Origin of the sequence: Demequina sp. (genome assembly GCF_016278775.1) — a bacterium.
Taxonomy (GTDB): domain Bacteria; phylum Actinomycetota; class Actinomycetes; order Actinomycetales; family Demequinaceae; genus Demequina.
In genome coordinates, this window is sequence record NZ_JADQBF010000004.1 from 1 (window position 1) to 55,684 (window position 55,684).

Here is a 55,684-nt window from a genome sequence, read left to right on the forward strand (position 1 = left end):
CTACGAGGCGCTCGAGCCCTATGCCGACGCCGGCATCGAGGCGCGCTTCGTCTCAAACATCGACCCCACCGACATGGGCCAGAAACTCAAGGGCCTGGACCCCGAGACCACCCTGTTCATCGTCGCCTCCAAGACGTTCACCACGCTTGAGACCCTCACCAACGCGCGCCTGGCCCGCCAGTGGCTGTGGGACACGCTGGGCGCCGCCGGGGTCGCCGTACGGTCGGATGAGGAGAAGGCCGACGCCGTTGCCCACCACTTTGTCGCGGTGTCGACCGCGCTGGACAAGGTCGCGGCTTTCGGCATCGACACCGACAACGCGTTCGGTTTCTGGGACTGGGTGGGCGGCCGCTACTCGGTGGACTCGGCCATCGGCCTGTCGCTGTGCATCGCGCTGGGCCCTGACGTGTTCCGCGAGCTGCTAGACGGCTTCCATTCGGTGGACGAGCACGTGCGCACCACTCCCCTGGCCCAGAACGTGCCGGTCCTCATGGGCCTGCTCAACGTCTGGTACGTCAACTTCTTGGGCTCGCAGTCGCACGCCGTGCTGCCCTACGCGCAGCAGCTGCACCGCTTCCCCGCGTACCTGCAGCAGCTCACCATGGAGTCCAATGGCAAGTCGGTGCGCTGGGACGGCACGCCCGTCACGTGCGACACCGGGGAGATCTTCTGGGGCGAGCCAGGCACCAACGGCCAGCACGCGTTCTACCAGCTGATCCACCAGGGCACTCGCCTCATCCCGGCGGACTTCATCGCGGTGGCCAACCCCGCCTACCCGCTGTCCGATGGTGACCAGGACGTGCACAACCTGTTCCTGGCCAACTACCTGGCGCAGACCAAGGCGCTGGCGTTCGGCAAGACGGCCGACGAGGTTCGCGCCGAGGGCACGACCGGCGCCCTGGTGGCCGCGCGCACGTTCGCGGGCAACCGGCCCACCACCTCGATCTTCGCGCCCGCTCTGACACCTGCCGTGGTCGGTCAGCTGATCGCGCTGTACGAGCACATCACGTTCACGCAGGGCATCGTGTGGGGCCTCAACTCCTTTGACCAGTGGGGCGTGGAACTGGGCAAGCAGCTGGCCCTGCAGATCGCTCCCGCCGTGGAGGGCGACTCTGAGGCATTGGCTGCCCAGGATGCGTCCACGCAAGCGCTGATCGCGTACTACAAGGCGAACCGCACCTAGGTTTCAGCGGCCGACGCTGGCGCTGGGTCTTGCTACCCGGTCGCCTTGGGGGTGCGCCACTCAGCGCCCGGCGGAACGTACGCGTCGAACCCGGCCCCTTCGTCGGCCGTGGGGCGCTCGTAGCCCTCGGGCGCGAACTCGGTGACGATGGTGACCAACTGCTCCGCCCCGTCACCGCCGCGCGACCGCAAGCGCCGCACGCATTCGTCGGGTGGGGCGTCGAGCCAATGCAGTTCCGTGCGGGCACCCGACGCGTCGGCGTAGGAGCGCAGCCGCTCACGTTCCTCACGGGTCCACGAGCCGAACTCGGCCACCACGTCGCGCCCGGCAGCGAGGAGCGGCCCGATGGTCGCCTCGATCTCCGGCTGCACGGCAAAGCGGGCCTCGTAGTCCACGATGCTCACGCCGCGCTCACGCAGGGCCGTGTCCATGTCCACGTGCACCGCGCCGGTGGCGGCCATGATCGCTGCGGCCCTAACGGACTTGCCCGCGCCAGGCAGGCCGGTGAGGACGTAGAGCGTCGGCATGGGGCGAGTGTATCGAGGCCCCCGCGCCCAAGGGCGGCTCGCGTCTGCGGTAGTTGCTGCTGCTGTTGCTGGGAGGGCTGTGGGCGGGTGTGCGCGCCGTCAGGCGTAGCAGAATCGTGGGAAGCGTGCCAGCCTGAACGGATGCGACCCCTGCGGTATTCGATCAACGTCTCGCTCGACGGCTGCGTCGACCACATGGCTGGGAACCCTGATGAGGAGACGCACCACCACGCGGCGCAAACCATCGCCAGCGCCGACGCCATTATCCTCGGCTGCACCACCTACGAGTTGATGGAGTTCTGGCGCACAGCGGAAGACCTGCCGCCGTGGATGCGGCCCTTTCAAGAGACGATGAACGCAGCCAAGAAGTACCTGGTGTCGAGCACACGCGAACCCGATGGGTGGAACACCGAAGCGCTGACCGGCGACCCCGTCGAGGCCGTCAGGCGGCTCAAGGAGCAACCGGGCGGCGCGCTGTACGTGGGCGGTGTGACACTACCCCGTGCCCTGGCCGATGCCGGGCTCATCGATGAGTACGAGTTTGTCGTCTACCCGACGCTCGTAGGCCACGGGCCTTGGCTGTTCGAAGGCCTGGCGGAACCTCTCAACCTGCGGCATGTGGGAACCACCGAGTTCGCCTCGGGGGCCCGCGCCGAGCGCTACGTGCCAGTGATCAAGAACTCGGGATCGCATTCTGTTTGACCTGGAGCGCGCTCGAAGGTGTTTCCTGCCTGTATGAACACCACTCACAAGGGACAGATCGCGCTGGGCGCAATGTACTTCGGCACTCGGCAGGACCGCGACGAGTCGTTCGCGATCCTCGACCGCTTCGTGGAGCTCGGCGGACGCTGGCTCGACACCGCAGACAACTACAGCTTCTGGGAGTCCGAGACGGGTCGCGGCGGCGCGAGCGAGCGCATGCTGGGCGAGTGGTTCGCCGCGAACCCCGGCATCCGCGAGCAGGTATGGGTCTCGACCAAGCTGGGCGCCGAGCCGCTGGTCGCAGGCAAGTGGCCCGAGTCGATGGAGGGCCTGTCCCCTGCCGCGATCGAGGCCGCGCTGGGCGGGTCGCTGGACCGGCTGGGCACCGATCACGTGGAACTGCTGTGGGCTCACGTCGAGGACCGCACGGTACCGCTCGAGGACCAGGTGGCCGCGATGGGCGCCACGGTCGCCGATGGTCGGGTCCGGCAGTTGGGTGCCTCCAACCACGCCCTCTGGCGCCTAGAGCGGGCGCGAGCCACGGCGTCGGCGACGGGCGTGGAGCCGTACTCCGCAATCCAACTGCGCCACACCTACCTGCAACCCATCCCGTTTGCCGAGTTGCCCGACGGCGGGCACGTGGTCGCCACGCCCGATGCCTTGGACTACGCGCGCACCGAGGACCTAGCGTTCTGGGCGTACAACACCCTGCTCGCGGGCTCGTACGCACGGCCGGACCGCCCGCTCCAGGCCCCCTATCTGCACGCCGACACCGAGCGTCGGCTGGCGGCGCTCGACCGGGTCGCGACGTCCACGGGTGCGACGCGCAACCAGGTGGTGCTCGCGTGGCTGATGGGCGGCTCCCCCGCCGTGACGCCGATCGTCGGGGTCTCGTCGGTCGCGCAACTCGAGGAGGTCATGGCCGCGCGTGAACTGACCCTGGACGCCGATGCTCTGGCCGTGCTGAACTCGGTGTCATGACGGTGACATAGGGCATCAGCATCGGCGAGGCGGCGACCGCCACCGGGCTGAGCGAGGACACGCTGCGTTACTACGAGCGCGAGGGCCTGGTGGGGCCCATCGATCGCGACGCGTCCGGCCACCGGAGCTACGGCGACAACGACGTGGCGTGGATCGGCGTGGTCACGTGCCTGCGGGACGCGGGCTGGGTATCGCGGACCTGCGCCGGTTCACTCACTTGCTGAGGGCCGACGGTGAGGCTGGTGAGCGCGTGGAGTTTCTGACCGGGCGGCGCGATGAGTTGGTCCGGCAGGCCGGTGCGCTGGCTGCCGCGATCAAAGTGCTTGACGACAAGATTGCGTACTACGGGAGTCGCTAGGAGCGGGCACCACTGCGCCCGTTGTCGCTCCTGCATGCGGCCGATGCTGGGGCTAGGTCTTGCGGTCAGGTCGCCTTGGGTGTGCGCCAAGAAGTCGCTCCCTCACGGCGGTCAGGCTTGATCCCCTCGGAAGCGCCTTCTCGGCGCACTGCGGGTTAGGTGGGGACACGAAGGTCGGGTTGGCCGGGTGCGGTGGCCCCGAGTGGTTACCAGCGCGATAATCCATCGCGTTGAGAGGCAACGGGCCGGGTCGGGCGGGTTGGTCTCTACGGCGGGAAGCGGATTGCACACGTTCTGCCTCAAGGGCACCAAACGCTAGTAAGCCCTCTGACGGCAGGAATCCCCAAGTGGGTGTGATGTGATGCCAAGATGAATGCCGTGGACACCACTGCAATCCGTGCGGCATTCGAGGACGTTTTCGATCAGGCGCTTGTTTTTCACGCGTTCTCTGACTACATGCGCGACTACGACCTGTTCATCTACGCGACGGCTGACCCGAGCACCGGGATTCAACCTGATCACTTGCGCTATCGGTTCACCCACTGTGTGAGAGCCGATATCCACACTGCTGTCTCCGAAGAGACCTGGGCACGCTCACTCGACGAGCGACTGGTCACCTGCGACGAGGGCGTCAACCTGGATGGGTACGTCTGGGGCGTAGCGTGGCAAGTGCTCTACCCCGGGATTTCGCTCGTCGAGCGATCACCGGAGACTGCGCGTTGGTCGGCTGCGCTGGGCATCCCGTTCCACCACGCTGAGGTCCGCACAAACGGGCACAATCTCGACCTGGTCTTCTCAGATTTGCGTGTGGACAGATTGGGACCGGGCTTCTCGCCATTCGCAGTCCCCGAGGGTGGGCCAGATTTCAAGATCCCCCTGAGTTAGTCGCTAAGTGTTACCCATGTCGGCGCGGCTTGTTGACTTGAATATGCAAGAGAACTCGTGGGCATTTCGGGGCCGCCGCCGGTGCGTCCTCGCAGGCCTTCTAGGTGTCGCTCGCGGCTGGTACGGGCAGCGCCCGACTTCCGCCGCGCACCCCAAGTCGGCCTTGTCTCAGGAGGCCTTGCGCCTGGGTGGTTTGGCGACAGGCGGGTAAGGGCGTGCCAATGTGCACCAGACGGGGTGGATTGACGGCAGGCCGCGTTGCCTGAGTGCGTGGCCGCTTCGGGCGCCCACGGTGCCCTCGTGCACTACGGGTGCCTAGCGACAGTGAGCCATTCGCGCCCATTCCAACCCACGTGCACCGCACCTACAGGATCGAGGGTGATATCCGGATCGTCGGACTGAATCAGGAACAGAAACCTGCGCCCGAAACTCATAGCGACCCGTGCCTGCCCGGTGACGATTTCGAGGACCGTGTGGGCAGTCGCGCGGTCGTCACGCACGAACCTGTCGAAGCCCGTCAGCGCGAGCACCAGTCCCGTAGCTGACGGAGAGCTCCCGTAATCACCGACCGCGACGTCGCTCATGCAGTCATTCAGGGCATCGAGATTCCTTCCATAGTAGGAAGGGAAGTTGAGCGCCCGCGACACGTCGTCGTGCATCCGACTGGCGTCGCCCCAATCAGACACCGGAAGTGTTACCACGTCATAGCCGTGGGCGCTCAGCCACTCCGTTGACTCCTGCAGGACCTCGAGGCTCCAGAACAGCACGGGGCCGCCCGAGAGTCGATAGTCGAGCGGATGGGTAGTGAGCGCTTCCAGGTCAAATGCCGCCATACATCTCATTATGGCCACTGCCTGGGGCCGAACCGGACTACCACGGTGCAACTGGCGAGCAGTGGTGTTACCTACCTCTGTCCCCTCTCTAGAGATCGACGCTCCCAGCCACCATCACCAATTCACGCCTACGGAACCACAGCTCGCGTTCAGCCTCAGTCGACCTTTGACCTGAGAGACTGACAGTCATGACCAGCCTTCACGACCCCGCCTTACGCGGCTTTGCCTCCGACAACTACTCCGGCATCCACCCGGACGTGCTCGCGGCGATCGCCGCCGCCAACGGAGGCCACCAAAGCGCGTACGGCGGCGATGCCTACACCGCGCGCCTGGCCGAGGTGATGGTCCACCACTTCGGCGAGGGCGTCGAGGTTTATCCGATGTTCAACGGCACCGGCGCGAACGTTGTCGCCCTGCAGTCGATGTTGCCGCGTTGGGGTGCAGTGGTCACGGCCACCACCGCTCACATCAACGCCGACGAGGGCGGCGCTCCCGAGCAGGTGGCTGGCATCAAGCTGCTGACCGTTGAGACGGACAACGGCAAACTCACCCCCGAACTCATCGACCGCGAAGCCTGGGGGTGGGGCAACGAGCATCGCGCGCAGCCGCTAGTCGTGTCGATCACGCAATCGACCGAACTCGGCACCGTCTATGCCGCCGGCGAGATCGCGGCAATCGCCGACCACGCCCACCGCCTGGGGATGCGCGTCCACATGGACGGTGCGCGCATCTCCAACGCCGCGGCGTCGCTGGGCGTGCCGCTTCGCGCCTTCACGCGCGACGCGGGCGTGGATGTGCTGAGCTACGGCGGCACCAAGAACGGTGCGATGCTCGGCGAGGCCATCGTGGTGCTCAACCCCGAGGCATCGGAGGGCCTGAAGTACCTGCGAAAGTCGCACATGCAACTGGCCTCAAAGATGCGCTTTGTCTCCGCCCAGTTGCTCGCCCTGCTCGACGGCGATCTGTGGCTGCGCAACGCCACGCACTCCAACGCGATGGCCCAGCGCTTGCGCGCCGGCATCGAAGCGGGGCTTGCGGACGGTTCCATCAAAGGTGTCACCCTCACCCAGCCGACGCAGGCCAACGGCGTCTTCGCCACCCTGCCCGACGGCGTGGCGGATCGCCTGCGCGCCGTGTTCGCGTTCTACGACTGGGATGCCGCCAAGAACGAGGTGCGCTGGATGTGCAGCTTCGACACCTCAGAGGACGACATCGACGCGTTCGTCGCCGCCACAGCGCGCGAGACTTCGGCCGCGTAGCCCAGCCGGGCGCGCCGTCTAGGCCCGCTCAGACCCTGTCGAACGTGTTCGGGTTCGGCCCTTGGCGGCCAGCCTCGCCCTTGTCGAGCGCGTCGATGCGTGCCACTTGATCGTCCGTCAGCTCGAAGTCGAAGACGGCCAAGTTCTCGATCATGCGCTCGCGGTGGTTGGACTTGGGGAAGACGATGTCGCCGCGCTGAATGTGCCAGCGCAACACCACTTGCGACGGCGCGCGGTTGATCTCGGCGGCGATGTCACGCACCACCGGGTCTCCCAGCGCCTCGCCCTTCGCAAGCGGGCCCCACGCCTCGACCGCGATGCCGTGTGAGCGGGACGCACGCCTGGCGTCGTCGTTGTGGAAGTACGGGTGCGCCTCGATCTGGTTCACGGCTGGCGAGATGCCGGTCGCGTCGATGATCCGCGTCAGGTGCTCCGGCTCAAAGTTGGACACCCCTGCGGACGTCAGCCTGCCGTCCTCGATCAACTCGAGCATCACCTTCCATGTCGATACAAAGTCGCCGTTGTAGCGCGTGGGCAGGGGCCAGTGGATGAGGAACAGGTCAAGCCTGTCGAGGCGCAGCTTGGTGAGCGTCTCGTCGAAGGACCGCAGCGCGTCGTCGCGAGCGTGCATGCTGTTGGTGAGCTTGCTGGTGACGTAGACCTCCTCGCGCGCGAGCCCTGAATTCGCGATCGCCTCCCCCACCTCCTCCTCGTTGCCGTAACCCTGCGCCGTGTCGATGTGCCGGAAGCCGACGTCGAGCGCGGTGCCCACCGTCTCGACCGCATCGTCCGCAAAAACCTGGAACGTCCCGAAGCCGAGTTGCGGAATGATCGTGCCGTTGTTGAGTGTGATCGTCGGAGTCGTCATATGGACCACATTACGGGCTGGCCCGAGGGTCGGCAGAGAATTGTTGGCTAGTGCGCGTCCTACCCGCCCGCACCGGCCCTGAGCGCCTCGACCAGCTGAGCCGTAGTCGGCGCACCACCCAAGCCTTCCGGCGTGGAGTAGACCCGACACACGAGCCCGACGCCCGCATCGGGCTGCCAGAAGAGGTCGCGACCATCCACTATCACCGACGGCGAGCCGCGGAAGCCAAGCCGTTCCGCTTGCTCCTGCGTAGTCACCTCGACGAGTTCCACAACATCAACGGCGCCCACCGCGACGAGCGCGTCCCGCAGGCGCGCCTGTGCCACCTGCCAGTTAGGACAGCCGTCGAAGTACAGGAGTTGAACGTGCACGCTCCTATTGTGCGGCGAGACGGCTGAATCAGCGCGCGAGCGCCCCCAGCGCCACCCCCACCATCGCGGCAAACGTGGTCTCGCGTTCCTCTGAGGGCAGCGAGTCGCCCCGCACCACGTGGTCGGAGATCGTCGCAACCATGAGCGCCTCGACCCCCTCGGCCGCCGCCACCGCATAGAGTCCAGCGGCCTCCATCTCGACCGCGAGTGTCCCGTAGGCCGCAAGGCGCGGCACGAGCGTCGCGTCGGGGTGGTAGAAGGCGTCCGACGTCAAGACGGGGCCGACGCGCAAAGTCACCCCGGCGTCGTCCGCGTAGTCGGCGGCCGCGCGCAGCAGCGCGAACGACGGCGCGTGCGAGTAGTGCACGCCCGGCAGGCGATGCGCTGTCATGTCAGAGTCGGTATGCGCGGCCGACGCTGCCACGACGTCTCCCAGCGCCAGGTCCGGATGGATTCCGCCTGCGGTGCCGACGCGCACGAGGCGCTTGACGCCATAGTGGCGAATCAGCTCGGTCGCGTAGATGGTCGCGGACGGCATTCCCATGCCGGTCGCCATCACGGACATCGGCCGCCCCTTGTGGGTGCCGGTATAGCCGACGATGCCGCGCACCTCGGTGACCAGGCGGGCATCGTCAAGGAAGGTCTCCGCAATGCGGGTGGCGCGGCGGGGATCGCCGGGAAGCAGGATGTCGGGCGCGAAGTCGCCCTCGGCGGCAGAAATGTGTGGCGTAGGCATGGCACCGAGCCTAGTGCCGCGGCCTCACGCTGGCGTGGGCACCTACGATCGACAAGAACAGGAGGGGGACGACGTGCATGGAACGTGGGGTTTGAGCGTCACGCGCGTGCTGGTCACGGTCGCAGCGGCGGGCTTCCTGGCGCTGCTGCCCACGGGCGCCACGGCCCTGAAGATCGCGTCGGCCGACGGGCACACACCCCTCGTCTGCGACATCTACGCGGAGGGTCCCGATGCGGAAGCGCTTGACGGAAGGATTCCCGAGGAGGCGTTCCAGAACATCGACGCCGACGCCCGGCCGTTGCTGGGACAGGTGGACTGCACGTGGCGCGAGGCCGAAGGCGGCGTCTACTGGGAGCACACCGTTCACGCGCTGCACCCCGTCGCCGTCGCAGGAAGCTACGGACTCGCGCTGGTGATTGTCGCGGCGTCGTGGCTGACGCGACCGAGGCCATGGGCTCCGTCGTGACAGGACAATTGCAGTCGATCACGGCCTTTGGGACGATGGCGGCATGAACGACGCCGTCTCTGCCATTCTTCTCACCGCGGCGCTCGCGTCCGCCGGGTTCTACATGTTGTACGTCGTGGTGCGCCGCGCCGTTCGCGATGGCATACAGGACGCCTCCACCGGGCCCGGACCCACTGGCGACGAGGCAACGTAGCCATCGACCTCATCATCTGACTGAAGGCGTCCCGACACCAAGGCTTGACTGCCTCTCGATCGTCGACGTTGTGGAAAGGGGAGATCGACATGGCCACGAAGACTCAACTGAGGGCTTTCGGTATCGCGGGAGCGGCAGCGCTCGGTCTGGCGGGGTGCGCCACGTCTGGTTCGGACGACGCGCAGCGAACCATCGCGACCGACGGCGCTTACGTCGAGATTGACGGTCCATGGGAGCCGGACTTTGCCACGACCGTCGCCGCGTCGGACGTGACGGTGGTGATGGAGCCCGTCAGCGTCGGCGAACCCGTGCTGGACTACGGAACCGAGCCAGAGACGGGCGAGATCATCGAGGACGAGGGTGCCCAGGGCCTCCCCGTGACGATCAACACCTTCCGTGTGACCGACGTGGTCGACGGCGAGGCGCTGGAGCCGGGCGATGAGATCGTGGTGGTGCTCACCGCGTGGGACTACGGCGCACTCAGCGAGGCGGGGCTGAGCGGTCTCACAGACGAGACCGTGCTGTTGGCCGCGCTCACGCACGAAGACGCTGGCGGAACCTACCTTCTCGACGGCGACTACTACACCCCCACCGGGATGTTCAACGGAGTCATCGAGATCAGCGGTGATGCGCTAGTGCCGTGGGACTCCAAGCTAGCGACCATCGCAGGTACACCCGTTGACGAGCTGTCCACGTCACAGGCGGTGGACCTGCTGCGATCGGGGGCTGGCTCCGAGTAGTGCCGTCGGGAACAGGGGCCGTCGGGAACAGGGCGCCGCCCCGCCGTGTTGGAGCAATCAGTACTCCACTTCACCGCTCAACGACGAGGGACCCCATGGACACCGCTCTTGCCAAGCTCCGCCCGTTCAACCTGGTAGCAGGGCTGCTTCACCTCGCGTCGTTCGTCGCGATCCTGTTGCTCGCAAACGACGCCTCGCTGCCAGTGCGCGCCACATACCTCAACGGCCCGCCAGGTTCGGATGCGTTCGGCGAACCCGTGTCGCTGTTCTCCATCAACATCGCTCACGCGGTCGCTGGCTTCCTGGTGATCTCCGCGCTGTTCCACTTCCTGGTGATCTCCCCCGCTTTCTTCCCGCGCTACACGGCGGGGCTACGGGAGAACCGCAACACGTTCAGGTGGGTGGAGTACTCGCTCTCCTCGTCCATCATGATCGTGCTGATTCTGCAGCTCAACGGCATCTCGGAGTTCGCCGCGCTCGCCGGGCTGTTCACCGTCAACGCCAGCATGATCCTGTTCGGCTGGCTCCAGGAGCGCTACACCACCCCCGGCGACGGCGACCTGTTGCCCTTCATCTTCGGCTCCATGGTCGGCATCGTCCCGTGGCTCATCATCGCCATCAACCTGATCGGGCCAGGCAACACGAGCGACGCCGCGGCGCCCGGCTTTGTGTACGGCATCATCGTGTCGCTGTTCGTGTTCTTCAACGCGTTCGCCGTGGTGCAGTGGCTGCAGTACCGAGCCAAGGGCAAGTGGGCCGACTACCTGCGCGGGGAGCGCACCTACATCGTGCTCAGCCTGGTCGCCAAGTCGGCGCTCGCATGGCAGGTCTTCGCGGGGGCGCTCGCCACTTAGCGGGCAGCGCGCCGCAGGGCCTCTTCGAACGTCTGGACCGGCTGCGCGCCGGAGACGGCGAACGTGCGGTCGAACACGAAGAACGGCACGCCAGTCGCGCCCAGCGCGGCCGCCTCGTTGATGTCAGCCTGGACCGCGTCGTCGTACTGGTTGGTCACGAGCATGGCCCGCACCTCGTCGGCGTTAAGGCCAACCTCGGCGGCGAAGCCAGCCAGCGCGTCGGCGTCGTCCACGATGGCTCCCTCGGTGAACTGCGCCCTCATGAGGCGGTCCTTCATCTGGTTGCCGAGCCCGCGCTCCTGTGCGAAGTGGATGACGCGGTGGGCATCACGCGTGTTCGCCTGGATGTAGAGGTCAAAGCGATACTCGAGACCCTCCGCGGCGCCCAGGTCGATGAGCCGCTGGTTCATCTGCTGAATCTGCTCCGGCGGGGCGTTGAACTTCTTGCCAAGCGCCTCGGCGTGAGGCGTGTGCTGGCCGTGCGGGATCGTGGGGTCCAGTTGGAAACTGTGCCACGTGACGGCCACATCCTCGCCGGACGCCGCTATCGCAGTCTCCAAGCGGTGCTTTCCCAGGTAGCACCACGGGCACGCCACATCCGACCAGACGTCGACGGAAATCACGGGGCTCCTCGCGCTGACGGACCGAAAAGAGTGGAGGTCCGCCGGGGACATGGCGCACCTTCTGCCAGCCTCAACCGTGGTGCGGGGCGGGGTATTCCCGCCAGGCACCTCTTACACTCTGAGAATGGACCGTTCGCAGACGCCCATCGCGCCCTTCACCCCTCCGGTCGACGCCGACGCCGTTGCCGACCTGCGCTCCCGGCTTGCCGCGACCAGGTGGCCAGACGTCCCCGCCGGCATCGGTTGGGATGCAGGCGCAGACGTCACATATCTGCGCGAACTCGCCGACTACTGGCTCCACGAGTTCGACTGGCGCGCCGCGCTTGAGCGCTTCACCCGCTTTCCCCAACTTCGCGTCGAGTTGGAGGGGCTGGGGATCCACGCGATCCACGCGCGCGGTGTGACCGAGGGCGAGGCGGCTCCCGCGCCGATGCCCCTGCTCCTCAACCACGGCTGGCCGGACTCGTCGTGGCGCTACACCAAAGTCATCCCCCTGCTGACGGACCCTGGCGCGCACGGCGCGGACCCCGCCGACGCCTTCGACGTCGTGGTCCCCGAGATGCCTGGATATGGGTGGTCGGACGTGCCGGAGGACGGCCCGCTCAACTCGATCGAGGTCGCTGGGCTGTGGGCGCGGCTCATGACTGCCTTGGGGTATCAGGAGTTCGCCACCGCAGGCGGGGACATCGGCAGCCACGTGAGCCGCTACCTCAGCCTCGACTTCCCCGAGCGCGTGATCGCGTCGCATCGCACGGACGCCGGAATGCCCCGTTACTGGGGAGATGTCGCCGACCTCACGCAGGAAGAGCGCGACTGGCTCGCCGACGGGGCGGCTTGGTTCGCCGCCGAGGGCGCCTACGCGAACATGCACCGCACCAAGCCGCAAACCATCGCCGCCGCGCTCACCGACTCACCCATGGGCCTGGCCGCGTGGATCGTGGAGAAACTGCGCTCGTGGAGCGACTGTCACGGCAACATCGAGTCGGTGTACACCAAGGACGAGATCCTCACCCTGGTGACTCAGTACTGGATGACGGGCACCATCGGCTCGTCGATGCGGATGTATCGGGCCAACGCCGCGATCGACCCTGCTCAGCTGTCTCGCCGAGTCGAGATACCGTCGGGCTTCTCGCTGTTCCCCGCTGACATCGCCACGCCCCCGCGCGCGTGGCTGGACCGCACGGCGAACACCACATGGGCGTCCTACCCTGAACGGGGCGGCCACTTCGCTCCGTTCGAGCAGCCCGAGATCTACGCCCAGGAGCTACGCGAGTTCTTCAAGCCGTACCGCTAGCGAATGAGGCCGATGGCGTCGGGCGACACCTACTGGTCGAACTGCTCCTTGTACGCGGCACGCAGCCTCACCAGCGCGATGCCACGCAACTGGTCGGCAGTCTCGGCAAGCTCGGCCACGTCGTCGTGCGTCAGGCGCCGTTCGAGTTCCGCCACAATCTCTTCGCTCGCGCGCCCCGCAGCATTGATCACGAAGACGCGCCCAAAGCGCTCTTGGTAAGCGACTGCTCCAGCTGCCATGCGGCGAGCCAAGCCAGCGTCGTCCGCCCCACCGTCGGCCGCTTGCTCGCCGATGGGCGGGTGGGCGGCGAGCGCCTCGTCAATCTCGGCGGTGGTGAGCGGAGTGGCCGCTGCCACTGCCGTGCGCTCGAGCTCAAGCATGGTGCCGTAGGACTGCCCGGACAGGTCCTCTGCCCAGCGCTCAATGCGCAAGCATTCGAGCAGTTCCTCGTGGCGTGGTGTGACGGTCATATGCCCTCCCTAGACAGACCAGTATGACGGCTGTCGGCCGGTCGGGACGAACCGCTACTCGACGGAGTTCAGCGTGAGGGTGCTGAGTTTGCGCACGCCCAAGTATACGGCGCCGACGGTGGTGAGCGTGAGCATGATGAGCCCGGTGGTCATGCCCACCTCCGAGGCGAACGCCCACTCATCGGCCTGCCTTGAGCCGAGCAGTCTCTCGCCCACCGACAGCGCCCATTGGCGCACGCTGACCGCGCGAATACCAGGCACGTAGCCGCCCAGCACGGTCTCCCACAGCAGCGCATACAGCAGACCGAACACCACGGCGTTGCGGGTGACGATGCCGAGCGTGACAAAGATCGCGGTGTAGACGATCGCGGCGAGTATGGCGGAGAGGCCATACGCGAGCGACAGTTCGCCGCCCTCGTCCCCCGCGATGGCCACCCCTGCCATGGTGGGAAGCACGGCGAACACGAACACGGCAGCGAAGCCCACAGCCAGCTTCGAGAACAGGATCACCCTGCGCTTGAGCGGCTTGGCGAGCATGTACACGATCGAGCCGTCGTCAATCTCCGCGCCGATCACGCCGGTAGCGACCAGCAGGCACATGAGCGGCAACAGGGTGCCCATCGAGAAGTTGTTGGCCAGGATGCTCGAGGCCTCCGGCGAGGCGTCGGACGCCCACCGCGTGAGCCCAGCAAGCCCGAGCAACAGCAACGGCAGGATCACCAGGAGCAGCGCCCTGCGCCTGCCCAGCAGGCCGCGAGCGGTGAGTTTCATGACGGTGACGTTCATCGTGATAGCCCCAATCCGTGCGCGGTCATCGCGCTACCAAGTACGCGAACACGCTTTCGAGCGACTCGTCCGCTGGCGTGACCTCGAGCAGACGCACGTCGCCATCACGGGCGAGCCTTGGCAGCGCCTGGACAAACCTTCCGAAGTCGGAGGCCTGCACCGCGAGCGCCCCTGAGGACACATCGACACTGTCGGCAGAGCCGTCCGCGATGATGGCGGCCGCGAGCCCGCGGTCGTCGCTCGATCGGATCGTGTACTGGTGCGGACGCTGAGTCATGAGCTTGCGGATGCGTCGGAAGTCCCCTGACGCCGCGTGCCTGCCAGCCACCACCACCTCGATGGTGCCAGCGATCTGCTCCACCTCTTCAAGGATGTGACTGCTGAACAGCACGGTGCGACCCTGAGTCGCGAGCGACTGCAGCAGCTCCATGAGGTGCATGCGTTGGCGCGGGTCCATACCGTTGAAGGGCTCGTCGAGCAGCAGCACCTTGGGGTCGTGAACCAGAGAGGTCGCCATCTTGATGCGTTGCTTCATGCCCTTGGAGTAGCCGGAGATGTCGCGATCCTTCGCGTCCATCATGTCCACCTGCTCCACGGCGGCGCGGGCCGCGCCCACAGGGTCCGCGAGTCCGTGCAGCCTTGCGTTGGCGAGCACAAACTCCCACCCAGTGACCATGTCGTACATCGCCTCCGTCTCCGGCACCAGGCCGATGGAGCGGTACGCCTCGGTGTTGCGCCAGACGGGCTCGCCGTCAAGCGTGACGGTGCCAGACGACGGCGGCAGGAAGCCGCCCATCATCGAGATGAGCGTCGACTTGCCAGCGCCGTTGGGCCCCAAGAGGCCGGTGACGCCTGGGCCCACGGTCATGGTGACGTCGTTGACGGCCACCACATCCCCGTACCAGCGCGAGACGCCCGTCAGTTGGAGCGTGCTCATGCCACACCGACCTTCCTGTAGCGGCGCATCAACAGGCCGATGCCTCCGGCGACCACGACGATGACGGCGGCGGTGAACGCCACGCCTCCCGTGAAGCCGAGAGTGACCTCCCGACCGAAGGCGGAGTCGACCCCGAACCACAGCACCGCGATCCCGTCCACAAGGCCGTACGGGTCGAGGGCGCCAACATAGTTGCCCAGGGTCTCGTTGCCGTTGTAGATCAGCAATTCCGAGGCGACGGCTGCGACGCCTGCGACCACGGCCAACACGGTGATGATCGCCGCCACGCCAAGTCCCCTCCGGGGAGTGGCCGCCGCGATGACGAGACCAATCGACGTCAACACGAGCGCGTATAGCACCGACACCGCGAGACCCTGCAGGTACCCGGTGATTTGCGCTCCCACTGCCAACTTGGCCAGCAGCGCGCCCACAAAGAGCAGCGTCTCGGCTGCGGCCAGAATCGCGAACAGGGCAAGCGCCAGGCCCGCGAACTTGGCGAACACGTAATCGTTGCGACGCATCGGCCGCGACAGGTACAGCGGCATCACTCCGTGGCGCAAGTCGCGTGACACGCAATACGGCGCTCGGCTGGCGACGAAGAGGGACACGATCAACGACAAGGCTTGCGGGTACGCGGTGTACGACAACGGGAGTTCGTCGAGGCCAAGAAGCACCGCGATGAGGGCAAAAATCAGCGGTGGAGCGAACAGGATCCCGACGAGCACCCACGGCATGATCTTGGCCTTCGCTGGGCGTCCGAGGCCGAAGACGCCCCTGAACGTCTCGACCAGCAGGGACCGCACGATCCAGCCGCGGCCGAGGCGCTCACCGTCGTAGTGGCGGAAGCCGATGTCGTGAATCACGCCGTGCGACTGCGCGGCGGCGGGAGCGGCGTCTGGCACCGCAGAGTTCTCAGCCATGGAGCGCCTCCTGCTGGGTGGCAAACATCTCGGATAGGTGGTGACGTCCGTGCTGCATGCGGATCAGCCCGACCTCGAGGTCGACCACCACGCCTCGCACGTCGTCGAGCACTCGCTCGTCGTTGATAGCGACCGCGAAACTGTTGGGCTGGGCGCCGGTCGTCACGGTGGCGCCCATGGCCTGCAGCCTGTCGACCGCCTCTGGCCCGCGGTCGGTCACCTCGACCAGCACCACGCCGCTGAAGTCCGTCGCGGCGGCTGTGGAGGTGGAGTGCTGGAGCACGCCGCCCTCGATCGACACGATGTGGTCGGATATCCGCTCCAACTCGCCAAGCAGGTGAGAGGTCACCACCACGGAGATGTTGAAGTCGGCGCTGACGCGCCTGATGAGTTCGAGCATGTCATCACGGCCAGCGGGGTCGAGCCCGTTGGTCGGCTCATCGAGCAACACCAGTTTGGGATCGTGCACGAGCGCCTGAGCCAGCTTCACGCGCTGGCGCATGCCGGTCGAGTAGCCGCCGATGGGACGGTAGCGCTCCTCGTAGAGCCCCACGTGCCTGAGAGTGTCCGCGGTGCGCTCGCGCGCCACGCTTGTGGGCAGACCGGACATGCGCGCCATGTGGACGATGAACTCGGTGGCCGAGACATCGGGCGGCAGGCACTCGCTTTCCGGCATGTAGCCGACAATCTCGCGAATCTTGAGTCCGTCGGTGAGGCTGTTCATCCCGAGGATGGTGGCGGACCCTGAGGTGGGCGGCAGCAGCCCCAAGAGAATCTTGATGAGGGTCGACTTGCCGGCACCGTTGGCGCCGACGAGGCCCACCACTCCGGTGGGCATCTCGACGGTGAGCTGCGACAGCGCGGTCACGGGGCCGAAGACCCTCGTGAGGCCTTGCGTGGCGATAGCGGGCATGCACCGAACCTACAGTCACGCTCGCGCTGGGGGCGTCGTTCTGTCGGATGAGCGCGCCCCTGAACCGCCGTCAGGGACAACCCTGGGGCTGTGTGGGGTGACACCTACCAGGGCCTGCCACTCGAGTGCCAGGTCGATCAGCGCCAGGTCCGATCCACGAGGCCCCACGAGGCACACCCCCACCGGCCCTGCGTCGGTCCAGGCGAGCGGCACCGAGAGCGCGGGCCTGCCCGTCAGGCCCGCCACCGACGTCATGCCTAGGGTCGCCTCGCGCAACACGTCGAGCCGCTCGTGGCCCAGGTTCACTCGTGGCGCGGCCGACGCTGCGGACGGCAGTACCAGTACGTCGTCGCCGAGAGCGTCGTCGATCCAGGCGGCCAGCCGAGAAACCTCTTCCAGTCCAGCCCTCTCGCGGTCGGGCGTGACGGCTTGCGCCCACGCGAAGCGCGCCTCCACGTCGGGCGCGAGCGCACCGGGGTGGGCCTCGACCCACGCTCCGTGAGACCGCCACGCTTCGGCGCTCTGGGTGACGCGAAAGGCCTCGAACAACTCGCGAGAGTTCGGCAGGTCCACCACGCCTGGGCCGCCATCCCCCACCACCGCGGTCACGACGGCACTCACCGCCTCCCGCGCGGCATCCGTCGCGACGGCGTCTATCACCGGGGAAGCGACCACGCGCCTCGTGGTCACGATGCCACTCGGCACCCCATCGGGCGCGCCAGAGAGACCGACGGCCGCGACATCGCGCATCGTCCCGCCATCGCGCGTCAGCCAACCCACCGTGTCGTAGCGCGGCGCCAGCGGCGCCACGCCTTCGAGCGACACCGCCCCGTGCGTCGTCCGTAGTCCCCATAGTCCCTGGTAGGAGGCCGGTACTCGGATTGAGCCTGCCGTGTCGCTGCCCACGCCGATGCTCGCTTGACCGAGCGCCACGGCGCTTGCTGGGCCTGAGGAGGAGCCGCCGGGGATCGCCCCACGGACCGCGGGGTTGGGCGGCGTGCCGTAGTCGGGGTTCAGTCCCGCGATCGAATAGGCAAATTGGTCGCTCTGGGCAATGCCCACCACGTCGGCACCGGCGTCGAGAAGAATCTGGACGGCGGGAGCGGTGGCCACCTCAACCGGGGCCTCGGCAAGGTACGCGCGCGATCCGACGCCAACGCGCTGTCCCGCGATGGCAAACAGGTCCTTCACCGCGACCGTGTGTCCCGCCAGTGGACCGTGCGTCGCGCCGAGGACCAGCGGCGAACCGACCACGCGCCACACCCTAGAATCGGTTGCCCGGCTCGGTGCGGTCACGTGGGAGGCGCGCACCAGCCAGCGTCCGGAACTGCTGTTCCACAGTTGGGTGACGATGCCGCAGCCACCGGACACTGGTGCGTTGACGGAGACCACCAGCCAATCCTCTCCAGCGAGCAAGAGCCGCAACTGCACGATCGTCCTGGGCTCCATGGCCCCGCGAGAGCCGCGGAACACCGCGATGGCGTCATGCCCCACCAGCAAGCCGTCTGCGTCAATGCGCAGGGTGTCGGCACTGGGGACGAAGAAGTCGGACAGCGTCGCGAGGTCATCGGCCGCGCGCGCCGACTCGTACGCGAGCACGGCCTCCACCAGGCCCGCAGGGGCGCGGACGCCGCCCTCGATGTGAACCTCGGGGCGGCCCAAGGCGCCGGCGTCGTACACGTCAACCATCCCGCGCCTCCGTTCCTGCCGGCAAGGGTCTCCCCCGCTCCGTGCGGAAGACTACCGCCGCATCCCCCTGGACGGCAGTGGAAGTGCCGTTATTCCTTGGGCGAAACCAGGTTGCTCAGACTTGAGCGGAACTCACTCAAGTTGTAACATGAGTGCCATGAACTCAACTTTGAGCCCGGATCGGCCGAGGGGCCGATCCGCATCACCCACTGCAAGGAGGATCATCATGAGACGAGAACTCGTCCGCAACACAGTCCCGGCGACCGCGCCATGGAACGACGACTTCCAGCGCATCGTCAGAACCTTCATTGGAGACGCCGACGCCTCGTTGACAGGCGCGTTCAGCCCCGCGCTCGACGTCGAAGAGACGGAAGACGGCTTCACCCTGCACGTCGAACTGCCCGGCGTTCCCGCCGACAACGTGGATGTGTCCATCGAGGAGAACGTCCTCACCGTCTCCGGGTCCCGCGACTTCTACGCGGACAAGGACGCCGACAAGTTCCGGCGTGTGGAGCGCAGGTTCGGCACGTTCCACCGGGCGGTCCGGTTGCCCGACCGGGTGGACCCCGCTGGCATCAAGGCTGGCTTCAAGGACGGGCTGCTGACCGTGTCGGTTCCCAAGGCCGAATCGGCCAAGCCGCGCCGCATCGAGGTCACCACCGGTTAAGGCCAGGGTGATGCCGCGCGCCTCGGCGCGTCGGTCTCGCCCCAGCGAGGGGTCGGGCATGCGAGTGCCCGGCCCCTTCGCTTGCCTTGGGAGTGGCTCCGCCGGAGCGGGTGCCCTAAGAGTCGAAGGCCTCGTGCGTGACGCGGCCGCCCAACACGGTGAGGGCAACCGGCATCTCGCGCAGCGCCGCGGCATCCAGTTCGGAAGGGTCAGCGTCGAGCACCACCAGATCCCCCTGGACGCCCGGTCGCACCGCAGGTGACGCCCACGCGGAAGTGAGCGCCGTGCCGATGTCGAGGGCATTGCCTGGCTCCCACGCGGGCGACTCGTCGCGAGTGCGGTGCACGGCCGCGGAGATGCCGAGCCACGGGTCCAGCGGCGACACTGGCGCGTCCGACCCCAACCGGAGTTGCACCCCCGCGCGCGCCAAATCTCCATACGGGAACGCCCGCTGAGTCCTGCCGTGCCACAACACGTCCATCACCTCGCGGTCGTCAAGCATGTGCTCTGGGTGGATGCCCGCCGCAATCCCGAGCGCCGCCATGCGCGCGACGTCCGCTTCCCTCACCATCTGGGCGTGCTCGACCGAGCCCCCGGCGCCACTCGCCGCAAACGCGTCGAGCGCCTCTGACACGGCGCGGTCGCCAATCGCATGCAGTGCCACATCAAAGCCGACGTCTCGCGCGTCGGCCAGGATCCTCTCAAGGTCACCACGGGCCTGAGCGGCGTGCCCAAAGTCGGACGTGCCGGGGTAGGAGTCGAAGCACCACGCCGTGCGGGTGTTGAGCGCCCCGTCGGCAAAGACCTTGAGCGGCCCCACCGTGACCTGGCCCTTGGTGCCGGGAACCCGCTTTCCCGTCCGCTCTCCGCGGGCAAGAGACTCCGCGAGATGGTGCGGGTAGACGCCAGCAACCACCCGCAGCGCCTTGATGCCTCCCGTGACCCTGCTTGCCCACACCAGAGGGTTGTCGGCCATCTCCAGGTCCATGATGCCGGTGACGCCGCGCGCTGCGGCAGCCAACGCCGCGTCGGACACCAACACCTCGATGCGGCGGGGATCTGCCATCTCCTCGGCCTCAAGCAAGATCTGCGCCTCGAATGCGGCATTCTCGCGCAACAGGCCCGCCGGCAAGCCGTACCGTTCCCCTGCGGCCGTGTTGATCCACACCGAGTGCATGTCGTGACTGATGAGCACAATGGGGCGACCGTATTGGCCCACATGGACCGCGACCTCATCGAGCATGGCTGCCGTGGGAGGCTCCGGCCACAGGGCGTCCTGGTATCCGCTTCCCACCAGCGGCTCGACGTCGGCCAGGCTCAGCACAGGGTGATCGACGAGGGCGCCGCGCACCACGTCAACCACTTCATCGGCAGACCGCGCGCCAGCCAGACCCACACGGCCCCGGTGCTTCGCCCACATCGTGAAGTGGACGTGATGGTCCACGAGGCCCGGCATGAGCCATCGTCCCTCTAGGTCGATGACGCGTCCGCCGGACGGCGGTACAGTCCCCGTCGGCGTGATCGAGGCGACGCGGCCCTCCGCCCCGATCGTCACGTCGGCCGGGTCGGGCACCGTCGCGTCCCGAGGGAACGCTGGGTCTGACCACAACCGTGCGCCGATGAGCGTGAGGAGCGGTGGCTTCATGGCGCAAGCCTAGGCGCCGTGTGCGTCAGATACCCGCTTGCGCTGTCGCGGGTGCGGCGGCCGCACGTGCGTACGCGGAACGCGCCACTGCATACGCGCCTACTGCGTACACCGTGCCAGCGACCGCGTCCAGCAAGTAATGGTTCGCGGTTCCGATCACCACGTATGTGGTGGTCAGCGGATACAGCCACGCGAGGTTCCACCAGCGGCTTCGTGTGGTCATGACGACCGCGAGCGCACACCACACCGCCCAACCCACGTGAAGGCTCGGCATCGCGGCGTATAGGTTCGCCAAGCCGGTCACGCTCTCTTGGCCAGCGAAGAGCACGGGGTTGGCAGCCATCGTGTCAACCGTGCCATGCAAAGCGAAACGCGGCGGCGCCAGGGGGAAGAGCCAGTAGGTGGCCAGCCCCGACACCATCAGCAGCGCTAGCGAAGTGCGCAGCGCACCGTAGTGTTCACGGCGCCTTTGCCACAGCCACAGCAGGACTCCTGCTGTGACCACCATGTGCGTGATCTGGTACCAATAGCTCGCGGCATCCGCCAGCCACTGGTTCCTCACGAACAGCTGGTTGAGGGCCAATTCCATGTCGAGTCCCACCGCGCGTTGCGCGTTTTCCACAAGATTGGCGTTCGACATGGCGACCGACACACGATCGGGGGATGCAGAACGCATCACCGAATACAGGTAGTACAGGCCAATGATGAGGCCGATCTCGGTCATCCAAGGACGATGCCGACGCCACAGTGACGACGCAGTGCCGCCTGCCTCCGCTTCGGACGCCAGCGTGAGATCGCTCAGGGAGTCAGAAGACGCGCGTGGCGGGGCCACGGATCGGCTCTCGTCGGTACTCATGTCGTCCCCCACTGTAGTTGTCGCAGGGCTTTCCCCTGGGAATTGTATGGCTGGCGGCGCTCATGTGCGCCGCCGGGTCTTGGAAAGCTATGGGCCGCGTAGGCCGCCTAGGTCACGCGGAAGATCGTACGACGAGTTCCGTCGGAAGAAGGGTCATCTGAGGGTGAGCCTCGACACCGTTGAGAACATCGATGAGGATGCTCGCAATGGTGACACCCATCATTTCTGAGGGTTGCCGCACGGTGGTGAGCGGCACGTCCGTGGTGAGAGCCGCCGCGGAGTCATCGTAGCCGACTACTGCCACATCATCCGGCACCGTCATGCCGTTCGATCGCAGCACCGTCATGGCGCCGGCAGCCATCATGTCGGACGCGACAAAGATGCCGTCGATGGCAGCGTCTTGGCGCAGCACCTCGCGCATCGCCTCCGTGCCGCTGCGCAACGTGAAATCGCCCTCAACAATCGGCCCCGGCTCAAGCCCAGCGTCCGCCAGCGCCGCCAGGAAGCCAGTGAGGCGGTCGATGCCACCCGGCATCGTCTGCGGTCCCGTGATGGTCGCAATGCGGCGTCGACCCCTGCTGATGAGGTGCTCGGTACCCGTGCGCGAGCCCGCCACGTTGTCCACGTCCACCACGTGGCCGCCCGTCACGCGCACTGCCGGCCGTCCACCGAACACCACTGGCAGTGTTTGCGTCAGCGTCGACAAGAACGTGTCGTCAGTGTGGTGGGAGATCACGATCGCCCCGTCGACGTTCCCGCCTTGGAGATACCGCATGGTTTTGCCGTCGGCTTGAGTGGACGCGACCATCAAGTTGAGCACGTAGTCGGACGCCTCGAGCCGGTTGTGAATCCCGCCGATGATGGACGCGAGGTAGAGGTCGCCGAACAGTCGCGACATGTCTTCCGGGACGACCAATGCGATGGCATGCGCCTGCTTGCTCGCCAAGGAGCGGGCGGCGCGGTTGGGAACGTAGCCCAACTCCACGATCGCCGCTCGCACGGCCTGGACCACCTCGTCGGAAACGCGCGGCGAACCGTTGACCACGCGCGACACCGTCGCGCGTGACACTCCCGCAAGAGCGCCCACCATCTCCAGCGTCGGCGCCGGAGGCATTTCGGGGGATCGCATGTTCATCTCTCGTCTGATCGTAGTGACGGGTCAACCCCCCGCTCGGGCGGGTCGACCCGTCACCACGTGATCCTGTTAGCCCTTGACGGCGCCCTGCATGATTCCGGACACGAGCTGGCGTCCAGTGAAGATGAAGAGAATCAGCAAAGGCAAGGTGGCGACGAGCACGCCCGCCAACACCAAAGAGTAGTCAACGAAGTAGTTGGCCTGAAGTAGCGACAACGCCACGGGCAGGGTTGGGTTCTGCTGGTCGAGCACGATGAACGGCCAGAAGAAGTTGTTCCACGTAGTGGTGAACGTGAACAGTGCGAGCATCGCGGCTGCGGGACGCGCAGCCGTGAGGCCCAGGTGCCAGAACGTGCGGATCATGGAACAACCATCCACACGCGCCGCCTCGATGAGTTCTGTGGGCAATGCCTGAGACAGGTATTGCGTCATCCAGAACACTCCGAAGGCCGTCACCAGTGCCGGGATAATGACGGCACCGAGCGTGCCGGTCCAGCCCAACTTTGACATCGCGATGTACAGCGGCACCACACCCAACTGGACGGGCACGGCCATCGTCGCGATGACGGCGACCAGCAGCGGGCCCGAACCCTTGAAGCGGAGTTTCGCGAACGCGAAGCCAGCCAGCGTGGACAGAAAGACGGTGCTCGCGGCGGTGACGGTCGACACGATGATTGAGTTGACCAGCGCCTTCCAGAAGTTCACTGCCGGGTTGCTGATGGCCTCCTGTGCGTTCGACAGAAAGTTTCCGCCCGGCCACCAAGAAAGGTTCTGGCTGTAGATGGTGGAGGCGTCTCCCGAACCGATCAGGAATGACCAGTAGAACGGGAACATAGAGCCAACCAAGACGACGGCCAACATCGCATACACGAAGGGCGTTGGACGCCCCGTGCCGATGCTAGTTCTCGTGCGGCGCGCCATCACTTGCCTCCCTTTGCTGTGAGCTTGAGCGATGTCTTCTTCGACTTCTTGACGGCGTCTTCACCCGACACGAATCGGCGCGTGAGGTAGTTGTTCATCAGGGTGATCGCAATGATGATCAGGAACAGCAGCCAGGCCACTGCGGCGGCGCGACCAAAGTTGAACTTGCCCCAGCCGATGTTGTAGAGGTACATGGTGATGGTGAGCCACTGTTTGTTGGCCCCGCCGGTACCGGTTTGGTCGTACATGCGCGGCTCGTCGAAGATCTGCAGACCACCGATCGTCGCGGTGATGATCACAAAGATCATGGTGGGACGTATCTGCGGGATCGTCACGGAGAAGAAGCGCCGGACCGTCTTGGCGCCGTCGATCGCCGCCGCCTCGTACAAGTCGCGCGGAATGGCCTGCATCGCGGCGAGCAGGATCAACGCGTTGTAGCCGGTCCAGCGAAAGTTCACCATGGTCGCAATGGCGATATGGCTGGGGATGATGTCGGTGTGCCACAAGATCGGGTCAATACCGATGTCCGAGAGCAGCGTGTTGATGAGACCGAACTTGTCTCCAAACATGTTGGAGAAGATCAACGAGACGGCCACGGGGGCGACCACGTAGGGAAGCAAGACACCCATGCGCCACAACGTTCTGGCCCGAAGATTCTGGTCCAGCATCGCGGCGATCACCGTGGCGGCGACCAGCTGCGGGATGGCGGAGAGCAGGAAGATGGAGAAGGTGTTGCGCAGCGCAATCCAGAACTCTCGGTCGTGCAAGACCCAGTTGTACTGACCGAAACCGATGTACTCACCGGAGTTGCGGACCAGGTCCCAGTCTTGTAACGAGATGAACGCCGTGTAGATGATGGGGAAGAGGCCCGCGACGCCGAAGACGATGAAGAAGGGGGCTATGTAAAGGTACGGCGAATACTTGACGTCCCACTGCCCGCGGCGCTGCCGCCAGTTCAGTTGGCTCTTGTCCTGCCGTACACGCTCTTTCGAGCCGCCGCTTTGTGGAGCAATGGTGGTTGACATGGAGGTCCTTCGTGAGAGATGCGGACGCGGTTGCCCGGGCCGCCCCCTGAGGGGGCGGCCCGGGACCGTTGTGGCGTCTTAGCCGATACCTTCGACTTCAGTCACGAACTGGTTCCAAGAGGTGGTCGGGTCCTGAGATCCGTCCTCGACACGCGTCAGAGCGTTCTGCATCGCGTCGTTCACCTGGAAGTAGAACTCGCCCTTGAACGGCGAGACCTCGATGGCGTTGGCACGGTTCGAGAAGATCGTGCCAAGGCTGTCGTTGTTGAAGAACTCAGCGTTGGTCGGGGCTTCGCCCGATGCCATCGCAGCGTTCAGTGCGGCCTCGTCCTCGAGCGCCGAGTTCTGGCTCGGGAACGTGCCGGCAGCTGCCAGCGCCTTGAGCTGCTGCTCAGGAGCGGTCAGCCAGTTGGCCAGTGCCTTCGCGGCGTCGACGTTGTCGCCGGCTTCGGGGACGGTCAGGTACGAACCGCCCCAGTTGCCGCCGCCACCGGGGAAGACGTCTGCGACGTTCCACGTGGTGGTGTCAGGCGCAGCGCCCTTGATGACGCCGAGCATCCAGCCGGGGCACAGCATCGTGGCGTAGGTGCCCGTGGCCAGACCGGCGAACCAGTCGTCGGACCACTGGCTGAGGTGAGCCGAGATTTCCGGCGTCACGGCGGTCAGCTGGTCGAAGATCGCCTTGACTTCGGGGTTCTCGGTAGCGATGATCTCGCCGGTCTCCGGGTTCTCGTAAGCAGCCTCGACCTGGTTGATCATGCCCTGGTAGGTACCGCCGGCACCGTCGAACCACGCCTTGCCTGTGGCGTCAACGTAGTCCTGGCCCACCTCGAAGTAGGTGTCCCAGTCGCCCTCAAGGAGCGCGGCAACCTCGTCGGGGTCGGACGGCATCCCTGCCGCTTCGAGCAACGCGGCGTCGTAGCAGACGGCCTCCGGGCCGATGTCCGTGCCGTAGGCAATCAGACGGCCGTCGGGGTCGGTAGCAGCTGCGGTCTTCCAGTCGAGCCAGCGACCCTCAACCTCGGGGTCGGTCAGGTCTGCGAGGAAGTCGGTGTACTGCATGACCTCTGGCATCCAGTCAACCTCGATGGCTTCGATGTCGGCAAGACCGCCGGCGCCGAGCTTGGCGAAGTAGTTGGTGCGAGCGTCGTTCGACGTTGCGGCAACGTTGTGGACAACGGTCACGTGGGGGTTCAGGTCCATGTACTCCTGAAGCAGTTCCTCCGTGTAGCCGAAGTTGTTGAAGGTGGCAACCGTGAGCGTTACGGGCTCGGTGTTCTCGGTTGTCTCGGTCGCCTCTGTGGTGTCGTCAGCTGGATCGCTCGAGCCACATGCAGCGAGGGTCAGGGCAAATACGGTCGCTCCAGCGGCCATGCCCAGGGTCTTCTTGCGTCGTGAGAGACTCACGTTCACTCCCTTGTGAAGTAGGTGGTGGTCAGACTCTTGAGAGCGCTCTACTCCCGTGTGAGAGCGCTCCCTTGAATCGCCTCAACCGTAGGTCTGGGCGGGGGGCGTGTCAATCGACAAGTGCGTCTTGAGCCTGTTTCGTCATCGAATCGTTACCAACACATTTCCCGGTCTCCGCACGCGTCAAGAAGTGACCCGGTTCGACAGATTTCGATAGCAAACGCTCGACATTCGGGGCAGTCGTCGGACGCCTGTTCCCGACCCCTCCGGTGCCGCAGCACGTGGGACGATCAACCCAAAGAACGCCTTCTTTCGGCTCATAGGCTGATTCCTGGCACCCCAATGAAGGAGCGCACATGAATGCCGACATTCCCTGGGCGGGAGTCCTTCCCATCATCGTGGTCGCAGTCGGGTTCATCGTGTACTGCCTGATCGATATTTCGCGCCATGAGGTCAAGCACCTTCCCAAGTGGGCTTGGGCTCTCATCTGTCTCATGTCCGTTCCCTTGGGCGGCATCGCGTACCTCATGTTGGGCAAGGACGCGAGCTCAACGTGATCCGCACCCGCAACCTCGTCAAGCGCTACGGCGCCCACGCCGCGCTTGACGGCGTGGATCTCGACGTACCGGCCGGCTCGATCTACGGCCTCGCTGGCCCCAACGGCGCGGGCAAGACGACGCTGTTGGGCATCCTTTCCGGCCTACGCATTGCCACCGAAGGTGAGGTGTCGATCGACGCGGAACCCGGCACCTTCGCCGTCCTCCCGGACACTCCCCAGTTCGATCCATGGCTCACCGGGCGCGAGGTCGTCGCGCTTGCCCACACGTTGACCTCTCCCGCCGTGGACGATGCGCGGATCGACGAGGTGCTCGCAGACACCGGCCTGGCCGACGACGCCGGGCGGCGTTGTGGGGGGTACTCGCGCGGCATGCTTCAGCGCCTCGGCATCGCATCAACCCTCGTGTCCAGGCCATCGCTGATCCTGCTCGATGAGCCCGCATCAGCCCTCGACCCCCAAGGCCGACGCGAGGTGCTGGACCTCATCTCTCGACTACGGGGTCAGGCGACTGTCCTGTTCTCCAGCCACATCCTTGGCGACGTTCAAGAGGTCTGCGACACCGTCGGCGTTTTGCAGCACGGTCGACTCCTGTTCCAGGGCCCGCTCAGCGAGTTGCTCGTGGGCCGGGCAGTACCGCGCTACGCGGTGCGACTGCGCGACGGCGCCGACGCGGTGGCCGCCGCCCTGGCGCGCGAGCCCTGGGTGGTGTCGGCCGTGGCCGGTGAAGGCGGCGAGGTCATGGTTGAGGCCGCTTCCCTGGCCGATGCGGAAGACCGCCTCGTCTCCGCCCTAGCCAGTGCGGGAGCATCGGTCGTGTCGCTGGGGCCGGAGGCCGTCTCGCTCGAACGCGCGTTTCTGGAGTTGACGTCATGACGCTGTGGAAATTGGAGTGGTTGAGGCTCAAGCGTCGTCGCACGTGGGTGGCCCTCGCGGCCGTCTACGTGGTCTTCGGCATGATCGGGCCCTTGACCGCGCGCTACATGAAGCAAATCCTGTCGAGCGTCGGCTCCTCAGATGGCATGGTGATCACGGCACCCGACCCTGTCCCGGCCGACGGGATGATTCAGTTTGTCTCGAACGCCGTGCAGATCGGCACTCTGGTGGTCGTCATCGTCGCCGCAGGCGCGCTGGCCTTCGATGCGATCCCCGAGATGGGCGTCTTCCTGCGCACCAGGGTCACTCCGGCGTGGCGGATTCTGGTGCCTCGGTTGGTGGTGTCATTCCTCGCGGCCTCTGCGGCCTTCATTCTTGGCGCGGGCACGGCGTGGTACGAGACGGCGGTGCTCATCGGACCTCTCGATGCGGGGCCGGTGCTCGGAGGCACGGCGCTCGGGGTGGTGTTCTTGGCATTCGTGGTGGCTCTCACCGGGGCGGTGGCGCAGAGAATGCGCACGGTGCTCGGCACCGTCATGACGTCGTTGGTGATCCTCGTGTCCATGCCGCTGCTGGGACTCGCACCCGCCATCTCGCGATGGCTTCCCACGTCGCTCGCGAACGCTCTCGCCGACCTGCCGGGTGGCGGCACGATGGACGACTACTGGCCTGCGCTCGGCGTGACGGTGGTCGCGACCGCCTTGCTCGTGTGGCTCGCGTTCGCGTGGGCCGGGAGGCGGGACAGGTGAGGCGCGCGCGTCAGCGCTCGCGCTTCGCGATGGTCGCCTGGCCGAGCACCCTGGTGCCGTCGTAGATCACGAGCGACTGGCCTGCGGCCACACCACGCATCGGCTCATCAAGCTCAACCGTCACGCGGTCACCCGTGCGCACCACACGGCCAGCGACCGGATCGCCATGCGCCCTGACCTGCGCGAGGCACGGCGTCGGGCTTGCCGCGTCGACGTCTGGCGCCAACCAGACCACGTCTTCTCCCACCAACTCACGCACGCTCAGGAGCGTCTCGGGACCGACCGTCACCACGTTGCGATCGGTGTCGATTCCTGTCACGTAGCGGGGCGCGCCATCGGCGGCGGGACGCGGCAGGCGCAGGCCCTTGCGCTGGCCCACCGTGTAGGAGTACGCACCACTATGGGCGCCGACGACCTCGCCAGCCTCGTCCACGATCTCGCCTGGCTTCTCCCCCAGCGCGCGCTCAAGAAAGCCCTTGGTGTCGCCGTCGGCCACAAAGCAGATGTCGTAAGAGTCGGGCTTATTGCTCACGCCCAGCCCACGCGCGGCGGCCTCTGCCCGCACCTCTGACTTGGTGGCGATCTCCCCCAACGGGAACATCGCGCGCGCCAACTTCTCCGGCCCCATCACGGCCAGCACATACGACTGGTCCTTCGCGGCGTCGGCCGCGCGGTGAAGCTCGCGCACACCGTCGTCGCGTATCACCACCCGCGCGTAGTGGCCCGTGGCGACCGCGTCGAAGCCGAGCGACTGCGCCCGCTCCAGCAGCGTGTCGAACTTGATGTGTTCGTTGCAGCGCACGCACGGGTTGGGGGTGCGGCCGGCTGCGTACTCGTTCAGGAAGTCGGTCACCACGAGGTCGTGGAACTCGTCGCTGAGGTCCCACACGTAGTAAGGGATGCCCAGCTTGTCCGCAGCTCGTCGCGCGTCGTTGCTGTCCTCAATCGAGCAGCATCCGCGCGAGCCGGACCTGTACTCGTCGCGATTGCGGCTGAGCGCCATGTGCACGCCGATCACGTCGTGGCCGGCATCCACGGCGCGCGCGGCAGCCACGGCGGAGTCGACTCCGCCTGACAGGGCAGCAAGGACGCGCATGGGGAACTCCAAAGGTACGACTGGGGACTCGACCATGGTACGTCGGACGACGGCGTGCGGCGGGCGACGCGGATCGCTAGCGTCGCGCCTGAGCGACGGCGCCCGCGAGCGCGTCGATGGCCGCGTCAACGTCGGCGTCCGTCGAGCTCCACCCCAGGGAGAACCGCACCGTCGACAGCGCGTGCTCCTCCGGCCCGCCCATGGCGAGCACCACGTGGCTCGGCTCCACGACTCCCGCGGTGCAGGCCGCGCCCGGCGACACCTCGATTCCGGCAAGGTCGAGGGCCACCAGCAGGGCCTCCGACGACGCGCCGGGAATGATCGCGTGGACGATGTGGGGGGCGCCTTGGCTTGGTCCGTGAACGACCGCGCCGGGAGACGCCGACGCGAGCGCCCGTGCCAGCCGCTCCCCCAAAGCCGCCACACGCTGAGCCTCGGCATCCAGCCCGCTCACCGCGTCGTCGAGCGCCGCGGCGAATGCCCACGCGGCCGCAACGTCGACCGTCCCCGACCGCAGCCTGCGTTCCTGCCCTCCCCCGTGCGTGAGCGGCGACAGCGCGGCGTCCCTGAGCGCGAGCAGCGCGCCCACCCCCACCGGTCCACCCACCTTGTGTCCGCTCACCGCCGCGGTCGCCAGGCCGCTGGCCGCGAAGTCGAAGGGCACGTGCCCGATCCCCTGGACGGCGTCGGAATGCACCGGGATGCCCTGTGCGGCCGCGAGCGCGACCGCCTCCGCCACGGGCTGGACGGTCCCCACCTCGTTGTTGACGCCTTGAACTGAGACCAGCGCGGTGAGGTGGACATGGGTGTCCAGTTCCGCCGCGAGCGAGTCAAGCAGCAAGCGGGCATCCGCATCGACCGGCAGTTCCGCGGCCACCGCGCCCTGCTGGGATGCGAGCCACCGCACCGGATCGAGCGCCGCGTGATGCTCCACAGCGGTGGTCACGATGCGGGTGCGGGCAGGGTCCTTGGCACGCCGGGCCCAAAACGCTCCCTTGATGGCCAGATTGTTCGCCTCCGTGCCGCCCGACGTGAGAATCACCTCGGTCGGGTGCGCCCCCAGCGCCGCGCCAATCCGCTCGCGAGCGTCCTCGAGGAGCGATCGCGCCGAGCGGCCCGACGCGTGCAGGCTGGACGCATTTCCCACCCGATGCGAGGCCTCGAGCCACGCTTCACGTGCGACGGGTCGCATCGGCGTCGTCGCGGCGTGATCGAGGTAGTGGCGCACGCGACCATGGTAGGCGGCGGTCACCACCGGTAGCGTGACAACTCAGCCCCACGAAAGGAACCCCATGGCCACCTGGTTCATCACCGGCTGCTCCACCGGCATCGGCCGCGCCGCCGCGGAGGCTGTCGCGAGCGCAGGGCATACCGTCGTGGCAACGGCGCGCCGTCCCCAGACGCTCGAAGGCCTCGTGGCCGCTCACCCCGACAGCGTCGTGGCACTTCCGCTTGACGTGACGGACGACGCCTCCGTCGCGTCGGCGGTCGAGGCCGCCTTGGAACGCGTGGGACACATCGATGTGCTGGTCAACAATGCGGGCGTCGGCTACTTCTCGACCATCGAGGAGTCCGACGCCGACGACGTGCGGACCATGATGGAGGCCAACTTCTGGGGCGCGGCGCGCGTGACCACCGCCCTCCTGCCCCACTTGCGCAAGCGCCGCGCGGGCCACATCCTCACGGTGTCCTCGATCGCTGGCGTGCGCGGCTCGGCTGGCCTCGGCTATTACTGCGCCACCAAGTTTGCGGTGTCTGGCTTCATGGAGGCGCTCGCCGCCGAGGTGGGGCACCTGGGAATCAAGGTCACCCTGATCGAGCCAGGGCCGGTGCGCTCCCTGTGGATCCCGTCAGGCGAGAAGAAGCAAGCCGTGATGGCGGACTACGCGGAGGTGATGGTGCCGTTCTGGGACCGCATCAACAATCTCCCTGGAAACCAGCCGGGATCGCCCGAGGCCCTCGCCGACGCCATGCTTGCCCTGGTCGAAGCGCCTGAGCCGCCCCTGCACTTCATCGCTGGCGCCCACGCCCTCGCTGGCACGCGCACCAAGATCGAGCGGCTCGCGGCCGAGGTGGACGCGTGGGAGGACCTCACGCGTTCCGTCGACCGCCCAGAGTAGGCGGCGGCCGGGGCCCACAGCCCTGCCCGCGCCCGCCTCGACTCCGCCCGCCGAACAGTGCGAACCGAAACCAGCCGCGACACGCCGACGCAGGGGTAGCCGCGTCGGCGTGTCGCGAGGCCAAACGGTCAGAACTGTTCAGGCCGGTCCGGGCGGGGCCGGGTTCGGACGGGATCCGCAGTTGCTAGCCGATGACCTCGCACTGTTGGCCGTTCAGCATGAAGGGGCCCACGGGCTCTGCGCTGCCGCGGTGAGTGCCGAGGTAGCCGAATGAACGCGCGGAGCCAGGCCAGATGGTGGAGTTGTAGAACGCGTTGCTCACTGACACGTCGTTGCCCGTCTGCGTGATGTTCCCATTCCACCCGAGCCAGATCCTGGCGCCAGGGCTCATGTCGTAGTCAAGAGTCCACCCGTTGATCCGCTCGTCGGTGAGGTTGCGCACCAGCATGGTGGTCACGAAGCCCCCGCCCCACCACGAGTGGGTCCACGACTGCACGGAGCATGTGGGCGCCGCCGGTTCCACCTCGACGGGCACCTCGAGCGCGCGGTACACGCGCTCGCCGTTCGGGCCGACCGCCTCGACGTACATGACGTACACGCGCTCGTCTGCGCCGTACTCCTCGGCGCGGAATCGAGCCGTGTCGCCGTCCACGATGGTCGCGTCGCCAGGCAGGTCGCCTGCGGCCATGCCGTCGTCCGCTTGGGTTGAGAAGGCGTTGATGATCTCGACCGTCCACGGGGCGCTGTCGGGGCCCGCGGCAGTCACGTCGACGTCCACGAGCGAGTGCTCCGGCCCGGTGACGACGTCTGGTGTGACCGCGAACGTCACCCCCGAGTCGAGGTCCAGTCCCAGCAGGATCGGGTCGTGGTCAGACGTCCGGTACATGTCGGGCGCGTACAGCAACGCGATCTGTGCGGGGCTCTGGTAGTTGGTGTTGTAGTCCAGCACCGGCACCTCGTCGGCGTTGATGTGGAACTCCGTCACCCCGGTGACCTGCGGCTGCAGACTCGGCGACGCGAGTGCGTAGTCGAGGTAGCCCCACTGGCCGTCGAACACGTACGAGTAGTTGCCCAGACTCAGATCCGCATAGCCAGCGTCAATGAAGGTCTGAATCGGGTCCTCCTTGGCATAGGCGTTCAGGTCTCCCATGACGACGACGTCGGGGTCGCCGTTGCCTGCCTGGCCAGCGTCGATCCAGTCGACGAGCGCCTCGGCGGCCGCGGTGCGCGTCGCGTTCCAGCAGGCAGCGCCATCACCGGCGTTGTCGTCTGCCGATCCGTCGCCAGGGCACGAGCCCTTGGACTTGAGGTGGTTGACCACGAGCGTGACGTGCTCAGAGCCGTTCATCTGCACAAAGGTCTGTGCGAGCGACGGCCGGTTGCGGGTGTCGTCAAAGCGCGGGTCCACGGAGGAGTCCATCACCGTGAAGTCCCCGGAAGGCCGCACGAGGTCCCCGCGGAAGATGAGGCCCACACGGATCACGTCGGTGCCGAGCACTCCCGTGTCGATCGATTCCCAGCCAGTGATCCCCTGTGCCGCGTTGAGGCCAGCCGCGAGGTCAGCTGCGGGGTCCACGCCTGGAGTGTTCTCCATCTCCATGAGCGCGATCACGTCGGCGTCGAGCGCCTGCAAAGCCTCCAGCAGCTTGGTGCGCTGGCGTTCAAACTCCTCGGTGGTCTCCGCGCCGCGGCAGTCATCCTCGTAGCCCACGGGTCCGCACTGGTTGCCGGAGGAGTCGAGCGTGAGGAAGTAGTTGAGGACGTTGAAACTCGCCACCTTGAGGCTGCCGCCCACGTCTTCCGGCTCGGTGGGACGCGGGTTCGCCGCAGCGAACACGGGAACGACGCCTCCTGGCACCAGCCCGGTGTCGCTCAGGTCGCCCACCGGCCGCACGCGGTACGCGTTGGGCGAGCTGGAGTAGCCGCCCCACGTGTACGTCATGACGCCCACCAGGTCGGTGACGGTGTCCCCGCCACGCAACGGGTTGCTCGCCGTCAGGGGGTTCCCGCCGCCACCAAAGATCGGGTCGGCGTTCTGCGCGTTGGTCGCGTCGTCGATCGTGATGCGGTTGAGGTCATTCGCCGCTTGGATCGCCTGGGCCGGGGCGCCTGGTGCGGCCACGGCGGTGGGCTGCTGGAGCCTCGCGCCCGAACTCAGCACCACCTCACCAGAGCGTCCCTGCTGGTAGTACTCGGTGACGTACAAGTCTTGCGGGAAGGTCACGAGCATCCCCTCAAACGCCTCGGCGGCATCGGCCGACGCGAAGGGAAGGGTCACGGTCGCTGGCGTCACCGTGGCGCCTGTGTCGACTACCGCAAGCGCAGTCACGGAGCTGATCTGCGTCTGTCCCTGATACTCGCCCACCGTTCCGGTGAGTTCCACGACGTCGCCCAGGTCAACGTCGTCGTTGTTGTAGTTGAAGACGAAGATGCCCTCCGACGTGGCGGGGTCGGCGTCAACAGTGGCGTCCGACTGCTGCAGGTAGAAGCCGCGCAGGGCAGGGCTGGGGCCCTCGTAGTCGCCGACGACGATGCCCTCGACGGTCACCAACTCGCCCACCATCGGCGACGAGGCGCCAGCGCCCTGGACGTCGTGGATGGCCGCCACCGTGGGCGTCTCGCCATCTCCGCCGTCTCCGCCGTCGCCTGTGCACGTGGCGGTGTGAGAGCCGAGACCGTCGAACGTGTCGGAAGCGAAGGCCTCCCACTCAACGGAGGCGTCGAAGGCGTTCGTCTCGTCGGTATCTCCCGTGCAGATGCCTGGCAGTCGGCGCAAGGTGTCGTTCGCGCCGCCTCCAACCCACTCGGAGCCGGGGTCAACGCCCACCTGGCCGAAGGCGTCAACGGTGACGCCGTCCTTGCTCAAGACGAGTGCATCGTCTCCGTTGAAGAGGCCAGCGCCGGTGGTGAGGTCTGCCTGCGCGAGGATCGCGGGATCGGCGCTCGAGTGCGCCACCACGTACACGTCGCCGGCTGCGAGCGTGCCCGTCAGGTCCAACGTGAGGCTCGCCGAGGTGTTGCCATTCGAGTATTGCGTCAGCACGTACGGTGCGAGGTCAACGTCGGCGCCTGTGCCGTTGTAGACCTCAATCGCCTTGTTGTAGGAGCTTCCCTCGATGTACTCAGAGAGGAACAGTTCCGTGGCCGGTTCGGCGGTGGCGGGAAGCGCCACCATCACACTTCCGATGAGCGACAGCAATCCGATGGGGGCGGCAAGTGTCGAGCGCACAACGACTCCTTATGTCCGTTTTGTACTTCCGTACTCACGGTAGGCCCTGAGGCCCAAGAGTGCGCGGCGAGCGGATGAACGTTGGGTGAAAACCGCTGGACAACAGTGCGGCGGGCCACCGCGCGACACAAGTCACAGGCTCCGCATGGCTGGACCTGCAGCACCGGGGACAACACAACCCAGCCCACGTCACACTGTGACTTCGGTGGCCGCGGGCGAGCTGCGGGTGCGCTGCGGGTGCGCTACGGGCGAGCTGCGGGTGCGCTACGGGCGAGCTGCGGGGTTGCCGCGCCGACCTGGTCGCGGCCCTCGTGCCAGGAAAGGCGATCAGCCCTGGCGGTGCGCCTTGATCGCGGCGATCGCCTGCGGTATCACGTCGTTCAGGTCCCCCACCACGCCGAAGTCGGCGATCTCGAAGATGGGGGCGTCAGGGTCGATGTTCACGGCAACGATGGTGCCGGAGGCCTGCATGCCGCCCCTATGGTGCACCGCGCCGGAGATGCCGCACGCCACGTACAGGGCTGGCGTCACGGTCACGCCGGTCTGGCCCACCATGTGTTCGTGGCTGATCCAGCCTTCGTCTGTCGCGTCGCGCGAGGCACCAACTGCCCCGCCCAGCACGTCGGCGAGTTCGCGCACGAGCGTGTAGTCGCCGCCAGTGCCGCGCCCTCCAGAGACCACGACGGGCGCCTCTGACAGCGGCACGCCATCCTCGCGTTCGACGGGAGTCACCGAGACCATCGACTCGCGCACCTCAGGCAACAGCGGAATCACTGACACGACCTCGGGTGCTGCTGGCGTCTCGGCTGGCAGGGCTTGAGTGGTGTTGGGGCGCAGGGTGACGACGGCCTTGTCGGCATTGACGCGAGTGCGGACGTCCCAGGTCGCGGCGAACACGGTCTGCGTGGTTTCCACCCGGCCATTGACCATCTGCGCACCCGCGGCGTCAACCACCACGCCGGCGCCCGTCGCGAGCGCCAGTCGAGTGGCGATCTCCTTGTTGGCGAACGTCGAGACCATGAGCACCACTGAAGCGTCGGCGGTGGCCGAGCCCACAGCGGCGGCCGCAGTCACTGCATGACGTGCACCGTCGCCCACCTCCACGACGCGTACTTCTGCGGCGCCATACGCGCCCAGTCGCTCGATCTGGTCTGCGGGGGGTTGATCGCCCATCCACACCGCCACCGGGGCGCCAAGGCTGCGCGCGAGGGTGAGCGTCTCGAGCGTGGGTTGCGCGATCTCGTTGCCGCGGTGCTCCACGAGCACTGCCACCATGACGTCGGTCATGCCAGCCCCCTTTCCACGAGGAAGGCGGCCAACTGAGTGCCGCCATCCCCCTTGTCCGTCACTGTGACGCGGTTCTGGCGGGGCGGCCTCGGCGAGGCGTCGATCACGGTGGTGCGGGAGGCCATCGCCCCCACTTGGACGGGGTCCACGCCGATGTCGGAAAGCGACCACGTGGTGACCGGCTTGCTTCTGGCGGCCATGATGAGTTTGAAATTGGGGTAGCGAGGCTTGTTCGCTTCGTCGGTCACCGACACGAGCGCCGGCAGCGGGGCCGTCACGGTCTCGTGCGCATCTGCCATGTGCCGCTCGATCGTCGCGGTCCCGTCCGCCACGGTCAGGGACGACGCGAGGGTCAGTTGGGCGATGTCGAGCTCGGCCGCGAGCGCGGTCGGCAGCATCGAGGTGAGTCCGTCGAGCGCGGCCATGCCGGTGATGACAAGGTCGACAGGGCCGTCCTTCTCAATCTGGTGCACGGCAGCGGCCAGCACGCGGGCAGTCCCGAACACGTCGGAGCCCGCGATGGACTCGTCGCTCACGTGCACCGCATGGTCGACGCCCAACTGCAGCGCCTTGCGCACGGCGGCCACGGCGTCGGCGCCGCCCACCGTGACGGCGTAGACCTCGCCCTCGCCCTCTGGGAGGGACTCCCTCAGTTGCAGTGCCGCCTCGACCGCGTTCTCGTCCAGCTCGTTCATGGTGCCGTCTTCCGCTGTGCGGGTGACGGTGCCGTCGGTGAACGAGCGTTGCGATTGCAGGTCGGGGACAAACTTCACAGTGACCACGATGCGCATGGGCCAAGACTAACGGGCTCGCGCCTGCGCCTCGCCCGTCGGCCCGCTACTGCACAATGGGTCCATGGCACTTGTCCCCTCGGCGAATACGTCTCCCGTCCCCCCTTCGCCCGACCGATTCCGACTGGGAGTTCACCTGGTCGAAGGTGGGGTCTCAGTCGCGGTGACGGCTGCCCACGCGTCGGCCGTGGAGTTGTGCCTCTTCACCGACGACGTCGAGACGCGGTTCTCGCTCAACGGTCCCGACCACGGCGTGTGGCATGGGTTCGTCGCCGGGATCGAGGCTGGCCAACGGTATGGCTTCAGGGCATCGGGCCCGTGGGCACCCAAGCGCGGGCACCGGTACAACCCCGCGAAGTTGCTGATCGACCCCTATGGGCGCGGGCTCGATGGCCACGTGGCACCCATGACCGCTCCGGGGGCCAGCGCGTTGAGGTCGAATCGCGACGGGACGGACACTGCGCCGTTCACTCCGCGCTCCGTGGTGGTCGGGGATCCGCAGTCCCCCTTCCAGCACCCCAAGCCACGCACGCCGTGGCGAGACACCGTGGTGTACGAGGCGCACGTCAAGGGCTTCACCAAGACGATGCCAGGGATCCCCGAGGAGTTGCGAGGCACGTACGCGGGCCTGGCACACCCCGCCAGCATCGCGCACCTCACCGAACTGGGCGTCACCTCGGTGGAACTGCTGCCGGTACAGGCCTTCGCGTCGGAGCCTCACCTGGAAGGCCTCGGCCTGTCCAACTACTGGGGCTACTCCACGATGAACTTCTTCACGCCGCACGCGCCGTATGCGACCGAGAAGGCCCGCGCCGCTGGTCCCGACGCCGTGCGGGACGAGTTCCGCGGGATGGTTGACCTGCTGCACGCTGCCGGCATCGAGGTCATCCTCGACGTGGTCTACAACCACACCATGGAGGGCGGTTGGGGCGACCGCGTAGTGAGCTGGCGCGGCCTCGACAACTTCGCGTACTACCGCCACAGCCCCATGAACCCCCAGCACTACGACGACGTCACTGGCACCGGCAACTCTCTCGACTTCTCGCGGCCAGCGGTCATCAGGATGACCCTCGACTCGCTGCGCTACTGGACGGAGGTCATGGGCGTTGACGGGTTCCGCTTTGACCTGGCGGTCACGCTGGGCCGCACCATGAACGGATTCTCCACCGACCACCCGTTCCTCGTGGCGCTGACGACGGACCCCTCGCTCGGCGCTGCCAAACTCATCGCCGAGCCTTGGGACATCGGGCTTGGCGGCTGGCAAGTGGGCAACTTCCCCATGCCGATGACGGAGTGGAACGACCGCTTCCGCGACTATGTCCGCTCGTATTGGCTGACGTTCGGCGCAGGCAAGGTGGGCACCAGGGATCACGCCACCGCCCCCGAACTTGCCACCCGACTCGCTGGATCCGCCGACCTGTTCAGCCACACCGACCCGCACGGGATGCGCGGCCCCATGGCGTCGGTCAACTTTGTCACGGCACACGACGGCTTCACTGCCTACGACCTCACGGCGTACAACGACAAGCACAACGAGGCCAACGGCGAACACAACAGGGATGGCACCGACGACAACCGGTCGTACAACCACGGCGCGGAGGGCGAGACGGACGACGCTGAGGTGCTGGCGGCTCGCAGGCGTTCCCTGCGCAACCTCCTTGGCACGCTGCTGCTGTCGGCAGGGACGCCGATGCTCGTGGCGGGCGACGAGATGGGACGCACCCAAGGCGGCAACAACAACGCGTATTGCCAAGACAACGAGATCTCGTGGCTCGACTGGGACCTGAAGCCGTGGCAACACGAGTTGCAGGACACTGTCGCCCACCTGATCGCGCTACGCAAGAAGCACCTGGTGTTGCGCCCCGAACGGTTCTACGACGGAGTCGACGAGGATCCCCGCGATCAGAACCTGCGGGCGGATTCCGCGTGGTTCACCATCAGTGGAGAACACGAGGACGAGGACTGGTGGGAAGACCCGTCCACCCGCGTGGTGCAGTTCATGCGGTCGCTGTCCAACCCCGAAGAGGCGGACTCCCTCTTGGTGATCAACGGCTCGCGCGATAGCGCCTTCGTCACGATTCCGGACGACGACGGCGCGCTGTGGAACCTGGCGTGGGACTCCGCCTGGGAGAGCCCAGCGGAGCACACAGAGGACCTCGTGGCCCCTGGCTCCACCACCGAGATGCGCGCCATGTCGATGCGCCTGTACGTCAGCGCGGTTTAGGACGCGATTGCCCGCTCGCAGCACCCCTGCTGGCACGCGGCAGCTACCTCAAACCGTTGGTGTATTCTGAAAGTTGAACGTTAACATTGGTGCGTTTCGACCGGATGCAAGGGGGCCACACCGCGATGCTGAAGCCAGTTGTGCCGGCGAGGACGCTTGCGGAGTGGAGTCTCGCCACACGTCACGGCACACCATGACGATTCCCCCTGGCCTCGTCGAGGGTTTCACGACGCTGTACGGCACTCCCCCGACCGGCGTCTGGTCCGCTCCCGGCCGCGCCAACCTCATCGGCGAACACACGGACTACAACAACGGCCTCGTTCTCCCCTTCGCCATTGACGACAGAACGTGGTGCGCCGCTCGCGTCAATGGCACAGGCGTGGTGAGCGTCGCCAGCACGGCTCAGCCGACGCGGCACGCGGTCGCGATCGCCGACCTCGACCAAGCGCGCTTCGAAGGCTGGTCTGGCTACGCCTTGGGCGTCGCGTGGGCGCTGCACGCTTCCGGTCACGACCTGTCCCGCGCCCCCGGCGTCGACATCCTCATAGACTCCACCGTCCCCCTCGGCGCTGGCCTGTCATCGTCTGCCGCACTCGAGTCGGCCGTCGCCGTGACCCTCAACGACCTGTGGGAACTCGGTCTCGACCGGATGGCTCTCGCCAAGGCTGGGCAGCTGGCGGAGAACGGCGCGATCGGCGCCCCCACCGGGATCATGGACCAGGTCGCGTCGCTCTTCGGACAGGCCGACCACGCCGTGTTGCTCGACTGCGCCTCGTTGAGCACAAGGGCGGTGCCTCTGAGCCTGGAGCGCAGCGGTCTCGCGTTGCTGGTGATCGACTCCACGGTGAAGCATGCTCACGCGGACGGCGGCTATGCCTCGCGACGCGAGGCCTGCGAGAAGGGTGCGCGAGCGATGGGCGTGCCCTTTCTGCGGGACCTCACAGTCGCAGACCTCGCCAAGGCCGAGGCGATTCTCGACGACGAGACCTTCAGGCGGGTGCGCCACGTCGTGACGGAGAATGCGCGGGTGCTCGACACGGTCGAGACACTGGCCAGTTCTGGCCCAGAGGCCATCGGTGAGCTGTTGCTCGCTTCCCACGCCTCGATGCGGGACGACTTCGAGATCTCCGTCCCCGAGATCGACCTCGCGGTCGAGACTGCCATGGAGGCGGGCGCGGTGGGCGCGCGGCTCACCGGAGGCGGATTTGGCGGTTCGGCCGTGGCGCTCCTGCCTGCCACCCAAGTGCACAACCTGACAGAGTTGGTACATGCCGCAGCCAGCGATCGCGGGTTCGCCACACCCGCAGTGCTCATCGTGACCCCCTCTGAAGGAGCACGTCGTGATCAGTAGCCTTCGCGCCGAGCCCCCTGGAATGCAGTCGTGACCGCGTGGCTCGTCACCGGCGGCGCCGGATACATTGGCGCTCACGTGGTGTCAGCCCTTCTCGAGGCGGGCTTCGAGGCCGTGGCTTACGACAACCTGTCGACCGGCCGCACAGAGTTTGTGCCGGAAGGCGCCGCGTGGGTCGAGGGCGACATCCTTGACGCCGAGGCGCTGACATCGGCTCTTTCTGCGCACGGTTGCTCAGGAGTGATTCACTGCGCTGGCTACAAGTACGCGGGCGAGTCGGTCAAGTACCCCACCCACACCTACCTTCAAAACGTCTCCGGCACCGCCACTTTGCTCGATGCGATGGCGGCGGCCCGCGTCGGCGGCCTCGTCTTCTCGTCGTCGGCCGGGGTGTACGGAACGCCGGAGACCGAGGTCGTCACCGAAGACACTCCGTGCCGCCCTGAAAGCCCCTACGGCGAGAGCAAGCTCGTGGCCGAGTGGCTCATCCGCGACCAGGTGACAGCGACGGCCTCCTCCGACGCGCCCCTCGCGGCCACGAGCCTTCGCTACTTCAACGTCGTCGGCTCGGGACGGCCCGATATCTACGATGTCTCCCCTCACAACCTGTTTCCCAAGGTGTTCGCCACGCTCCTGCGCGGCGAGCCCGCTCGAATCAACGGAGACGACTACGCCACGCCAGACGGCACGTGCGTGCGGGACTATGTCCATGTGGCTGACCTTGCAGAAGCCCACGTGGAGGCGGCGCGCGCGTTGGACGAGGGGCGCGCCGTGGAGCCGGTCTACAACCTTGGTTCGGGGGCAGGAACCTCCGTCCGCGAGATCGTGGACGCCATGCGCGATGTCACGGGAATCACCACTGAACCCTTGATCGGTCCGCGCCGCGCTGGCGACCCGGCACGCATCGTCGCGGCAGGAGACTTGGCCGCCCGCGACCTCGCGTGGCAGACGCGGTTCACGATCGAGCAGATGGTGCGCACCGCGTGGGAGGCGCTCCCGCGGGAGTGACCTCGCGCCAGGCGTGCGCCCTGCGGCATGCACGCCAGCGTGGCAACCGCCCGCCTTGGACGCCGACACTTTCCCGAGTAGGTTCGTGACATGGAGCGAAGCCAGGAGTTGTCCGTCGGCAGGATCCCCATCGTCAATGTCCAGCCGTCCCTTGAAGAAGGACGTTGGCCAGCTCGCGCCGTCGTAGCAGAGGCCGTCCCCGTGACGGCGACAATCTTTCGCGAGGGCCACGACGCCGAGGGTGCAACCTTGGTCGTGACCGACCCAAGCGGCAAGCAGCACACCATGCCGATGCCTCAAGACGACTGGGGAAACTCGCTGTACAAGGCGGTCTTCATTCCCACTCACGAGGGCATGCACTCGTTCCGAGTGGAGGCATGGTCGGACCCTGTCGGCTCGTGGGTACACGCCGCCGAAGTGAAGATTCACGCGGGCGTTGACGTTCAACTCATGCTCGCCGAAGGCGTAGACGTCCTCACGCGCGCCAGGGACACCGTGCGCAGAGGCGCCGCGTCCAAGCAACACCTCACCGACGCGATCGCCGCGCTCACGGATGGGAAACTCGCCCCAGAGGCGCGTCTTGAAGCGGCGCTGTCCGACCAGGTGAGGCAGACGCTCGCGAAGGCGCCGCTGAGGGAGTGGGTGACCACGTCGGCGGAGTACCCGCTGCTCGTGCAACGCGAGAAGGCCCTGGTGTCGGCTTGGTACGAGATCTTCCCTCGGTCGGAAGGCGCCAAGCAAGACAAGAAGACGGGCGAGTGGACCTCCGGCACCTTTGCCACCGCGGCCAAGCGCTTGCCTGCGATCGCCGACATGGGATTCGACGTCGTCTACCTCACGCCGATTCATCCCATCGGCTCCACCCACCGCAAGGGCCGCAACAACGCGCTCGAGGCGGCGTCTGGCGACCCAGGCAGCCCCTATGCGATCGGATCGGAGGACGGCGGGCACGACGCTCTTCACCCCGACCTGGGGACGATGCGGTCATTCAAGAACTTCGTGACGCACGCCAGGGACCTAGGGCTGGAGGTCGCTCTCGACGTGGCGCTCAACGCCTCGCCCAACCACCCCTGGCTTGACGAGCACCCGGAGTGGTTCACGACTCGGGCAGACGGCACCATCGCCTATGCGGAGAACCCTCCCAAGAAGTACCAAGACATCTACCCTTTCAACTTCGACAATGACCCAGAAGGGGTCTACCACGCCTGGCGAGGCGTGTTCAAGACCTGGATCGACGCGGGCGTCACGCTGTTTCGCATCGACAACCCTCACACGAAGCCGCTGACGTTCTGGGAGCGCCTGCTCAAGGACATCGCGCAGGAGCGTCCAGACGTCATCTTCCTGGCAGAGGCGTTCACGCGCCCGGCCATGATGCACACCCTCGCCAAGATCGGGTTCCACCAGAGTTACACCTACTTCACGTGGCGCCAGACTGCAGAGGAGATGGGTGAGTACCTCGAGGAACTTGCTGGCGAATCGTCGTTCTACATGCGTCCCAACTTCTGGCCGACCACCCACGACATCCTCACCCCCGATATGCAGCGCGGAGGGCCTCCGTACTGGAAGATGCGCGCGGCACTCGCGGCCACGGGTGCGCCGTCCTACGGCATCTACACGGGTTACGAGTTTGTCGAGTCGGTGGCCAGGCCTGGCGTCGAGGAGCAAATCGATAACGAGAAGTACGAGTACAAGCCGCGCGACTGGTCGAAGGCGGATGAGCATGGAATGCAGACGCTGCTCACCACGCTCAACTCATTGAGGTCGGATCACGTGGCGTTGCGCAGACTGCGCGGACTCACCGTCCACCGCACCACCAACCCCAACATCTTGTGCTTCACCCGGCACGTGCCTGCGAACGAGTCGCCCAAGGGGCGAGCAGACACCGTCGTGGTGGTGGCGTCGTTCGATCCGCATGCAATCAACGATGCGATCGTCACTCTCGACATGAGTGCGATCAGCAAAGAAGACGACGATCCGATTCACGTCCTGGACGCGATCACCGGAGCCACCTACACCTGGGGCCGTGAGTTCTTTGTGCGCCTCGATCCCTCGCAGACCCTGGTGCACGTGGCCACGGTGCGGCCGTGAGCACGCTGGAGGAAAACTGTGACACGTGACATTGACCCGACGGCGTTGGCTGACATCCTCGCTGGCACCCACCACGAGCCGCACGCGGTTCTCGGACCACACGTCCAAGACGGCGGCGTCGTAGTAAGGGTATTGCGCCCTTTCGCCCGATCGATCATCATCGAGACGCTCGACGGCACCTTTCCCGCATCCCACGTTGAGGATGCTCTGTGGGAGGCGCAACTGCCCGGGGACGAGGTACCCGACTACCGAGTCAAGGTGACATACGACGGCGAGGAAACCGCCTCCGACGACCCGTACCGCTTTCTCCCGACCTTGGGCGAGTTGGACCTGCACTTGATCAGGGAGGGCCGTCACGAACGGCTGTGGGACGTGCTCGGTGCGCACGTCAAGACCTACCCGTCCGTCATGGGCGAGGTGCACGGCACGTCATTCAGCGTGTGGGCGCCCAACGCCAGGGCGGTGCGCGTCGTGGGCGAGTTCAACCACTGGCAAGGAGTGGGCCACTCGATGCGCTCGCTCGGATCCTCCGGCGTGTGGGAGCTCTTCATCCCAGCGGTGACGGACGGTGCGCACTACAAGTTTGAGATCCTGGGCAAGGACGGCCACTGGAAGCAGCAGGCCGACCCCATGGCACGACGCACGGAGGTGCCGCCGCACACCGCCTCAATCGTCACCGCGAGCGACTACGCCTGGAGCGACGAGACGTGGCTGGACAACCGCGCCAAGCACTCCGCGCACAACTCCCCCATGTCCGTCTACGAGGTCCATTTGGGGTCGTGGAAGCAGGGCCTCAGTTACCGCGACCTCGCCGACGAGCTCATCCCCTACGTGCGCGACATGGGCTTCACGCACCTCGAACTGCTGCCCGTCATGGAGCACCCGTTTGGCGGCTCGTGGGGCTATCAGGTGACGTCGTACTACGCCCCCACCTCACGGTTCGGCGAGCCAGACGACTTGCGGTACTTCATCGACCGCGCACACCAAGAGGGCCTCGGCGTGTTGCTCGACTGGGTCCCTGGCCACTTCCCCAAGGATGCGTGGGCATTAGGACGTTTCGATGGCAGCCCGCTGTACGAGCACCCGGACCCGCTGCGTGGTGAGCAGCCAGACTGGGGCACATTCATCTTCGACTTCGGCCGGGCGGAGGTGCGCAACTTCCTCGTGGCGAATGCCCTGTATTGGCTTCAAGAGTTCCATGCCGACGGCCTGCGCGTGGATGCCGTCGCCTCGATGCTGTATCTCGACTATTCGCGCGAAGCCGGTCAGTGGCGACCCAACATTCACGGCGGCAGGGAGAACCTCGACGCCATCGCCTTCCTGCAGGAAACCAACGCCACCGCGTACAAGAACGTGCCTGGAATTGTGATGATTGCGGAGGAGTCCACGGCGTGGCCAGGCGTGACGGCGCCGACGTCTGGGGGCGGGCTTGGCTTTGGCATCAAGTGGAACATGGGGTGGATGAACGACACCCTGCGCTACTTGGCGGAGGCTCCCATCCACCGCTCGTATCACCACCACACCGTCACGTTCTCGCTGATGTACGCGTTCTCGGAGCATTTCATGCTGCCGCTGTCCCACGACGAGGTGGTCCACGGCAAGGGCTCCCTGTACGAACGCATGCCGGGAGACCACTGGCAGAAACTGGCGGGCCTGCGTACCTTGCTCGCCTACCAGTGGTCGCACCCAGGGAAGAAGCTCATCTTCATGGGAGACGAATTCGGCCAGTCGGCGGAGTGGTCCGAGGGCCGCTCGCTCGACTGGTGGCTCACGGAGGACCCTCTCCACGACGGACTGCGGCGCCTCGTGGGCGACCTGAACGCCCTTTACCGCGCTCAGCCAGCCCTCTGGGAGCGAGACGAAGACGCGTCCGCCTTCCGGTGGATCGATGCCGACGACTCGACGCACAACGTCATCTCCTTTGTCCGCTACGCGACGGACGAGACGCCCGTGGTGGTGGCGGTGAACTTCGCCGGCACGCCTCACGAGGACTATCGGCTCGCCTTCCCGCACGCGGGCGCGTGGGACGAGGTCCTCAACACCGACGCAGAGAACTATGGCGGCTCGGGAGTGGGCAACCTGGGGCGTGTCGAAGCCGCGGCGAAACCCCACCAAGGCTACGAAGCCTCGGCCACCGTGAGGCTGCCTCCGCTCGGCGCCGTGTTCTTCACACCTGCGGCCGAATAGGCGCCGCCTAGTACAGGGCGCTCGCGAGCCGCTGGCGCGCGGAACTGACGCGCGGGTCTGTGGGCCCCACCACGTCAAACAATTCGATCAACCGTGCCCTGACGCGTTCCCTGTCAGGCCCCGCACTCGCACGCACTGCATCGATCAGGCGGTCGAACGCGTCGTCGATCATCCCCCCCAACACGTCCAGGTCAGCAACAGCGAGTTGAGCGTCAAGGTCGCTCGGGGCATCGGCCGCCGCCTTGCGCACCTGGGCGGCGTCCGCGGCGCCGCTGCGAGCGATGAGGGACACCTGTGCCTTGCCAGCGCGCGCGTCGGCGTCCTTCGGGTTCTCCTTGAGGGCCTGGTCGTAGGCCGCAACTGCCGCCTCGTAGTCCTCGCGCTCGATCGCATCGAAGGCGGCCTGGTGAAGCGGCGGGAGAGGCTTTTCTTCTGCCTCGCCCTCTTGCTCCGCACCGGGAGCCTCTCCAGAGTCGCGCACGTCCATGCCTGCCTCCTGGGCGACCTGAGCCACTTGGGAGAACACGTCGACCAACTGCCCATCGTCTGGCGTGCCCTGGAAGAGCGGCACCGGTCGACCCGCCAGGAGCGCAAGCATGGCTGGCACCGCCTGGAGTTGGAAGGCCTCAGCCAGCCCTGGCTCGGCGTCCACGTCGACGGTGACAAGGGCCACGGTGTCGCCATAGCGCGCCAAGTGCGCCACGACGCGCTCCCGCAACTCGTCGCATTGCGGCGCCGCCGCAGAGCACAGCAGCACGTAGATGGGCCGCCGAGTCGACTCCTGGAGGTACTCGCCAGCGTTGGCCTCCGTCATGGCCTGCGGCCCGGCGGCCACGCCGCCTTCCTGCCGTCCCTGCTGAGGCTTGGCCGCGAGGGCGGCGAGGTCAACAACACCGCTGAACGGGGGTAGCGAAGTCATAGCGTCCTTTCTCGGGGTGTGCGTTACGGCTTGATGGACACAAGGTGATGCTCGGCCGCCACTACTCCAGGCAACTCCTCCTGGCCGGGCGGGGGTACCGACAGCACCACGAAGTCCCGGTAGTTGTACGTGACCGTGTCCTTCGCTGTGCCTTGCAGCAACGGTGCATCACGTGCGGACAGTTTGAGGGTCGCGTCCTTGACTTTGAATGACGAGGCGATCTCGATCGGCGCGAAGATCAGCGCGCCGCCGTCGGAGGTGGCAAGCGCGAAGGTGGAGGCGAAGTCGGGTTGGACGGTGTCCACGTAGGCTCCGCTGGCCCCCTTTGCCGCCTTGGAGAGCGCTGCCCTGGCCCCGAACAGCTGTTCAGAGTAAGAGTCCGGCGCGAAGGCGGCGGCCAACTCGCTGTCTGCGCCTTGGCGCAGGTACTCAACGTAATCCTCCAGGGCCTTGCGGGGCGAAGGGTCGATGCCCTCCTCGCCGAGCGCGAGAGGCTCCGCACCGTTGATCTGTCCCGGCATGGCTGGCAACACCGCGCCAGGAATCATGTGCGCCCACGCGACCAGCCGATACGGCTGCTCGACTGACTCCTGGACCCAGAGGTAGACCACCGGAGTGAGTTCACCTTCTGGCGGTTCTGACACAGCGGCGAACATCCGCGGCCATGTCTCGGACCGCGACACGTAGATGCCCTGCATCTGTTCAGGCAAGACGGACACGGGTGCCTCCGCGACCTTGCCCGCGACGGTGTACTCGGCTCCTCTGACAAGCGCGGCATCGGCCGCGAAACGCGGTGCGAACAACTCCGGGTCCTTGGCAGCGTCCGCGGCGCTCAGCTCGGCAAACGTGGACTCAATGATGGCGGCGGCCTGAGGCTCCGTCAGCGCCGCCTCCGCCTCGAGCGAGGGGGTGGCGCCTGGCACTGGAGGCGCTGCGGCGCACCCGGCAAGCGCAAGCACGGCAACGGTCACTGCGACAACTGTGCGCCTCATGACTGGCCTCCCTTCTCGTCCTTGTCGTCTTTCTCGTCGCTCTGGTCCTTGTGGTCTTTCTCGTCGTTCTCGTCCAGGTCAACGTCGGGAAGCGTCGAACCCGCCAATCTGCGTTCGCGCCTCGAACCGGGCTTGACGTCTTCGCCCGTCGCGATGCGGGAACGCTTGGTGGTCCATGACTCGACGCGCTCCTGAAGCGGGCGCAGGTCCACGAGCGCTGACAGCACCGCGAGCAACCCGAGCGCGGTGAGGGCTGCGCCGATCCAGGTGAGGGGGCTGATCCATGCGTCATTGACCTGCCGCTCCGCGCTGATCTCAATCGCGCCAAGGTTGCTGCCATCGACGGAGTTCACGACGAAGTACTCTCCGGGCGGCACCGCTGACACCGCGACCGACACGCGGTCAACGCCCGCCCAGTTCTGCCGCCACAGGTCGCCTGATCCGTAGTCGTAGACCTCTTCCGGCGCGTCGGCCCCGGCCTCATCCGGGCTGGGCGAGGGGCTCGCCGAGGGGCTAGGCTCGGCCGACGCTGTTGGCTCGGCGCTCGCTGACGGCGAGGGCGACTCGACGTCGGCGGTGATGCGCGAGGCCGTGCGCGTCGTGAGGATGTCCCACGACTCGTAGCCGGTGATGTAGGTGGCGGAGTGCTCGCCAAGCCACGCGACCGCGTCGACTGGCCGCCCGGCGTGCGCCTCGACGCCACCGTCCGCCGTCACGGCGAGCCGCTGCAATTCGGGAAGCGCCAGCACCTCTGGGGCGAGCACGACCACCGGAGTGTCGAGAGTCGCTTGGGTAACCACGGAATGTTCGGGCCTCATGCCCTGGGCAATGAGCCCAGCGATCATCATCAGCAGCCCAAGGGCCCCCGCAATGATCGCTGTGGTGCGTAACGTCACGTCTTTTCCTCCAGTGTCCGGCGTACAGTCTAGGAGACAACGCACGAGAACCCCCAGGTGTCGCTTTGTCATGCCCAGTGGCCGCGACTAATGTGGTGTGACGCTGGGCCCAGCGATGAGGAGAACCGATGGCCGACGAGACCCTGCCCTTCCCTGTCGCCATGCGCGGCTACGACCGCGATGCAGTGACGGCGCACCTGCAAAGGCTCGAAGAGTCACTTGCGCAGGCGCAAGGAACAGCCGATCAGGCGCGCCAGGAGGCGGAACAAGCCAAGCGCGCTCTCGACGACGCCCAACGCAATCTCAAAGAGACGGACCAGCCCACCTACAAGGGCCTGGGCGCCCGCGTTGAGCACTTGTTGCGTTCGGCGGAAGAGCAGTCGGCCGATGTCATCAATCGGGCCAATACTCACGCTCAAGACACGATCGCCAGGGCAAACGTCGCCGCACAGCAGTTGCGCGCTCGCGCCGACAACGAGGTGTCGGAGATTCTGGCCCAGAGTCGACGCGAGGCTGACGAGGTCAAGGTCGCCGCCGAGAGTGCTGCGCAGTCGACCCACGAGGCCTCTGAACGCCAAGCGACAGAGACGCTCGCCAAGTCTCAGCGAGAGGCGGATCGCATCAGGTCCGTCATCGACACCGAGATCGCCGAGAAGCGCACGGGTGCCGAGCGCGAGGTGCACGCCATGCGTGCCACCGCCGAGCGTGAGATCACGGAACTCAAGGTGTCGAGCCAGCGCGAAGCCACCGAGCTGGTGGACGCGGCACGCGGCGAGGCCGAATCCACCGTGAGCAACGCTCAGGCTGAGGCGCAGCGACTGCGCGACGAGGCGGAGCAGATTCTTGTCGCGGCGCGCGAGGAGGCCGACAGGCTCTCCGTGGAGGCGGCCGACAAGTTGGCTGCGGCCGACGCCGACGCTCAGGCCACCCTGGAGCGCGCCAACGACGAGGCGACGACGCTGCAGCGCGAGGCCGCTTCAATCCGAGCCGAGGCAGACAAGCACGCCGCCTCCGCACTCGCGGCAGGTCGCCGCGAGGCCGCGCAGATCATGTCGTCCGTCCAGGCAGAGGCGGAGAGCCTCAAGGCCGAGGCCTCGCAATACCATGCGACGACCATTGCGGAGGCTGACAAGTACGAGCAGGCTACGCGCGAACAGGCCGACCGCTACTTCGCCGCGAAGGTGGGCGAGGCCGACCAGTACCACGGCTCCAAGTTGGTCGAGGCCGACCAGTACCACGCCACCACCACTGCGGACGCGGACCAGTATGACGCCGACCTGAGGGCGGCTGCGGAGCACTATGACGTGCAGATGCGCCAGCGTGCCGACAACGAGACGGCGGACCTCCGCAAGCGAGCCGACTCCGACACCAAGAAGTTGCGTGCCCAGGTGGCGGCGGAGGTCAAGGCGTTGCGCGACGAGGCCGCAGCCGAGACCGAGGCCCTGTTGAGCGACGCTCGCGGCCAGGCCAAGAGCATGATCGACTCGGCCGCCAATGAGGCCCAGCAATTGCGCTCGGAGGCCCACGCGGACGCGGAGTCAGCCAAAGAGGAGGCCCGCCGGACTCGGGAGGACCTGCAGATCGAGGTCGCTCAGCGCCGCGAGGCGGCAGAGGCGGCCCTCGCGGAACGCCACAACGCCGCGCAGGCCGAGTCGGAGGAGATGGTGGCGGACGCCAGGACCAGGGCGGACGAGGCCGAGGCGAGGCTCGCTGACGCTCTCGAGCGCGCGGAGCAGGCCCGCCGAGACGCGGAGGAGCACGCTCGCACCCTGTTGAGCAATGCACGCCACAACGCCGACGACATCGTCTCCCAGTCGCGAGAGCACGCCGAGACGATCATCTCCGAGGCCGTCACCGATGCCGAGAGGGAGCGCTCGATGGCCTCGAAGGAGGTGGAGGAACTCAACCTGCAGCGCGAGTCGATTACCAACTACCTCGATGACTTGCGGTCCTTGCTGTCATCTGACCCCGTGAATAACCTCGCGGCAGCCGCGAAGCTGGTGGACGAGCACGCCGCCGAGAATGCGGCGGATTCTTCTGAAGACAACTCCACCCAAGAGAACTGACGTGGCCGCCGATCGCGGGCAGGATGCGTTCGCTCAAGCCGCGCGGCTCGATCGGCAACGTCAGGCGGAGAGTGCTCAGGCCGCGGCGAAGGTGCGAGCCTTCGCGGCCAGCGCGAAGGCCGCGGGAATCGAGCCGACGCGGCTGACCGCTCGGCCCTATTCTGGGCGGACGACACTCAAAACCAACGTCACGGGCTGGTACATCAAGCGCGACTGCAGCGTGGGGGTGAGCGTCGACGGCGACTTCTACTTGCTGCACGCCCCTGGCGGCTGGTCGGCGAGATTCAAGGGCGTGCACCTCGAGCCGGCAGACCCTCCCCTAGAGCTTGGTCGCGGGGCGCGTGACGGCGAGTCAATGCCCATCGACAAGGCGCTCGCCATCCGGCTTGAGGCTGGCAATACCTGGCCGTAGTTGCCGCGATGGAGCTGGTGGGACCAAGCCCACTCAGGCCCTGACGACCCCGTCTATCAGGTGCGCGATCACGCCGGGCTCCTCGACGTGCACCAGGTGCCCCGCCCCTTCGACGACAGTCACGTCCACGCCAAGCGCGTGAGCCAGCGCGTCCGCCTCTTCTGCCGTGGTGAGAGAGTCATCGTCCCCCCGCACCACAAAGGCGGGAGCGTCGCACGACGCGAGCACCGCCAGCCGGTCTGGCCTGGCAGCCATGGCCCGCTGACCCCAGGCGATGCCCTCCCCCGTCTGCCGCGCCACGTTCGCCGCAACCGACGCGAGGAGGTCGCCGTCGGCGCGCGCTGCGGCGCCCAGGAGGCTCTCAGCCACCTTCTGGGGCTCGGGCGCCCGCCCGGCGGCGGCGGCCTCGTCAGCGGCCGTCAGGCGCCGCGCATGAGCCTCCTCCGTGTCGGCCCCTGCCCTGGTCCCGATGAGTCCAAGCCCTGCCACGGCGTCGGCGTGGCGTTCGAGAACCGCCATGGCGACATATCCGCCCATCGAACTGCCTACCCAGATGGCATCCCGCGAACCGGTCGTTTCGCGCAAGGCAGCCACGGCCGCGTCGGCGATCAGGGTCAGCGAGGGATCGCTGGAAGACGAGGGCATATCGCCAATGCCGGGCGGATCGAAAGTGATGATGTCACCGTCAAAGCTGTCGAGCGCCGCGAGCAGCGGCTCCCACTGTTCGCGGTCGAGCGGAAAGGCGTTCAGGAGGACCAGAGGGGTTCCGGTGGGCAGCAAGCTCATGGTGTGTCTCCAGCGGTGGCGACCGCGTTGGCGGGAACGGTGGTGGGGAGCGCCTGCGAGCCTGGTAGCACGGCAGCAAGCAGCAGGTCCAAGACGATGCGCACGTACTTCTCCCCCACCCACAGGTGCTTGGCTCCCTCGACAGGGATCACGTGTGCTTGCGTGAGCGGCGCGAAAGCCGGCACGGCGCGGTCTGGGGTAAGGAAATCATCGAACTCAGGCACGAGCACCGTGACCGGCTTCCCCGTTCGCGCCCACGCCTCAAGATGCTCGGGCCGCGCCCTGGCAAGCGGAGGCGACAGCAGTACCGCTCCTTCGACGTCGAGGTCGGCCCCATGCATGAGCGCGAGCTCGGTACCGAAGCTCCAGCCCACGAGCCAGCGACGCGGCAGCCCCCGATCGGCGGCGAACTGGACGGCCGCGCGCACGTCGGCCGCCTCACCCACACCCTCCTCGAACGCGCCCTGCGAGGTTCCGCGCGGCGAGGAAGTACCGCGGGTGTTGAACCTCAGCACCGCCACATCGGCCAGATACGGCAGCCGCCACGCGGCCTTGCGCAGCACGTGAGAGTCCATGAAGCCGCCGTGGGTGGGCAGCGGATGCAGAGTCACGAGCGTGGCGGCGATCTTTCCCGACGCGGGCAAGGCGAGCTCTCCCACCAGCGTGAGCCCATCCTCGGTGACGATTTCGATAGTCTCCCGTTTGGCGGGCAGCACCGTCATGGCGCGGATCTCGACCGAATCAGCCATGTGTCCTCCCAAAGGTCTGCCAGCAGGCCCGGTGCCAGTGCCTGCGATCCTGTCCCGCGGCATCGGCGCCAAAGAGGCCGTCCGCCGCCCACGCGACGATGTGTTCTTGAGTACCGGGAACGTCCTTGCCGCACGCGGGGCACGTGTACGTCTTGTCAGAGGGCCTGGGGATCGCGACCCAGTAGTCCTCTCCGCGAGGCCCTCGCTGACGCTGGGCTCCGAGGCCTCCGCGCACGCGGTCCACGTCCAGTTCGGGGTGGGGCTGTCCATAGGGGCGCTTGGTGGAGCGACGCTTGGACGGCATGGTTCGAGTCTACGGAACGTTTGACGACGGCGGCTCAGGGGGTCAGGCGCCGGCGCCGCACCCGAGGGGGGATGGGCGCAGCGCCGGACAGTCAATAGGACAGCGGGGGCGTATCTACCAGCGACTCTAGTGCGTCGAGTGGGGTGAGTGCGCGGTTGCGAATGGTCTCCTGGTACCAGTATGCGGAGTCCTTCCACGTGCGTGCCTGCGACGCGTAGTCGACCCTCAAGAGACCAAAACGCTTCGAGTAGCCGTAGGCCCACTCGAAGTTGTCCATGAGGCTCCACGCCATGTAGCCACGCACATCCGCGCCCTCTTCACGGGCCATGAGCAGCGCCCCCATGTGATCGTGGAGGTACGTGTAGCGGTCGACGTCGCGGATGCGGCCGTCTTCGCTCACCTCGTCGGGCCACGAGGCGCCGTTCTCGGTCACGATCATGGGTAGGCCCATGTCGCGGTGCATGCGCATCAGGTGCGCGTGGAAACCGCTCGGATCGACGTTCCAGCCCATCGTGGTGCGCTTGCCGATCAACGGCATGAACTCGGCGTCGTCCGCGCCTGGCCAGCAACGGTGGATGGTGGACTTGTGACCGTCCTCGCCAGACAACAGATGTGGCCCGTCGTTGAAGCGGACCATGTGGCTCGAATAGTAGTTGACACCCAACAGGTCCAAGGTGCCCTTGATCGCGTCCAGGTCTCCTTCGTGCACGAAGGACCAGTCGGTGATATCCGACGTGGATTCCAGGAGGATCGACGGGTACTCCCCCGCTGTGTAGGGGTCCATGAAGATGCGGTTGGCGAGCGCGTCGATCTTCTGAGCAACCGCCACGTCGCGCGGGTCGGCGACGTTCCACGGCCTCGGCAGGTGTGAGTTCAACACGATGCTTACCTGAGCGTCGGGGTGAACCTCCTTGATGGCCTTGTAGGCGAGACCGTGGGCGAGGTTGAGATGGTGAGCTGCGGCCAGCGAAGCGGCCGGCTCGCTGCGCCCTGGGGCGTGGGCGCCGGAGGAGTACCCCAGGAACGCGGTGCACCACGGCTCGTTGAAGGTGGTCCAGTAGGTGACGCGGTCCTTGAACTCCTCGACCGTGCGCTTGGCGTACTCGACAAAGCGGTCGACGATCGCGCGGTCCGGCCAGCCACCCGCGTCTTCAAGCGGCTGAGGCAAGTCCCAGTGGTACAGCGTGACGAGGGGCTCGATGCCGTACTTCTCAAGTTCGTCGAGGATGCGGTGATAGAACGCGAACCCCTCTTCGTTGAAGTCGCCGTCGCCCGTGGGGCGGATGCGCGGCCAGGCCATGGAGAACCGGTAGGCCGTGAGGCCGATCTCGGCCATGGCCTTGATGTCCTCCGCGTACTTGTGGAAGTGGTCGCACGCCACATCGCCGCTGTCGCCGCCCAGGGTGCGCCCCTGGGCGTGCGCGAAAGTATCCCAAATGCTCGGGAGTCTGCCGCCCTCGCGGGCGCCTCCCTCGATCTGGTAGGACGCCGTGGATGCGCCAAAGAAGAAGCCGTCTGGAAACTCGGAGGAAGACATGGCGAGCAGTCTACCCGAAACGTTTCGATTCCCGGAAGGTTGGGCGTCGCGCGGGGCCGATGCACGTGTGAGGAGGGGCTAGAACAGCCGCGCGGAGCCGTCATCGACACCGCGCATTTCGTTGTAGTCAAGCACCAAGCAGCGGATGCCCCTGTCTTCCGCTAACACTCGAGCCTGGGGCTTGATCTCCTGCGCAGCGAACACCCCCACCACGGGCGACAGCAGCGGATCGCGGTTGAGCAATTCGAGGTAGCGGGTGAGTTGCTCGACGCCGTCGATGTCACCCCTGCGCTTGATCTCCACGGCGACCGCACGGCCCGTCGCATCGCGAGCAAGGATGTCGACCGGGCCGATGGCTGTGGGGAACTCGCGCCTCACGAGGGTGTGGCCCGATCCCAGCAGACCCACTTGCTCGGCGAGCAGCTCCTGAAGGTGCGCCTCGACGCCATCCTTGACGAGCCCCGGATCGACACCGAGCTCATGCTCGGTGTCCGCAAAGATCGCGAAGAGCTCGATCTCGAGACGGTCGTCCGTCTTGTCGTGCTGCACGATCCAGCGCGCCATCGGCGCCTCCGCGTCCTCGGAAGCCGCCGCCTCGAGCGTCTCGATCCGCAAGGTGCATGGCGGGCTCATCCAGTTGAGCGGCTTGTAGGAGCCGCCGTCAGAATGCAGCAGAACAGAGCCGTCTGCCTTGACCATGATGGCCCGTGTGGCCACGGGCAAGTGAGCGTTGAGCCGACCCGAGTACCGGGCCGCGCAACGCGCAATGACGACGCGCACGGCCCTGCGCGCTAACCCTCGTCGGCGGGTTCGGCCACGATCGTGATCATGTCGTGGTCGAACGAGAGGAACCCCCCGCCGATGTCAACCAGGCGATCCTCACCGCTGTCCTGCACAATCTTCACCACGCCGGGGCCGAGTACCGCCAGGATGGGCTCGTGCCCGGGCAGCAGCCCGATCGACCCCTCCGCGGCGGGGGCAGAGACGAAGGTCGCCTCGCCCTTCCACAGCACGCGGTCGGGTGCGACGATGTCGACGTTGAGCGCCATGACCTAACTGCTCTCCTTCTGGATGCGCGCCCAGTTCTTGTCGAGGTCTTCGAGACCACCGATGTTGAAGAACGCCTGCTCGGAGATGTCGTCGTACTTGCCCTCCGTGATGCCCTTGAACGCCGTGACCGTCTCGTCGAGGGACACGGTGGAGCCCTCCACGCCGGT

Annotated in this window: 57 protein-coding genes (1 of these 57 cut by a window edge); 23 read left to right on the forward strand and 34 right to left on the reverse strand. The window is 66.7% G+C overall.

All coding sequences use genetic code 11. The features are described 5' to 3' along the window. Positions 1 to 1,183: glucose-6-phosphate isomerase (gene pgi, locus QZZ33_RS00245; protein WP_291377457.1), on the forward strand; the 1,183-nt coding region annotated here is incomplete at its 5' end. 32 nt (positions 1,184 to 1,215) lie between these two features. Here pgi and QZZ33_RS00250 read toward each other — a convergent pair. Then, the gene (locus tag QZZ33_RS00250; protein ID WP_291377458.1) at positions 1,216 to 1,710 is read right to left on the reverse strand and encodes an ATP-binding protein; all 495 of its coding nucleotides are present in this window, start codon (positions 1,708 to 1,710) and stop codon (positions 1,216 to 1,218) included. Between the two features lie 141 nt (positions 1,711 to 1,851). On the opposite strand from QZZ33_RS00250, the gene QZZ33_RS00255 reads away from it, so the two are divergent. From QZZ33_RS00255 to QZZ33_RS12505, 3 genes are read left to right on the forward strand one after another with little or no spacing between them, the layout of a single operon-like run. Continuing rightward, positions 1,852 to 2,412, forward strand: a complete 561-nt coding sequence (locus tag QZZ33_RS00255; protein WP_291377459.1) for a dihydrofolate reductase family protein — start codon at positions 1,852 to 1,854, stop codon at positions 2,410 to 2,412. A 33-nt stretch (positions 2,413 to 2,445) separates the two neighbouring features. After that, on the forward strand, positions 2,446 to 3,393 hold the full coding sequence (locus QZZ33_RS00260) for an aldo/keto reductase (protein WP_291377460.1): 948 nt from the start codon (positions 2,446 to 2,448) through the stop codon (positions 3,391 to 3,393). Between the two features lie 20 nt (positions 3,394 to 3,413). Continuing rightward, the gene (locus QZZ33_RS12505) at positions 3,414 to 3,617 is read left to right on the forward strand and encodes a MerR family transcriptional regulator (RefSeq protein ID WP_366475344.1); all 204 of its coding nucleotides are present in this window, start codon (positions 3,414 to 3,416) and stop codon (positions 3,615 to 3,617) included. Here the strand turns inward: QZZ33_RS12505 and QZZ33_RS00265 are convergent. Continuing rightward, positions 3,521 to 3,841, reverse strand: a complete 321-nt coding sequence (locus QZZ33_RS00265) for a hypothetical protein (RefSeq protein ID WP_291377461.1) — start codon at positions 3,839 to 3,841, stop codon at positions 3,521 to 3,523. The genes QZZ33_RS12505 and QZZ33_RS00265 overlap by 97 nt on opposite strands. Positions 3,842 to 4,129: 288 nt before the next feature. On the opposite strand from QZZ33_RS00265, the gene QZZ33_RS00270 reads away from it, so the two are divergent. Beyond that, on the forward strand, positions 4,130 to 4,636 hold the full coding sequence (locus QZZ33_RS00270) for a hypothetical protein (RefSeq protein WP_291377462.1): 507 nt from the start codon (positions 4,130 to 4,132) through the stop codon (positions 4,634 to 4,636). A gap of 305 nt (positions 4,637 to 4,941) precedes the next feature. Here the strand turns inward: QZZ33_RS00270 and QZZ33_RS00275 are convergent, their stop codons facing one another. Continuing rightward, positions 4,942 to 5,469: a barstar family protein gene (locus tag QZZ33_RS00275; protein ID WP_291377463.1), complete on the reverse strand. Its 528-nt coding sequence runs from the start codon at positions 5,467 to 5,469 to the stop codon at positions 4,942 to 4,944. A 188-nt stretch (positions 5,470 to 5,657) separates the two neighbouring features. Between QZZ33_RS00275 and QZZ33_RS00280 the strand changes: the two genes are divergently transcribed. Further along, positions 5,658 to 6,728, forward strand: coding sequence for a low specificity L-threonine aldolase (locus QZZ33_RS00280; protein WP_291377464.1), 1,071 nt, complete (start codon positions 5,658 to 5,660; stop codon positions 6,726 to 6,728). Positions 6,729 to 6,756: 28 nt separating this feature from the next. Here the strand turns inward: QZZ33_RS00280 and QZZ33_RS00285 are convergent, their stop codons facing one another. Genes QZZ33_RS00285 through deoD form a run of 3 tightly spaced genes read right to left on the reverse strand, consistent with a single transcriptional unit; the run spans position 6,757 to position 8,703 of the window. Next, complete coding sequence (locus tag QZZ33_RS00285; RefSeq protein ID WP_291377465.1) at positions 6,757 to 7,596, reverse strand: aldo/keto reductase; 840 nt, start codon at positions 7,594 to 7,596, stop codon at positions 6,757 to 6,759. A gap of 59 nt (positions 7,597 to 7,655) precedes the next feature. Next, on the reverse strand, positions 7,656 to 7,967 hold the full coding sequence (locus QZZ33_RS00290) for a thioredoxin family protein (RefSeq protein WP_291377466.1): 312 nt from the start codon (positions 7,965 to 7,967) through the stop codon (positions 7,656 to 7,658). A 28-nt stretch (positions 7,968 to 7,995) separates the two neighbouring features. Next, entirely contained in the window at positions 7,996 to 8,703 is a 708-nt protein-coding gene (deoD, locus tag QZZ33_RS00295) for a purine-nucleoside phosphorylase (RefSeq protein WP_291377467.1), read from the reverse strand. Positions 8,704 to 8,794: 91 nt separating this feature from the next. Between deoD and QZZ33_RS00300 the strand changes: the two genes are divergently transcribed. The 4 genes from QZZ33_RS00300 to heR all read left to right on the forward strand — a co-directional run bounded on the left by QZZ33_RS00300 (position 8,795) and on the right by heR (position 10,956). Beyond that, the gene (locus QZZ33_RS00300) at positions 8,795 to 9,169 is read left to right on the forward strand and encodes a hypothetical protein (RefSeq protein WP_291377468.1); all 375 of its coding nucleotides are present in this window, start codon (positions 8,795 to 8,797) and stop codon (positions 9,167 to 9,169) included. Between the two features lie 43 nt (positions 9,170 to 9,212). After that, entirely contained in the window at positions 9,213 to 9,362 is a 150-nt protein-coding gene (locus tag QZZ33_RS00305; protein ID WP_291377469.1) for a hypothetical protein, read from the forward strand. An 89-nt stretch (positions 9,363 to 9,451) separates the two neighbouring features. Further along, positions 9,452 to 10,102: a hypothetical protein gene (locus QZZ33_RS00310; RefSeq protein ID WP_291377470.1), complete on the forward strand. Its 651-nt coding sequence runs from the start codon at positions 9,452 to 9,454 to the stop codon at positions 10,100 to 10,102. Positions 10,103 to 10,197: 95 nt separating this feature from the next. Further along, positions 10,198 to 10,956, forward strand: coding sequence for a heliorhodopsin HeR (gene heR, locus QZZ33_RS00315; RefSeq protein WP_291377471.1), 759 nt, complete (start codon positions 10,198 to 10,200; stop codon positions 10,954 to 10,956). Here heR and QZZ33_RS00320 read toward each other — a convergent pair. Beyond that, the gene (locus QZZ33_RS00320) at positions 10,953 to 11,579 is read right to left on the reverse strand and encodes a DsbA family oxidoreductase (protein ID WP_291377472.1); all 627 of its coding nucleotides are present in this window, start codon (positions 11,577 to 11,579) and stop codon (positions 10,953 to 10,955) included. The genes heR and QZZ33_RS00320 overlap by 4 nt on opposite strands. A 124-nt stretch (positions 11,580 to 11,703) precedes the next feature. Here QZZ33_RS00320 and QZZ33_RS00325 point away from each other — a divergent pair, with 124 nt between their 5' ends. After that, positions 11,704 to 12,873, forward strand: coding sequence for an epoxide hydrolase family protein (locus tag QZZ33_RS00325; RefSeq protein ID WP_291377473.1), 1,170 nt, complete (start codon positions 11,704 to 11,706; stop codon positions 12,871 to 12,873). Positions 12,874 to 12,902: 29 nt separating this feature from the next. On the opposite strand, the gene QZZ33_RS00330 is transcribed toward QZZ33_RS00325, so the two are convergent. From QZZ33_RS00330 to QZZ33_RS00355, 6 genes are read right to left on the reverse strand one after another with little or no spacing between them, the layout of a single operon-like run. Next, positions 12,903 to 13,343, reverse strand: a complete 441-nt coding sequence (locus tag QZZ33_RS00330; RefSeq protein WP_291377474.1) for a 2-oxo-4-hydroxy-4-carboxy-5-ureidoimidazoline decarboxylase — start codon at positions 13,341 to 13,343, stop codon at positions 12,903 to 12,905. Positions 13,344 to 13,397: 54 nt separating this feature from the next. Continuing rightward, positions 13,398 to 14,114, reverse strand: coding sequence for an ABC transporter permease (locus tag QZZ33_RS00335; protein WP_291377475.1), 717 nt, complete (start codon positions 14,112 to 14,114; stop codon positions 13,398 to 13,400). Between the two features lie 40 nt (positions 14,115 to 14,154). Then, the gene (locus tag QZZ33_RS00340; RefSeq protein ID WP_291377476.1) at positions 14,155 to 15,066 is read right to left on the reverse strand and encodes an ABC transporter ATP-binding protein; all 912 of its coding nucleotides are present in this window, start codon (positions 15,064 to 15,066) and stop codon (positions 14,155 to 14,157) included. Continuing rightward, complete coding sequence (locus tag QZZ33_RS00345; RefSeq protein ID WP_291377477.1) at positions 15,063 to 15,986, reverse strand: ABC transporter permease subunit; 924 nt, start codon at positions 15,984 to 15,986, stop codon at positions 15,063 to 15,065. Before QZZ33_RS00345 ends, QZZ33_RS00340 begins: the two co-directional genes overlap by 4 nt. Beyond that, a complete protein-coding gene (locus QZZ33_RS00350) occupies positions 15,979 to 16,899 on the reverse strand; it encodes an ABC transporter ATP-binding protein (protein WP_291377478.1) in 921 nt (306 codons plus the stop codon). Before QZZ33_RS00350 ends, QZZ33_RS00345 begins: the two co-directional genes overlap by 8 nt. Positions 16,900 to 16,914: 15 nt before the next feature. After that, positions 16,915 to 18,588, reverse strand: coding sequence for an AtzH-like domain-containing protein (locus QZZ33_RS00355; protein ID WP_291377479.1), 1,674 nt, complete (start codon positions 18,586 to 18,588; stop codon positions 16,915 to 16,917). Positions 18,589 to 18,814: 226 nt separating this feature from the next. Here QZZ33_RS00355 and QZZ33_RS00360 point away from each other — a divergent pair, with 226 nt between their 5' ends. Then, positions 18,815 to 19,255: an Hsp20/alpha crystallin family protein gene (locus tag QZZ33_RS00360; RefSeq protein WP_291377480.1), complete on the forward strand. Its 441-nt coding sequence runs from the start codon at positions 18,815 to 18,817 to the stop codon at positions 19,253 to 19,255. Positions 19,256 to 19,370: 115 nt separating this feature from the next. On the opposite strand, the gene QZZ33_RS00365 is transcribed toward QZZ33_RS00360, so the two are convergent. The 6 genes from QZZ33_RS00365 to QZZ33_RS00390 form a co-directional block, all read right to left on the reverse strand. Beyond that, complete coding sequence (locus QZZ33_RS00365) at positions 19,371 to 20,900, reverse strand: amidohydrolase family protein (RefSeq protein ID WP_291377481.1); 1,530 nt, start codon at positions 20,898 to 20,900, stop codon at positions 19,371 to 19,373. A 25-nt stretch (positions 20,901 to 20,925) separates the two neighbouring features. Continuing rightward, positions 20,926 to 21,756 carry a phosphatase PAP2 family protein gene (locus QZZ33_RS00370; protein ID WP_291377482.1) on the reverse strand — a complete coding sequence of 277 codons (831 nt, stop codon included), beginning with the start codon at positions 21,754 to 21,756 and terminating at the stop codon, positions 20,926 to 20,928. A 112-nt stretch (positions 21,757 to 21,868) separates the two neighbouring features. Beyond that, positions 21,869 to 22,891, reverse strand: a complete 1,023-nt coding sequence (locus QZZ33_RS00375) for a LacI family DNA-binding transcriptional regulator (RefSeq protein ID WP_291377483.1) — start codon at positions 22,889 to 22,891, stop codon at positions 21,869 to 21,871. Positions 22,892 to 22,960: 69 nt separating this feature from the next. Then, entirely contained in the window at positions 22,961 to 23,812 is an 852-nt protein-coding gene (locus QZZ33_RS00380) for a carbohydrate ABC transporter permease (protein ID WP_291377484.1), read from the reverse strand. Next, positions 23,812 to 24,837: a sugar ABC transporter permease gene (locus tag QZZ33_RS00385; protein ID WP_291377485.1), complete on the reverse strand. Its 1,026-nt coding sequence runs from the start codon at positions 24,835 to 24,837 to the stop codon at positions 23,812 to 23,814. The genes QZZ33_RS00380 and QZZ33_RS00385 overlap by 1 nt, the downstream gene beginning before the upstream one ends. 78 nt (positions 24,838 to 24,915) lie before the next feature. Further along, complete coding sequence (locus tag QZZ33_RS00390; protein ID WP_291377634.1) at positions 24,916 to 26,211, reverse strand: ABC transporter substrate-binding protein; 1,296 nt, start codon at positions 26,209 to 26,211, stop codon at positions 24,916 to 24,918. A gap of 389 nt (positions 26,212 to 26,600) precedes the next feature. Here QZZ33_RS00390 and QZZ33_RS00395 point away from each other — a divergent pair, with 389 nt between their 5' ends. From QZZ33_RS00395 to QZZ33_RS00405, 3 genes are read left to right on the forward strand one after another with little or no spacing between them, the layout of a single operon-like run. Further along, on the forward strand, positions 26,601 to 26,801 hold the full coding sequence (locus tag QZZ33_RS00395) for a PLD nuclease N-terminal domain-containing protein (protein WP_291377486.1): 201 nt from the start codon (positions 26,601 to 26,603) through the stop codon (positions 26,799 to 26,801). Continuing rightward, positions 26,798 to 27,676, forward strand: a complete 879-nt coding sequence (locus QZZ33_RS00400; protein WP_291377487.1) for an ABC transporter ATP-binding protein — start codon at positions 26,798 to 26,800, stop codon at positions 27,674 to 27,676. The genes QZZ33_RS00395 and QZZ33_RS00400 overlap by 4 nt, the downstream gene beginning before the upstream one ends. Beyond that, complete coding sequence (locus tag QZZ33_RS00405; RefSeq protein ID WP_291377488.1) at positions 27,673 to 28,425, forward strand: hypothetical protein; 753 nt, start codon at positions 27,673 to 27,675, stop codon at positions 28,423 to 28,425. The genes QZZ33_RS00400 and QZZ33_RS00405 overlap by 4 nt, the downstream gene beginning before the upstream one ends. 10 nt (positions 28,426 to 28,435) lie before the next feature. Here QZZ33_RS00405 and mnmA read toward each other — a convergent pair whose 3' ends face one another. After that, positions 28,436 to 29,521 carry a tRNA 2-thiouridine(34) synthase MnmA gene (gene mnmA, locus QZZ33_RS00410; RefSeq protein ID WP_291377489.1) on the reverse strand — a complete coding sequence of 362 codons (1,086 nt, stop codon included), beginning with the start codon at positions 29,519 to 29,521 and terminating at the stop codon, positions 28,436 to 28,438. Between the two features lie 76 nt (positions 29,522 to 29,597). Next, positions 29,598 to 30,749, reverse strand: coding sequence for a cysteine desulfurase family protein (locus QZZ33_RS00415; protein ID WP_291377490.1), 1,152 nt, complete (start codon positions 30,747 to 30,749; stop codon positions 29,598 to 29,600). Positions 30,750 to 30,813: 64 nt separating this feature from the next. On the opposite strand from QZZ33_RS00415, the gene QZZ33_RS00420 reads away from it, so the two are divergent. Next, positions 30,814 to 31,641, forward strand: coding sequence for an oxidoreductase (locus QZZ33_RS00420; protein ID WP_291377491.1), 828 nt, complete (start codon positions 30,814 to 30,816; stop codon positions 31,639 to 31,641). 184 nt (positions 31,642 to 31,825) lie between these two features. Here the strand turns inward: QZZ33_RS00420 and QZZ33_RS00425 are convergent, their stop codons facing one another. The 3 genes from QZZ33_RS00425 to QZZ33_RS00435 all read right to left on the reverse strand — a co-directional run bounded on the left by QZZ33_RS00425 (position 31,826) and on the right by QZZ33_RS00435 (position 36,948). After that, positions 31,826 to 34,870 (reverse strand): ExeM/NucH family extracellular endonuclease, encoded by a 3,045-nt coding sequence (locus QZZ33_RS00425; RefSeq protein ID WP_291377492.1) that lies wholly within the window; start codon positions 34,868 to 34,870, stop codon positions 31,826 to 31,828. Positions 34,871 to 35,197: 327 nt separating this feature from the next. Further along, a complete protein-coding gene (locus tag QZZ33_RS00430) occupies positions 35,198 to 36,157 on the reverse strand; it encodes an electron transfer flavoprotein subunit alpha/FixB family protein (protein WP_291377493.1) in 960 nt (319 codons plus the stop codon). Next, a complete protein-coding gene (locus QZZ33_RS00435) occupies positions 36,154 to 36,948 on the reverse strand; it encodes an electron transfer flavoprotein subunit beta/FixA family protein (RefSeq protein WP_291377494.1) in 795 nt (264 codons plus the stop codon). Before QZZ33_RS00435 ends, QZZ33_RS00430 begins: the two co-directional genes overlap by 4 nt. Before the next feature lie 64 nt (positions 36,949 to 37,012). Between QZZ33_RS00435 and glgX the strand changes: the two genes are divergently transcribed. The 5 genes from glgX (at position 37,013) to glgB (ending at position 45,806) form a co-directional block, all read left to right on the forward strand. Beyond that, a complete protein-coding gene (gene glgX, locus QZZ33_RS00440; RefSeq protein ID WP_291377495.1) occupies positions 37,013 to 39,172 on the forward strand; it encodes a glycogen debranching protein GlgX in 2,160 nt (719 codons plus the stop codon). A 193-nt stretch (positions 39,173 to 39,365) separates the two neighbouring features. Continuing rightward, the gene (galK, locus tag QZZ33_RS00445) at positions 39,366 to 40,523 is read left to right on the forward strand and encodes a galactokinase (protein WP_291377496.1); all 1,158 of its coding nucleotides are present in this window, start codon (positions 39,366 to 39,368) and stop codon (positions 40,521 to 40,523) included. Positions 40,524 to 40,553: 30 nt separating this feature from the next. Beyond that, on the forward strand, positions 40,554 to 41,531 hold the full coding sequence (galE, locus tag QZZ33_RS00450; protein WP_291377497.1) for a UDP-glucose 4-epimerase GalE: 978 nt from the start codon (positions 40,554 to 40,556) through the stop codon (positions 41,529 to 41,531). A 90-nt stretch (positions 41,532 to 41,621) separates the two neighbouring features. Continuing rightward, a complete protein-coding gene (locus tag QZZ33_RS00455; RefSeq protein WP_291377498.1) occupies positions 41,622 to 43,619 on the forward strand; it encodes an alpha-1,4-glucan--maltose-1-phosphate maltosyltransferase in 1,998 nt (665 codons plus the stop codon). An 18-nt stretch (positions 43,620 to 43,637) separates the two neighbouring features. Continuing rightward, positions 43,638 to 45,806, forward strand: a complete 2,169-nt coding sequence (gene glgB, locus QZZ33_RS00460) for a 1,4-alpha-glucan branching protein GlgB (protein WP_291377499.1) — start codon at positions 43,638 to 43,640, stop codon at positions 45,804 to 45,806. A gap of 7 nt (positions 45,807 to 45,813) precedes the next feature. On the opposite strand, the gene QZZ33_RS00465 is transcribed toward glgB, so the two are convergent. From QZZ33_RS00465 to QZZ33_RS00475, 3 genes are read right to left on the reverse strand one after another with little or no spacing between them, the layout of a single operon-like run. Next, the gene (locus QZZ33_RS00465; protein ID WP_291377500.1) at positions 45,814 to 46,725 is read right to left on the reverse strand and encodes a tetratricopeptide repeat protein; all 912 of its coding nucleotides are present in this window, start codon (positions 46,723 to 46,725) and stop codon (positions 45,814 to 45,816) included. Positions 46,726 to 46,748: 23 nt separating this feature from the next. Beyond that, positions 46,749 to 47,717, reverse strand: a complete 969-nt coding sequence (locus QZZ33_RS00470; RefSeq protein ID WP_291377501.1) for a hypothetical protein — start codon at positions 47,715 to 47,717, stop codon at positions 46,749 to 46,751. After that, positions 47,714 to 48,613 (reverse strand): hypothetical protein, encoded by a 900-nt coding sequence (locus QZZ33_RS00475; protein WP_291377502.1) that lies wholly within the window; start codon positions 48,611 to 48,613, stop codon positions 47,714 to 47,716. The genes QZZ33_RS00470 and QZZ33_RS00475 overlap by 4 nt, the downstream gene beginning before the upstream one ends. 128 nt (positions 48,614 to 48,741) lie before the next feature. Here QZZ33_RS00475 and QZZ33_RS00480 point away from each other — a divergent pair, with 128 nt between their 5' ends. Together QZZ33_RS00480 and QZZ33_RS00485 are read left to right on the forward strand one after the other, a co-directional pair. Continuing rightward, on the forward strand, positions 48,742 to 50,679 hold the full coding sequence (locus QZZ33_RS00480; RefSeq protein ID WP_291377503.1) for a hypothetical protein: 1,938 nt from the start codon (positions 48,742 to 48,744) through the stop codon (positions 50,677 to 50,679). Position 50,680: 1 nt separating this feature from the next. Beyond that, positions 50,681 to 51,091, forward strand: a complete 411-nt coding sequence (locus QZZ33_RS00485) for a hypothetical protein (protein ID WP_291377504.1) — start codon at positions 50,681 to 50,683, stop codon at positions 51,089 to 51,091. A 33-nt stretch (positions 51,092 to 51,124) separates the two neighbouring features. On the opposite strand, the gene QZZ33_RS00490 is transcribed toward QZZ33_RS00485, so the two are convergent. The 7 genes from QZZ33_RS00490 to atpD all read right to left on the reverse strand — a co-directional run. Beyond that, positions 51,125 to 51,877, reverse strand: a complete 753-nt coding sequence (locus tag QZZ33_RS00490) for an alpha/beta hydrolase (RefSeq protein ID WP_291377505.1) — start codon at positions 51,875 to 51,877, stop codon at positions 51,125 to 51,127. Continuing rightward, positions 51,874 to 52,626, reverse strand: a complete 753-nt coding sequence (locus tag QZZ33_RS00495) for an alpha/beta fold hydrolase (protein ID WP_291377506.1) — start codon at positions 52,624 to 52,626, stop codon at positions 51,874 to 51,876. The genes QZZ33_RS00490 and QZZ33_RS00495 overlap by 4 nt, the downstream gene beginning before the upstream one ends. Continuing rightward, positions 52,619 to 52,930 (reverse strand): hypothetical protein, encoded by a 312-nt coding sequence (locus QZZ33_RS00500; protein WP_291377507.1) that lies wholly within the window; start codon positions 52,928 to 52,930, stop codon positions 52,619 to 52,621. Before QZZ33_RS00500 ends, QZZ33_RS00495 begins: the two co-directional genes overlap by 8 nt. A 91-nt stretch (positions 52,931 to 53,021) precedes the next feature. Next, positions 53,022 to 54,467, reverse strand: a complete 1,446-nt coding sequence (locus tag QZZ33_RS00505; protein WP_291377508.1) for a GH1 family beta-glucosidase — start codon at positions 54,465 to 54,467, stop codon at positions 53,022 to 53,024. A gap of 78 nt (positions 54,468 to 54,545) precedes the next feature. Then, positions 54,546 to 55,247 (reverse strand): endonuclease NucS, encoded by a 702-nt coding sequence (gene nucS / locus QZZ33_RS00510; protein WP_291377509.1) that lies wholly within the window; start codon positions 55,245 to 55,247, stop codon positions 54,546 to 54,548. 11 nt (positions 55,248 to 55,258) lie between these two features. Then, a complete protein-coding gene (locus tag QZZ33_RS00515; protein ID WP_291377510.1) occupies positions 55,259 to 55,516 on the reverse strand; it encodes a F0F1 ATP synthase subunit epsilon in 258 nt (85 codons plus the stop codon). A gap of 3 nt (positions 55,517 to 55,519) precedes the next feature. Next, positions 55,520 to 55,684, reverse strand: the final stretch of a protein-coding gene (gene atpD / locus QZZ33_RS00520) for a F0F1 ATP synthase subunit beta (protein WP_291377511.1). 1,368 nt of this gene lie beyond the right edge of the window; the window shows 165 of its 1,533 coding nt (coding positions 1,369-1,533); its start codon lies off the right edge, out of view — the gene reads right to left on this strand; the stop codon is at positions 55,520 to 55,522.

Coding starts and splice junctions, on each gene's coding strand:
- QZZ33_RS00395 (WP_291377486.1), top strand. CDS start 26,601: ATGAATGCCGACATTCCCTGGGCGGGAGTCCTTCCCATCATCGTGGTC.
- QZZ33_RS00280 (WP_291377464.1), top strand. CDS start 5,658: ATGACCAGCCTTCACGACCCCGCCTTACGCGGCTTTGCCTCCGACAAC.
- galK (WP_291377496.1), top strand. CDS start 39,366: ATGACGATTCCCCCTGGCCTCGTCGAGGGTTTCACGACGCTGTACGGC.
- QZZ33_RS00375 (WP_291377483.1), bottom strand. CDS start 22,891: ATGAACATGCGATCCCCCGAAATGCCTCCGGCGCCGACGCTGGAGATG.
- QZZ33_RS00420 (WP_291377491.1), top strand. CDS start 30,814: ATGGCCACCTGGTTCATCACCGGCTGCTCCACCGGCATCGGCCGCGCC.
- QZZ33_RS00455 (WP_291377498.1), top strand. CDS start 41,622: ATGGAGCGAAGCCAGGAGTTGTCCGTCGGCAGGATCCCCATCGTCAAT.
- QZZ33_RS00435 (WP_291377494.1), bottom strand. CDS start 36,948: ATGCGCATCGTGGTCACTGTGAAGTTTGTCCCCGACCTGCAATCGCAA.
- QZZ33_RS00505 (WP_291377508.1), bottom strand. CDS start 54,467: ATGTCTTCCTCCGAGTTTCCAGACGGCTTCTTCTTTGGCGCATCCACG.
- deoD (WP_291377467.1), bottom strand. CDS start 8,703: ATGCCTACGCCACACATTTCTGCCGCCGAGGGCGACTTCGCGCCCGAC.
- QZZ33_RS00330 (WP_291377474.1), bottom strand. CDS start 13,343: ATGACCGTCACACCACGCCACGAGGAACTGCTCGAATGCTTGCGCATT.
- QZZ33_RS00500 (WP_291377507.1), bottom strand. CDS start 52,930: ATGCCGTCCAAGCGTCGCTCCACCAAGCGCCCCTATGGACAGCCCCAC.
- QZZ33_RS00390 (WP_291377634.1), bottom strand. CDS start 26,211: ATGGCCGCTGGAGCGACCGTATTTGCCCTGACCCTCGCTGCATGTGGC.
- QZZ33_RS00480 (WP_291377503.1), top strand. CDS start 48,742: ATGGCCGACGAGACCCTGCCCTTCCCTGTCGCCATGCGCGGCTACGAC.
- QZZ33_RS00360 (WP_291377480.1), top strand. CDS start 18,815: ATGAGACGAGAACTCGTCCGCAACACAGTCCCGGCGACCGCGCCATGG.
- QZZ33_RS00355 (WP_291377479.1), bottom strand. CDS start 18,588: ATGGTTGACGTGTACGACGCCGGCGCCTTGGGCCGCCCCGAGGTTCAC.
- QZZ33_RS00465 (WP_291377500.1), bottom strand. CDS start 46,725: ATGACTTCGCTACCCCCGTTCAGCGGTGTTGTTGACCTCGCCGCCCTC.
- QZZ33_RS00305 (WP_291377469.1), top strand. CDS start 9,213: ATGAACGACGCCGTCTCTGCCATTCTTCTCACCGCGGCGCTCGCGTCC.
- QZZ33_RS00405 (WP_291377488.1), top strand. CDS start 27,673: ATGACGCTGTGGAAATTGGAGTGGTTGAGGCTCAAGCGTCGTCGCACG.
- QZZ33_RS00490 (WP_291377505.1), bottom strand. CDS start 51,877: ATGAGCTTGCTGCCCACCGGAACCCCTCTGGTCCTCCTGAACGCCTTT.
- QZZ33_RS00250 (WP_291377458.1), bottom strand. CDS start 1,710: ATGCCGACGCTCTACGTCCTCACCGGCCTGCCTGGCGCGGGCAAGTCC.
- QZZ33_RS00310 (WP_291377470.1), top strand. CDS start 9,452: ATGGCCACGAAGACTCAACTGAGGGCTTTCGGTATCGCGGGAGCGGCA.
- QZZ33_RS00325 (WP_291377473.1), top strand. CDS start 11,704: ATGGACCGTTCGCAGACGCCCATCGCGCCCTTCACCCCTCCGGTCGAC.
- QZZ33_RS00260 (WP_291377460.1), top strand. CDS start 2,446: ATGAACACCACTCACAAGGGACAGATCGCGCTGGGCGCAATGTACTTC.
- QZZ33_RS00340 (WP_291377476.1), bottom strand. CDS start 15,066: ATGAGCACGCTCCAACTGACGGGCGTCTCGCGCTGGTACGGGGATGTG.
- QZZ33_RS00430 (WP_291377493.1), bottom strand. CDS start 36,157: ATGACCGACGTCATGGTGGCAGTGCTCGTGGAGCACCGCGGCAACGAG.
- QZZ33_RS00380 (WP_291377484.1), bottom strand. CDS start 23,812: ATGGCGCGCCGCACGAGAACTAGCATCGGCACGGGGCGTCCAACGCCC.
- QZZ33_RS00345 (WP_291377477.1), bottom strand. CDS start 15,986: ATGGCTGAGAACTCTGCGGTGCCAGACGCCGCTCCCGCCGCCGCGCAG.
- mnmA (WP_291377489.1), bottom strand. CDS start 29,521: ATGCGCGTCCTTGCTGCCCTGTCAGGCGGAGTCGACTCCGCCGTGGCT.
- QZZ33_RS00255 (WP_291377459.1), top strand. CDS start 1,852: ATGCGACCCCTGCGGTATTCGATCAACGTCTCGCTCGACGGCTGCGTC.
- QZZ33_RS00285 (WP_291377465.1), bottom strand. CDS start 7,596: ATGACGACTCCGACGATCACACTCAACAACGGCACGATCATTCCGCAA.
- QZZ33_RS00350 (WP_291377478.1), bottom strand. CDS start 16,899: ATGCCCGCTATCGCCACGCAAGGCCTCACGAGGGTCTTCGGCCCCGTG.
- QZZ33_RS00515 (WP_291377510.1), bottom strand. CDS start 55,516: ATGGCGCTCAACGTCGACATCGTCGCACCCGACCGCGTGCTGTGGAAG.
- QZZ33_RS00495 (WP_291377506.1), bottom strand. CDS start 52,626: ATGGCTGATTCGGTCGAGATCCGCGCCATGACGGTGCTGCCCGCCAAA.
- QZZ33_RS00365 (WP_291377481.1), bottom strand. CDS start 20,900: ATGAAGCCACCGCTCCTCACGCTCATCGGCGCACGGTTGTGGTCAGAC.
- glgX (WP_291377495.1), top strand. CDS start 37,013: ATGGCACTTGTCCCCTCGGCGAATACGTCTCCCGTCCCCCCTTCGCCC.
- QZZ33_RS00470 (WP_291377501.1), bottom strand. CDS start 47,717: ATGAGGCGCACAGTTGTCGCAGTGACCGTTGCCGTGCTTGCGCTTGCC.
- QZZ33_RS00275 (WP_291377463.1), bottom strand. CDS start 5,469: ATGGCGGCATTTGACCTGGAAGCGCTCACTACCCATCCGCTCGACTAT.
- QZZ33_RS00335 (WP_291377475.1), bottom strand. CDS start 14,114: ATGAAACTCACCGCTCGCGGCCTGCTGGGCAGGCGCAGGGCGCTGCTC.
- QZZ33_RS00370 (WP_291377482.1), bottom strand. CDS start 21,756: ATGAGTACCGACGAGAGCCGATCCGTGGCCCCGCCACGCGCGTCTTCT.
- heR (WP_291377471.1), top strand. CDS start 10,198: ATGGACACCGCTCTTGCCAAGCTCCGCCCGTTCAACCTGGTAGCAGGG.
- QZZ33_RS00385 (WP_291377485.1), bottom strand. CDS start 24,837: ATGTCAACCACCATTGCTCCACAAAGCGGCGGCTCGAAAGAGCGTGTA.